The 57,671-nt window shown below is 47.4% G+C and carries 50 protein-coding genes and 3 tRNA genes (1 of these 53 running past the window's edge); 19 read left to right on the forward strand and 34 right to left on the reverse strand.

The genetic code is table 11. The features are described 5' to 3' along the window. Nucleotides 1-2 precede the first annotated feature (2 nt). The 8 genes from Q8L79_RS17820 to Q8L79_RS17855 form a co-directional block, all read right to left on the reverse strand. Nucleotides 3-76, reverse strand: a tRNA-Asp gene (locus Q8L79_RS17820). A gap of 6 nt (nucleotides 77-82) precedes the next feature. Then, nucleotides 83-158: transfer RNA gene (locus Q8L79_RS17825), tRNA-Val, on the reverse strand. A gap of 13 nt (nucleotides 159-171) precedes the next feature. Next, on the reverse strand, nucleotides 172-444 hold the full coding sequence (locus Q8L79_RS17830) for an HU family DNA-binding protein (RefSeq protein ID WP_305273979.1): 273 nt from the start codon (nucleotides 442-444) through the stop codon (nucleotides 172-174). Nucleotides 445-638: 194 nt separating this feature from the next. Next, on the reverse strand, nucleotides 639-3,056 hold the full coding sequence (gene lon, locus Q8L79_RS17835) for an endopeptidase La (protein ID WP_305273981.1): 2,418 nt from the start codon (nucleotides 3,054-3,056) through the stop codon (nucleotides 639-641). Nucleotides 3,057-3,230: 174 nt separating this feature from the next. Next, the gene (gene clpX, locus Q8L79_RS17840; RefSeq protein ID WP_305273983.1) at nucleotides 3,231-4,505 is read right to left on the reverse strand and encodes an ATP-dependent Clp protease ATP-binding subunit ClpX; all 1,275 of its coding nucleotides are present in this window, start codon (nucleotides 4,503-4,505) and stop codon (nucleotides 3,231-3,233) included. Between the two features lie 87 nt (nucleotides 4,506-4,592). After that, the gene (gene clpP, locus Q8L79_RS17845) at nucleotides 4,593-5,240 is read right to left on the reverse strand and encodes an ATP-dependent Clp endopeptidase proteolytic subunit ClpP (RefSeq protein ID WP_305273985.1); all 648 of its coding nucleotides are present in this window, start codon (nucleotides 5,238-5,240) and stop codon (nucleotides 4,593-4,595) included. Between the two features lie 9 nt (nucleotides 5,241-5,249). Then, the gene (gene tig, locus Q8L79_RS17850) at nucleotides 5,250-6,545 is read right to left on the reverse strand and encodes a trigger factor (RefSeq protein WP_305273987.1); all 1,296 of its coding nucleotides are present in this window, start codon (nucleotides 6,543-6,545) and stop codon (nucleotides 5,250-5,252) included. A 109-nt stretch (nucleotides 6,546-6,654) separates the two neighbouring features. Beyond that, nucleotides 6,655-6,739, reverse strand: a tRNA-Leu gene (locus Q8L79_RS17855). Between the two features lie 208 nt (nucleotides 6,740-6,947). Between Q8L79_RS17855 and Q8L79_RS17860 the strand changes: the two genes are divergently transcribed. Beyond that, on the forward strand, nucleotides 6,948-7,199 hold the full coding sequence (locus Q8L79_RS17860) for a hypothetical protein (protein WP_305273989.1): 252 nt from the start codon (nucleotides 6,948-6,950) through the stop codon (nucleotides 7,197-7,199). A gap of 8 nt (nucleotides 7,200-7,207) precedes the next feature. Here Q8L79_RS17860 and Q8L79_RS17865 read toward each other — a convergent pair whose 3' ends face one another. From Q8L79_RS17865 to Q8L79_RS17920, 12 genes are all read right to left on the reverse strand, one after another. Next, nucleotides 7,208-8,062 carry a radical SAM protein gene (locus Q8L79_RS17865; protein ID WP_305273991.1) on the reverse strand — a complete coding sequence of 285 codons (855 nt, stop codon included), beginning with the start codon at nucleotides 8,060-8,062 and terminating at the stop codon, nucleotides 7,208-7,210. 118 nt (nucleotides 8,063-8,180) lie between these two features. Continuing rightward, nucleotides 8,181-8,996 carry a formylmethanofuran dehydrogenase subunit C gene (locus Q8L79_RS17870; protein ID WP_305273993.1) on the reverse strand — a complete coding sequence of 272 codons (816 nt, stop codon included), beginning with the start codon at nucleotides 8,994-8,996 and terminating at the stop codon, nucleotides 8,181-8,183. Then, entirely contained in the window at nucleotides 8,993-9,889 is an 897-nt protein-coding gene (gene fhcD, locus Q8L79_RS17875; RefSeq protein ID WP_305273995.1) for a formylmethanofuran--tetrahydromethanopterin N-formyltransferase, read from the reverse strand. The genes Q8L79_RS17870 and fhcD overlap by 4 nt, the downstream gene beginning before the upstream one ends. Then, nucleotides 9,886-10,182, reverse strand: coding sequence for a DUF1640 domain-containing protein (locus tag Q8L79_RS17880; protein WP_305273997.1), 297 nt, complete (start codon nucleotides 10,180-10,182; stop codon nucleotides 9,886-9,888). Before Q8L79_RS17880 ends, fhcD begins: the two co-directional genes overlap by 4 nt. A 28-nt stretch (nucleotides 10,183-10,210) precedes the next feature. After that, nucleotides 10,211-11,878 (reverse strand): formylmethanofuran dehydrogenase subunit A, encoded by a 1,668-nt coding sequence (locus tag Q8L79_RS17885; protein WP_305273999.1) that lies wholly within the window; start codon nucleotides 11,876-11,878, stop codon nucleotides 10,211-10,213. Nucleotides 11,879-11,886: 8 nt separating this feature from the next. Continuing rightward, nucleotides 11,887-13,146 (reverse strand): formylmethanofuran dehydrogenase subunit B, encoded by a 1,260-nt coding sequence (locus Q8L79_RS17890; RefSeq protein WP_305274001.1) that lies wholly within the window; start codon nucleotides 13,144-13,146, stop codon nucleotides 11,887-11,889. A gap of 150 nt (nucleotides 13,147-13,296) precedes the next feature. Further along, complete coding sequence (locus Q8L79_RS17895) at nucleotides 13,297-15,210, reverse strand: LTA synthase family protein (RefSeq protein ID WP_305274003.1); 1,914 nt, start codon at nucleotides 15,208-15,210, stop codon at nucleotides 13,297-13,299. Nucleotides 15,211-15,304: 94 nt separating this feature from the next. Further along, nucleotides 15,305-17,788 (reverse strand): acyl-CoA dehydrogenase, encoded by a 2,484-nt coding sequence (locus Q8L79_RS17900; RefSeq protein WP_305274004.1) that lies wholly within the window; start codon nucleotides 17,786-17,788, stop codon nucleotides 15,305-15,307. Between the two features lie 16 nt (nucleotides 17,789-17,804). Beyond that, the gene (locus Q8L79_RS17905) at nucleotides 17,805-20,240 is read right to left on the reverse strand and encodes a 3-hydroxyacyl-CoA dehydrogenase/enoyl-CoA hydratase family protein (RefSeq protein ID WP_305274006.1); all 2,436 of its coding nucleotides are present in this window, start codon (nucleotides 20,238-20,240) and stop codon (nucleotides 17,805-17,807) included. After that, nucleotides 20,240-21,379, reverse strand: a complete 1,140-nt coding sequence (locus tag Q8L79_RS17910) for a thiolase family protein (RefSeq protein ID WP_305274008.1) — start codon at nucleotides 21,377-21,379, stop codon at nucleotides 20,240-20,242. The genes Q8L79_RS17905 and Q8L79_RS17910 overlap by 1 nt, the downstream gene beginning before the upstream one ends. A gap of 190 nt (nucleotides 21,380-21,569) precedes the next feature. Then, complete coding sequence (locus Q8L79_RS17915) at nucleotides 21,570-23,918, reverse strand: alpha/beta fold hydrolase (protein ID WP_305274010.1); 2,349 nt, start codon at nucleotides 23,916-23,918, stop codon at nucleotides 21,570-21,572. 170 nt (nucleotides 23,919-24,088) lie between these two features. Continuing rightward, nucleotides 24,089-25,279, reverse strand: coding sequence for a cytochrome P450 (locus Q8L79_RS17920; protein ID WP_305274012.1), 1,191 nt, complete (start codon nucleotides 25,277-25,279; stop codon nucleotides 24,089-24,091). A gap of 270 nt (nucleotides 25,280-25,549) precedes the next feature. On the opposite strand from Q8L79_RS17920, the gene Q8L79_RS17925 reads away from it, so the two are divergent. Further along, nucleotides 25,550-26,854 (forward strand): DUF917 domain-containing protein, encoded by a 1,305-nt coding sequence (locus tag Q8L79_RS17925; RefSeq protein ID WP_305274013.1) that lies wholly within the window; start codon nucleotides 25,550-25,552, stop codon nucleotides 26,852-26,854. 367 nt (nucleotides 26,855-27,221) lie between these two features. Here Q8L79_RS17925 and Q8L79_RS17930 read toward each other — a convergent pair whose 3' ends face one another. From Q8L79_RS17930 to Q8L79_RS17980, 11 genes are all read right to left on the reverse strand, one after another. Continuing rightward, a complete protein-coding gene (locus tag Q8L79_RS17930; RefSeq protein ID WP_305274014.1) occupies nucleotides 27,222-29,231 on the reverse strand; it encodes a TonB-dependent siderophore receptor in 2,010 nt (669 codons plus the stop codon). Continuing rightward, the gene (locus tag Q8L79_RS17935; RefSeq protein ID WP_305274016.1) at nucleotides 29,228-30,163 is read right to left on the reverse strand and encodes an ABC transporter substrate-binding protein; all 936 of its coding nucleotides are present in this window, start codon (nucleotides 30,161-30,163) and stop codon (nucleotides 29,228-29,230) included. Before Q8L79_RS17935 ends, Q8L79_RS17930 begins: the two co-directional genes overlap by 4 nt. A 49-nt stretch (nucleotides 30,164-30,212) precedes the next feature. Then, nucleotides 30,213-30,998 (reverse strand): hypothetical protein, encoded by a 786-nt coding sequence (locus Q8L79_RS17940; protein WP_305274018.1) that lies wholly within the window; start codon nucleotides 30,996-30,998, stop codon nucleotides 30,213-30,215. Nucleotides 30,999-31,218: 220 nt separating this feature from the next. After that, nucleotides 31,219-32,772 (reverse strand): glycerol-3-phosphate dehydrogenase/oxidase, encoded by a 1,554-nt coding sequence (locus tag Q8L79_RS17945; RefSeq protein WP_305274020.1) that lies wholly within the window; start codon nucleotides 32,770-32,772, stop codon nucleotides 31,219-31,221. Beyond that, nucleotides 32,769-33,530: a glycerophosphodiester phosphodiesterase gene (locus Q8L79_RS17950; RefSeq protein ID WP_305274022.1), complete on the reverse strand. Its 762-nt coding sequence runs from the start codon at nucleotides 33,528-33,530 to the stop codon at nucleotides 32,769-32,771. The genes Q8L79_RS17945 and Q8L79_RS17950 overlap by 4 nt, the downstream gene beginning before the upstream one ends. A 48-nt stretch (nucleotides 33,531-33,578) precedes the next feature. Next, entirely contained in the window at nucleotides 33,579-34,415 is an 837-nt protein-coding gene (locus Q8L79_RS17955) for a metallophosphoesterase (protein WP_305274024.1), read from the reverse strand. A gap of 81 nt (nucleotides 34,416-34,496) precedes the next feature. Beyond that, nucleotides 34,497-34,739, reverse strand: a complete 243-nt coding sequence (locus tag Q8L79_RS17960; protein WP_305274026.1) for a hypothetical protein — start codon at nucleotides 34,737-34,739, stop codon at nucleotides 34,497-34,499. Nucleotides 34,740-34,980: 241 nt separating this feature from the next. After that, on the reverse strand, nucleotides 34,981-35,169 hold the full coding sequence (locus Q8L79_RS17965; RefSeq protein ID WP_305274028.1) for a hypothetical protein: 189 nt from the start codon (nucleotides 35,167-35,169) through the stop codon (nucleotides 34,981-34,983). A 225-nt stretch (nucleotides 35,170-35,394) separates the two neighbouring features. After that, nucleotides 35,395-36,003 carry a glutathione transferase GstA gene (gene gstA / locus Q8L79_RS17970; RefSeq protein ID WP_305274030.1) on the reverse strand — a complete coding sequence of 203 codons (609 nt, stop codon included), beginning with the start codon at nucleotides 36,001-36,003 and terminating at the stop codon, nucleotides 35,395-35,397. 395 nt (nucleotides 36,004-36,398) lie between these two features. Further along, on the reverse strand, nucleotides 36,399-37,964 hold the full coding sequence (locus Q8L79_RS17975; RefSeq protein ID WP_305274032.1) for a DHA2 family efflux MFS transporter permease subunit: 1,566 nt from the start codon (nucleotides 37,962-37,964) through the stop codon (nucleotides 36,399-36,401). 7 nt (nucleotides 37,965-37,971) lie between these two features. After that, the gene (locus Q8L79_RS17980; RefSeq protein WP_305274034.1) at nucleotides 37,972-38,988 is read right to left on the reverse strand and encodes an HlyD family secretion protein; all 1,017 of its coding nucleotides are present in this window, start codon (nucleotides 38,986-38,988) and stop codon (nucleotides 37,972-37,974) included. 200 nt (nucleotides 38,989-39,188) lie between these two features. On the opposite strand from Q8L79_RS17980, the gene Q8L79_RS17985 reads away from it, so the two are divergent. After that, on the forward strand, nucleotides 39,189-39,803 hold the full coding sequence (locus Q8L79_RS17985) for a TetR/AcrR family transcriptional regulator (protein ID WP_305274036.1): 615 nt from the start codon (nucleotides 39,189-39,191) through the stop codon (nucleotides 39,801-39,803). Beyond that, nucleotides 39,790-41,067 carry a TolC family protein gene (locus Q8L79_RS17990; protein WP_305274037.1) on the forward strand — a complete coding sequence of 426 codons (1,278 nt, stop codon included), beginning with the start codon at nucleotides 39,790-39,792 and terminating at the stop codon, nucleotides 41,065-41,067. Before Q8L79_RS17985 ends, Q8L79_RS17990 begins: the two co-directional genes overlap by 14 nt. Nucleotides 41,068-41,140: 73 nt before the next feature. Here Q8L79_RS17990 and Q8L79_RS17995 read toward each other — a convergent pair whose 3' ends face one another. After that, complete coding sequence (locus tag Q8L79_RS17995) at nucleotides 41,141-41,596, reverse strand: bacterioferritin (RefSeq protein WP_305274039.1); 456 nt, start codon at nucleotides 41,594-41,596, stop codon at nucleotides 41,141-41,143. Nucleotides 41,597-41,882: 286 nt separating this feature from the next. On the opposite strand from Q8L79_RS17995, the gene Q8L79_RS18000 reads away from it, so the two are divergent. From Q8L79_RS18000 to Q8L79_RS18025, 6 genes are all read left to right on the forward strand, one after another. Next, nucleotides 41,883-42,335 (forward strand): nucleoside deaminase, encoded by a 453-nt coding sequence (locus tag Q8L79_RS18000; RefSeq protein WP_305274041.1) that lies wholly within the window; start codon nucleotides 41,883-41,885, stop codon nucleotides 42,333-42,335. 139 nt (nucleotides 42,336-42,474) lie between these two features. Beyond that, nucleotides 42,475-43,389: a glycine--tRNA ligase subunit alpha gene (gene glyQ, locus Q8L79_RS18005; protein WP_305274043.1), complete on the forward strand. Its 915-nt coding sequence runs from the start codon at nucleotides 42,475-42,477 to the stop codon at nucleotides 43,387-43,389. Between the two features lies 1 nt (nucleotide 43,390). Then, nucleotides 43,391-45,460 carry a glycine--tRNA ligase subunit beta gene (gene glyS / locus Q8L79_RS18010; protein WP_305274045.1) on the forward strand — a complete coding sequence of 690 codons (2,070 nt, stop codon included), beginning with the start codon at nucleotides 43,391-43,393 and terminating at the stop codon, nucleotides 45,458-45,460. 90 nt (nucleotides 45,461-45,550) lie between these two features. Then, nucleotides 45,551-46,102: a D-glycero-beta-D-manno-heptose 1,7-bisphosphate 7-phosphatase gene (gene gmhB / locus Q8L79_RS18015; protein ID WP_305274047.1), complete on the forward strand. Its 552-nt coding sequence runs from the start codon at nucleotides 45,551-45,553 to the stop codon at nucleotides 46,100-46,102. Further along, the gene (locus Q8L79_RS18020; RefSeq protein WP_305274049.1) at nucleotides 46,062-46,808 is read left to right on the forward strand and encodes a 1-acyl-sn-glycerol-3-phosphate acyltransferase; all 747 of its coding nucleotides are present in this window, start codon (nucleotides 46,062-46,064) and stop codon (nucleotides 46,806-46,808) included. Before gmhB ends, Q8L79_RS18020 begins: the two co-directional genes overlap by 41 nt. Nucleotides 46,809-46,925: 117 nt before the next feature. Continuing rightward, nucleotides 46,926-47,333, forward strand: a complete 408-nt coding sequence (locus Q8L79_RS18025; protein ID WP_305274050.1) for a hypothetical protein — start codon at nucleotides 46,926-46,928, stop codon at nucleotides 47,331-47,333. Nucleotides 47,334-47,397: 64 nt separating this feature from the next. Here the strand turns inward: Q8L79_RS18025 and Q8L79_RS18030 are convergent, their stop codons facing one another. Further along, nucleotides 47,398-47,883 carry a YchJ family protein gene (locus Q8L79_RS18030; RefSeq protein WP_305274052.1) on the reverse strand — a complete coding sequence of 162 codons (486 nt, stop codon included), beginning with the start codon at nucleotides 47,881-47,883 and terminating at the stop codon, nucleotides 47,398-47,400. A 207-nt stretch (nucleotides 47,884-48,090) separates the two neighbouring features. On the opposite strand from Q8L79_RS18030, the gene dusA reads away from it, so the two are divergent. The 7 genes from dusA (at nucleotide 48,091) to Q8L79_RS18065 (ending at nucleotide 54,967) form a co-directional block, all read left to right on the forward strand. Further along, complete coding sequence (gene dusA, locus Q8L79_RS18035) at nucleotides 48,091-49,086, forward strand: tRNA dihydrouridine(20/20a) synthase DusA (RefSeq protein WP_305274054.1); 996 nt, start codon at nucleotides 48,091-48,093, stop codon at nucleotides 49,084-49,086. Nucleotides 49,087-49,188: 102 nt separating this feature from the next. Further along, nucleotides 49,189-49,737: a GTP cyclohydrolase I FolE gene (gene folE, locus Q8L79_RS18040; protein WP_305274056.1), complete on the forward strand. Its 549-nt coding sequence runs from the start codon at nucleotides 49,189-49,191 to the stop codon at nucleotides 49,735-49,737. Nucleotide 49,738: 1 nt separating this feature from the next. Then, nucleotides 49,739-50,707 (forward strand): ferrochelatase, encoded by a 969-nt coding sequence (hemH, locus tag Q8L79_RS18045; protein ID WP_305274058.1) that lies wholly within the window; start codon nucleotides 49,739-49,741, stop codon nucleotides 50,705-50,707. A gap of 235 nt (nucleotides 50,708-50,942) precedes the next feature. Continuing rightward, nucleotides 50,943-52,541, forward strand: a complete 1,599-nt coding sequence (locus Q8L79_RS18050; RefSeq protein WP_305274060.1) for a DNA mismatch repair protein MutS — start codon at nucleotides 50,943-50,945, stop codon at nucleotides 52,539-52,541. Continuing rightward, nucleotides 52,538-53,740, forward strand: coding sequence for a formate-dependent phosphoribosylglycinamide formyltransferase (gene purT, locus Q8L79_RS18055; RefSeq protein ID WP_305274062.1), 1,203 nt, complete (start codon nucleotides 52,538-52,540; stop codon nucleotides 53,738-53,740). Before Q8L79_RS18050 ends, purT begins: the two co-directional genes overlap by 4 nt. An 8-nt stretch (nucleotides 53,741-53,748) precedes the next feature. Further along, the gene (locus Q8L79_RS18060) at nucleotides 53,749-54,324 is read left to right on the forward strand and encodes a lytic transglycosylase domain-containing protein (protein ID WP_305274064.1); all 576 of its coding nucleotides are present in this window, start codon (nucleotides 53,749-53,751) and stop codon (nucleotides 54,322-54,324) included. 196 nt (nucleotides 54,325-54,520) lie between these two features. Continuing rightward, entirely contained in the window at nucleotides 54,521-54,967 is a 447-nt protein-coding gene (locus Q8L79_RS18065; protein WP_305274066.1) for a DUF1810 domain-containing protein, read from the forward strand. Between the two features lie 165 nt (nucleotides 54,968-55,132). Here the strand turns inward: Q8L79_RS18065 and Q8L79_RS18070 are convergent, their stop codons facing one another. Beyond that, nucleotides 55,133-56,071, reverse strand: a complete 939-nt coding sequence (locus tag Q8L79_RS18070; RefSeq protein ID WP_305274068.1) for a DMT family transporter — start codon at nucleotides 56,069-56,071, stop codon at nucleotides 55,133-55,135. Nucleotides 56,072-56,346: 275 nt separating this feature from the next. Between Q8L79_RS18070 and Q8L79_RS18075 the strand changes: the two genes are divergently transcribed. Both Q8L79_RS18075 and Q8L79_RS18080 read left to right on the forward strand, forming a co-directional pair. Beyond that, nucleotides 56,347-57,507 (forward strand): ABC transporter permease, encoded by a 1,161-nt coding sequence (locus tag Q8L79_RS18075; RefSeq protein WP_305274069.1) that lies wholly within the window; start codon nucleotides 56,347-56,349, stop codon nucleotides 57,505-57,507. A 3-nt stretch (nucleotides 57,508-57,510) separates the two neighbouring features. Continuing rightward, nucleotides 57,511-57,671: the 5' end (the start) of an ABC transporter ATP-binding protein gene (locus Q8L79_RS18080; protein ID WP_305274071.1), read on the forward strand. The gene runs 541 nt beyond the window's last position; the window shows 161 of its 702 coding nt (coding positions 1-161); it begins with the start codon at nucleotides 57,511-57,513; the stop codon falls past the right edge of the window.

The following is a 57,671-nucleotide window of genomic DNA, read 5'->3' on the forward strand; positions in this document are numbered from 1 at the left end:
GGCGGAGTGGACGGGGCTCGAACCCGCGACCACCGGCGTGACAGGCCGGTATTCTAACCAACTGAACTACCACTCCAAAGTCTGGTGGGTGCTGAGGGGTTCGAACCCCCGACCCTCGCCTTGTAAGGGCGATGCTCTCCCGGCTGAGCTAAGCACCCGACTAAAGAAATCCTAGTTTACAGCATCTTTTAAAGATTTACCAGCTTTAAATGAAGGAATTTTTGCAGCCTTAATAGTAATCTCAGCTCCAGTTTGTGGATTACGCCCTTTACGCTCAGCTCTTTCTTTTACGGCATATGTTCCAAATCCAACTAAAGCAACTGAGTCACCACCGCTCAATGCTTTTGTAACTGCGCTAATAAAGCCGTCCAATGCACGACCCGCATCCACTTTAGTTAATTCAGCAGACTCTGCTATAGCGTCAATAAGTTCCGATTTATTCATTATTCCCCCTTAGGAAGTCATTTTTAAAGTTATATTCTAGAAGACCAGCGTGATAATTCTTACGTCCCATCGTCAACGACACAAGAAACACCTGTATTTATAACAATTGCACTTACGCAGTGTCAAGCACTAACCACCCTGCAAGCCATGATTTTTGTGGTTTTGCCAACTTTCTCGACAAAACCACACATTAATTAATGCGCAGTTAAACCCTGTTTTATTACTTTAACCGCTTCCGTTTCATTTTTTCCTTGCTCTTCAGCTTCCATTTTTTCAAAAGGAATGGGCATATATTGCAAAGCGACTTCCAACACTTCATCTATCCAATGAACAGGCTTTATCTCCAGATTTTGCTTGATATTTTCCGGTATCTCAGCCAGATCTTTTTCATTCTCGGCAGGAATTAAAACCGTTGTTATGCCACCGCGATGAGCCGCCAGAAGCTTTTCTTTTAAGCCTCCGATAGGCAACACCTCACCTCGCAAAGTAATCTCACCCGTCATGGCGACAGAAGCTCGAACAGGTATTTTGGTCAAGGCCGAGATAATAGCAGTACACATCCCTACGCCAGCACTTGGGCCATCTTTTGGCGTTGCTCCTTCAGGAACATGGATATGGATATCATTCTTCTGGAACAGCTCATTATCAATGCCCAAGAATTCCGACCGACTTCTGACTACCGTCATCGCAGCTTCAATTGACTCCTTCATAACATCGCCGAGCTTACCTGTTGACGAATGCTTGCCTTTTCCGGGGATTACCGCCGTTTCAATAGTTAATAATTCGCCTCCCACTTCGGTCCAAGCCAAACCGGTAACCTGTCCAATCTGATCTTTCTCTTCTGCAAGACCATAATGAAAACGTTTAACTCCCAGATACTTATCCAAATTTTCAGGATTAACCACGACTTTGGTTTTCTCCGGTTTCAATAGCAAATCTTTAACCACTTTACGGCAAATTTTCGAGATTTCCCGCTCAAGACTTCGAACCCCCGCCTCTCGAGAGTAATAACGAATCATATCTCTGACAGCTTCTTCAGTGATCTGAATTTCCCGCTCTTTAAGACCGTTATTTTTAACCTGTTTTGGAATCAAATACCGGATTGCGATATTGATTTTTTCATCTTCTGTATAGCCGGCGATGCGTATGACTTCCATTCTATCCAGCAACGCCGGAGGAATATTCATGGTATTGGCCGTCGCAACAAACATCACATCAGACAAATCAAAATCCACCTCCAAATAATGATCCGAAAAAGTATGGTTCTGCTCGGGATCCAGCACCTCTAATAAAGCCGACGCAGGATCTCCTCGAAAATCAGCAGCCATCTTATCGATTTCATCAAGCAAAAACATCGGATTGCGCGTTTTAATTTTGGACAAATTTTGTAAAATCTTACCCGGCATAGAGCCTATATAAGTTCGACGATGTCCGCGAATTTCGGCCTCATCCCGCACACCACCCAAGGCCATACGCACATATTTGCGATTGGTTGCCCTGGCAATGGACTCTCCCAGCGAGGTTTTACCTACGCCCGGAGGACCTACCAGGCATAAAATCGGCCCTTTGAGTTGCTTAACCCGCTGCTGAACAGCAAGATATTCAAGGATACGCTCTTTAACCTTATCCAGACCATAATGCTCAGCCTCCAGAACCTGTTCAGCAAGCTTTAAATCATGTCGCACTTTGGTTTTTTTCTTCCAAGGCACATTGACCATCCAGTCAATATAATTGCGCACCACCGTCGCCTCTGCTGACATAGGCGACATCTGTTTAAGCTTATTAAGCTCTGCATCCGCTTTTGTTCTGGCTTCTTTTGACATTCCGGCGTTTTCAATTTTCTTCGCCAACTCTTCAATTTCATTGGGTACATCATCCATATCTCCCAGTTCTTTTTGAATCGCCTTCATCTGTTCATTCAGGTAGTATTCCCTTTGATTCTTCTCCATTTGCTGCTTAACGCGCACACGAATTCTTTTTTCCATTTCCAGAAGGTCAACCTCTCCCTCCATTATCGTCATTAAATTTTCAAGACGCTTTTCAATATCTGCGGTTTCAAGAATACCCTGTTTTTCATTGACCTTTAAAGTCATATGAGCCGCCATAGTATCGGCAAGTCGGCTTGGGTCATCAATACCTGACAACGAATTCAAGACTTCCGGAGGGATCTTGTTATTCAATTTAACATATTGATCGAACGAATTAATTACCGTCCGCTGCAATACATCCTGCTCTTGCTCGGTTAGCTTTGAAATATTGTGAACTTCCGTTACCGCAGCAGAAAAATAACCTTCTGTTTCTTTATAATGCAACACTTTGCTACGCTGAATCCCTTCAACCAACACCTTAACTGTTCCATCAGGCAATTTCAGCAACTGCAGGATATTAGCCAGAGTACCTACCTCATAAAGATCAACAATATCCGGCTCATCAACTTCCGCTTCTTTTTGCGCAACCAACAAAATCTGCTTGTTGTCTTTCATCGCTGCATCTAAAGCGTCAATCGACCTTTCCCGACCGACAAACAAGGGAATTACCATGTGCGGATAAACTACTACATCTCTGAGCGGCAACACCGGAATCAGTACATTTATTTGTTGTAACTCTGTCATTTTGTGCGTTTCCATAAATGGAACCTTCTAACTATTTCTTGTAAAAGAAGATTATTGGGACGTTAATTAAAATAGCAAGGATGACGACTCAAAATAGTATCCCCAACACAAAAAAAAGGGAGCTTTAAAAAATAAAAGCTCCCTTTTTTATCATCCAGCAATAGGTTTTAAAACTTAAGATTCAGCAGAAGCCTTTTTCTTTTCGGTTTCATAAACCAAAATAGGCTCTGACTCACCTAAAATAACACCACCATCAATAACAACTTTGCAAATATTATCCGCAGACGGCAATTCATACATCGTATTCAGCAGGACATTTTCAACAATTGTTCTTAGCCCTCTCGCACCTGTTTTTCTTTCCATCGCTTTACGGGCAATTGCAGTTAATGAATCATCCCTAAATTCCAGCTCAGCACCCTCCATCTCGAACAAATGCTTATATTGTTTAATCAACGCATTTTTAGGTTCGGTCAATATCTGCACCAATGCTTTCTCATCCAGCTCTTCCAATGTGGCAATAACCGGAAGACGACCAACAAACTCAGGAATCAATCCGTATTTAATCAGGTCTTCAGCCTCTACTTCGGCAAAGAGTTGCCCAATATTTTTGGATTCGTCTTTGGTTTTTATTTCGGCAGAGAAACCGATCCCGCCTTTCTCCGAACGATCCTTAATAACCCGATCCAAACCGGCAAAAGCACCTCCGACTATGAACAAGATATTAGCCGTATTAACTTGCAAAAACTCCTGCTGAGGATGTTTGCGTCCACCTTGAGGAGGAACTGACGCAATAGTCCCTTCAATCAGCTTCAATAAAGCCTGCTGAACACCTTCACCCGAAACATCACGGGTAATTGACGGGTTATCGGATTTTCTGGAGATCTTGTCAATTTCGTCGATATAAACGATACCGGTTTCAGCCTTCTCTACATCATAATCACATTTTTGTAGAATTTTCTGAATGATATTTTCTACATCCTCCCCCACATAACCAGCTTCTGTCAGCGTAGTTGCATCAGCGATGGTAAAAGGCACATCCAGCAAGCGAGCCAAGGTCTCAGCCAGCAAGGTTTTCCCTGATCCGGTAGGTCCGATCAACAAAATATTACTTTTGGCTAATTCAACCGTATCTTTTTTAGATTTACTTCGCAGGCGTTTATAGTGATTATAAACAGCCACCGCCAAAATCTTTTTTGCATTTTCCTGCCCGATAACATAGCTATCAAGTTCCTCTTTTATCTCTTTCGGCTTGGGCAACTCACCGCCACCAAAAGAAGAAGAATCATCCTGTAATTCGTCTTTTATAATATCATTACAAAGATCTACGCATTCATCACAGACATAAACTGACGGCCCTGCAATAAGCTTTCTGACCTCATGCTGACTTTTACCGCAAAAAGAACAATAAAGCAGTTTATCGTCATCTTTGCTGTTTTTGTCATTACTCATAAATTGGACTCCCGCAAACATCCAGAGATGATGTTTTCACTTTCGATTGAGCAAAGAATATATCGAAATACAAAAAAATACCAACCGTTATTTATCAGCAACAGTTGTTCGACTCAACAGCACCTGATCAATAAGACCATAGCTAACAGCATCATTTGCACTTAAGAAGTTATCTCTGTCAGTGTCTTGCTGAACCTTTTCTATCGGCTGACCTGTATGATCGGAAAGAATTTTATTCAGTTTTTCTCTGATTAACAGAATTTCTCTGGCATGAATATCAATATCAGAAGCCTGCCCCTGATAACCGCCCAATGGCTGATGAATCATCATTCTTGAGTGAGGCAAACAATAGCGCTTACCTTTTGCTCCGCCAGTCAGCAGCAATGCCCCCATACTGGCAGCCTGGCCAATACACATGGTACTGACATCAGGCTTAATAAACTGCATGGTGTCATAAATTGACATACCTGCCGTTACTGAACCGCCGGGCGAATTGATATACAAATGAATATCTTTATCAGGATTTTCCGACTCCAGAAAAAGCAACTGGGCAACAATCAAATTAGCCGAGTAATCTTCGACCTGCCCTACCAGAAAAATCACCCGTTCCTTTAATAATCTTGAATAAATATCGAAAGAGCGCTCACCCCGAGCAGTTTGCTCAATCACGATAGGGACCAAACCACCTGCCGCTTCCGGCGCCATCATTTGATTTCTTGCGTACTGGTTATACATCTAAACTCCTTACCCTTGTTTGCTCATCGCATCAGTAAAATTTATAGCTTCATCAGACACTTTTGCTCGCGTAACCAGCCAGTCGATAGTTTGGTTTTCCAGAACCATCTGCCGAACATCGTTCAATCGGCTATCGTCGGAATAATACCACTCAACAACGTCTCCAGGGCGTTCGTAGCTTTTCGCCATGTCTTCAATAGTAGAGCGTACTTTATTATCATCCACTTTAATATCGTTTTTATGAATAATTTCACTTAAGATCAAGCCCAACGCCACACGACGCTTTGCCTGCTCTTCAAATGCATCTCTGGGCAGCTTCAAATCTTCCAGCTTCATTTTCTGTCTTTTGGCAGTTTCGATGTACGGTTTCATCATACTTTCGACTTCCTGATCGACCAATGTATTTGGAACGGCAATCTGAACTTTTTCATATAAAGCATTCATCACTGCGTTTTTCAGCTTGCCACGCAATGCCTGTTCAAGCTCGCTTTCCAGATTACTTTTGATATCATCACGGAACGCATCCACCGAACCGTCAATACCGTACGCCTTGATAAAAGCATCATCGATTTCCGGCAGCACAGGTTCTTCAACACTGACGACGTCAACCTCAAACTCAGCCATTTTACCCGCTAGCTTTTCATTGCCATATTCATCTGGAAAAGGCACTTCAAAGGTTTTACTAGCACCCGCATTGAGACCAATCAGGTTTTCTTCAAAGCCCGGAATCATTTGTTTCGCGCCAATTTCAACCTGATAGCTTTCTACTTTTCCGTCCGTAAAGTTTTCGCCTTCGGAAACGCCTGAAAAACTAATCGTCACCCGATCATGTTCCTGAGATGCGCGCTCAACAATAGTCCAACTTTTCTTTTGCGCCCTTAGCTTTTCAATCATGCCGTCAACATCAACATCCTGAACGGTAGCAACGGGACGCGACACTTCAATTTGCTCAACGCCTTCCAGTGATATTTCAGGATAGACCTCAAACTCAGCGGTATATTTGAAACCTTCGGCTTCATCTGATGAATGAATATGCGGATAGCCGGCGGGTCTTAAATCCTGTTCCTTCAATGCTTCAAAATAAGTAGTTTCAACCAAATCCCCCGCGATTTCACCGCGAACCCGATCTCCATACATTTTCTTAATGACATGCTGGGGTACTTTACCCGGACGAAAGCCATCAACTTTAACTTCGCGCGCTAACGACTTTAAACGTGCCGCCATTTTTTCCTGAACAACCTCTTCAGGCACGCAAACAGTCATTTTTCTGCTTAATTCTGATGTCTTTTCGACAGAAACTTGCATTTCTTTACCTCAAATAAATTTAAATAAGAATTTTTATAGAATACCGGTAAACGGCTCAAAAGAACTGAAGAGTTAACGATGAATCGCTAACTCTTAATTATGAATTGGGTGGTGCGAATGGAGAGACTCGAACTCTCACAGGATAACCTACTGGAACCTAAATCCAGCGCGTCTACCAATTCCGCCACATTCGCACTTTAAATGAACTTGTAATTATATCCATAATTATACAAGCATAACAAGTTATAAATTCAAAAAGACCACTTGCATATAATCGTTCATCGTTTAAAAAAATGCTTTGTTATTCGCACTTCTGTTTTAAAATCACAATCCAATCTTTGCATATTCCCCATATCGATGTAGTATTAGCTTGACGCCAATTCAATGAATAAGGGGTACTAAATGAATATCACACCAGCTAGCAGCGCAGTCAATCTAATCAATACTGCTCAACATAAATCAGCGGATGCAGCTCAAGTGATAGCTAGGCTGCCCGTACAAAATGATGAAGTCGGCAGCTTAGAGTTCAGATCCAGTGACATCATCAAACCGGTGCTCAGCCTAAAAGAAGCTGAACTTGAAACTTCTGCCGCTGTTAAATTACTTGAAGCCGACAAAGAAACCATTGGATCGCTATTGGATATAAAAGGCTAACACATCGCTCACCAACACACCAAAACCTCAAAGCCCAAAAGCCTGATTTCATCAGCAAATACATTCAGTGTCTCTAACGGTAATCTCTCCAGTCGACCCGACTCCGGCTGAAGAGACGGCCTCGCAATCGTGTACAACATCACCCCTCTCAACATACAACCCTTTGCTTTAATACTCCTCAGTAAATCAAGAAATGCGTCTTTTTCTTTCAGGGACAAGCCTTGTTTATCGTAATCCAATAAACATGTTTGTAGTTTTGTCGGACACAGCTTTGCACAAAATAGCAGATTGTTCACGCTCGCCTGGCAACTTTGCCCTGCATTATTCATTAAAGCCCTACCCTCTTCCGTAGCGCTATCCAACTTAAACCATACTTCTCCGCCATATTCCTTTAATTTTTTCAGGCCATCCTGGACGCTAGGTCGATGCACCAAACTACCGTTGGTGATTAACACAAAATTACTCTGAGGCAAAACCCCTGCTTCCGTCGCTACCTGACCAATCAAGGCCACAGCCCTATCAAAGTCTTTTAAGCTGGTCGGCTCGCCATTGCCTGAAATAGCAATATCCTTAATGATCCGTTTGTCGTCATCAACCTGAAAACGTTCATAGAAATCTCCATTCAACACGTCATCAAGAAAAAGCCTCAACTCATCTTCCAATAACTGAAAATCCAAGTCAGGCGCCGCACCGATTTTTAAATCAGGCACCTGACAATAAATGCAACGCCAGTTACAGGCATTATTAGTATTAAAATTAATACCGATAGACAAGCCGCCCGCTCGCCTGGAAAGCACCGGGTATACGTACTTTAACCCGGCAACATCCCGACTATGATTAGTTGTTGTTAATCTTGTTACCATGACTCTATTTGAATGCTACCTTGAATAAACAGATTGATAGATGCATTAACGAACCCATAAAAAAGCCCCAGCTTTTATACTGAGGCTTTCGTTTATCCCTAACCTAAATACTATGTGATCAACCTACTTTAACCAAAACCTCGCCACGGCCCATTTCCGACATATCACCGGCATAACGCTGCACCCGGTTAAACGCCGCAGAACCGTCTGCAAATTTGGAATCAAGTTTTTTAAATGATGCGAACAATATTGGCAAAAACGCCAAAGTATGCGCACCGCAATCATTAAATCTTGCCGATGCCTGCGGTTGATTCCATAACAATAACGTACCTCGACGCATAGCAAACCCTAAATACCTGCCGGTCTGCCCCATGACCGCAATGGTACCCGCCGTCATTCTGGAGCCGCAATAATCACCGGCATTACCCTCGATCAGGATATTGCCGCGACGCATGTGATCACCGGCGCGCTCACCCACATTACCTTTAACCAGAATGGTTCCGCCTTTCATACCCATTTTGTTGCCGGGTAAGGCCGCACCCAGAAAATCTCCGGCATTACCGTTAATGATCAGCTTACCTTTCTTCATTTCGCAGGCCGCATACAGACCGACATCACCCGACACTTCAATCTCTCCTGATTGCATGCCCAAACCAAGATAAGCCCCCGCATCGCCTTCGACTGTTATGCGCCCGCCATCCAGTTCCTTACCGATAAAATCGAGCTTGCCAAAGCTGTTTTTTATCACGATATTTTGCGCATCAGCACCTGTAATACCGAATAATTCATCTACCCTGACTTTACGCTTGCCATTTTGCAAGGTAATCGCGCCAATTTCAGTGAGCTCCAAATCAGCCAGCTTCTGACAAACCAACGGCGACATATCCACGCGTTGATCAGGTCTTTGTTTCAACGTAAAGGTTAAAGCGCTCATGCCATAATCTCCTGTAAGTGAAAGTGGAACGGCCCCAGCTTACCACCGTAATTACCCGCACTAATACGTTTGATGCCATTCGCAGCGCCTAAATCACAGACCGCCTGAATACCAACACGCATGGCTTTATCAATGTCTTCTTTGGTTAAACCGTCGATTACGATTTCCATGACCGATTCAATCTCCAGCGAAAGATCGGTTTTGGTCATGCCTTTTAACGTCGGGCAGAAAGCGTCATTGGTTGATGCGCCCAAAGCCGCATATTTTGAACCCACCTTGGAACCGGAACGCACCACACCGCCGGGAAAAGGCATGATCACATTGGGAATTTTACGCATTTCTTCAATCGCCGCTTCACAGGCCGCTAACGCTTGCGGTTGGGATTCGGCCAACACTAAAAAGTTGCCGCCACCGACTGCATCGACTTGCCCGGTAGTCGCTTCTGTTAAAAACTCGCCATCCATCACTGGAATGCGCCAATAACGCTTGCCGTCGATAAGCTTGGACACCTGAAAACCGTCGCCGAAATAACGCAGGTTTTTACCCAAGGCTATGCGTGTACCGCCATCAATTCCTGCAAACAAGGCAGAAGTCGGCGATGTTAATACGCACTGCCCTGCCCTGGTTTCCAGCTGCTTGGCCAAACTTTTGCCGCCCATCGCAAAAATCATGATAGACACGCCGGGGCGACCGTCCGGGGTTTCGGAAGGATCAAGAACCCGCTCAATCCCAGCCTCACAACCACAGGCAATCACCGACGTGGCAAAGCCGGTCATGGCTTGGGCTGAAATCATCGCCCATTTTTCATTTTGTGCGGTGATGATGGCGCGAGTAGCTTTCATCGGGAAAGCTTCGGCAAAGGTTGCGTCTATTGCTACACCGTTAATAATCATATTCCAGCGCTCAGTTTAATTAATAATGCGGCGATCAAGGCCGTTTGTAAAAATCCAGCTCCCACAATCCAGCGAACCAGTTCAGCTTTAGTTTCAGCAATCTTTAACTCCAGCATTAATTCAGACTCTCTAACATCCTGTTTAGTCGCAGATTCGGACAAGTGCAATTCAGATTGAAACTGCTCAAGCGCCAAACTTAGCGCTTCCACTTGAGCCCTCGCCTGTTCCTCGGTTATACCTGACTCTTTCAGCTTACGAATGTACGCGTAAGTATCAAAGGCTAATGTAGTCATTATTTATTACCAATAAAGCTGCAAATGATCATGCCACATCTCCTTTAAGCGGATGCACCGTCAAACTGCCGCGTCCATCCTCGGTAATTTCATCATCACTGATTTTAAAATTACCGAGTTTCATGGTCATGAACCGGTCAAAATATTTTTGCAAATCTTTTTCCAGCGATGCGTCAAAGTCAGGTTTAACAACATGAGTCGTACCCCATTTGGTATGAATGACCTTACCGTCAACCACCACCAGTTCACCGTCCTTAAACACATAATCCGGTTTTTCAAACATAAGCTGCCGGTCGACATTGTCGGTATAAACGGTAATATCCGCCCAGTTACCGGCGCTCAAGCCGCCGCGATCCTGCAAGCCAATCAATCTGGCCGCACCGGCGCGAGTCATAATCGCAATTTCCTGCAAACTGTATTCACGCTCAATCGATGCCAGCGTCGTCATTTTTTGCGCTTCGGGATGTATCGTGGACAACACATCGTTACGGAAGCTTCTATCCATCAGCAAGCGTATCAAATGCGGATAGCTGGTAAACGGCGCACCGTTAGGATGATCCGTAGTCAGGAAAATACGCCAAGGATCATCGACCAGCAAGAACGTTTCCAGACCAATCGCCCATTGCAGCGCGTTGACAAAGTTCTTGTCCTTGTATTTGAACGGCACAACGCCACAACCGGCATCGCATTCAATATCCATCGTCACCCATTTATTCGGGCTGGCATGTTTATGGTTGGCATGCTGACGCATATTGTCGCCGGACGCTGTTACGGTTTGCCCAAACAGAATCTGACCAACGTCGATAGTGATGTTTTTGTTTCTGTTGACGGCTTCGGCAATCTGCGCCGCACCCGAGGAAAACTTGAAATCCCCTTCCGTACCGTAGCTATGAAACTGAATATGGGTCAAATGCATCGGCAAGCCGCCTATGCCCTGAATGGTATCCAGCGTGGTATTCATGTTGCCGGGCACACCCAGGTTACAGCCATGTACATGCAAGGGATGCGTAACGCCCAGTTCTTTAACCGCTGTCGCCAATACGCGCAGAATATCGCGCGGGGTCACACCATAATGACTGTTTTGCTCATCCAGCTCCAATTTGCGCTGGTTAAATTTGAACGCACTGATACCGCCGGGGTTAACGACTTTAACGCCAATGGCTTTAGCGGCTTGCATGGTAAAAGCGACATAATCATTAATCGCTTTTTGATCTTTTTTGGCGGTCAACATGCGCAGCAAATAATCATCACTGCCCAGCAACACATAACCGCCTTTATCCAGAATCGGAATATCGGCCATTTCCATATGCGCCTGGCGTGCGTTAATCGGCAATACCGCAGGTTCAAAACCGGCGGTATAACCCATTTCCGCGTAACGATAACCGGTCACAAAAGTACTGGGCATCGCATGGCCGCAACCGGAACGGGTAATATCGGTGCGCGCAACGGGATCGGCACGATGATCTTCCGGCAACAAAGTTCTGGCGATATTGCCTTTACCGCCACCAATATGCGTATGCATATCAATCGCGCCCGACATCACCACCTTGCCTTTTAAGTCGTATTCTTTATCAACTTGAACGTCACCGGCGGGCTTGTTGACGATGCGTCCGTCCTGAATGTAAATATCCTGTTTCGCGCCATCAACCCCACTTGCAGGATCGTAGACAGCTCCACCTGTTAATTTAATCAACATATATATTCCTACAAAGCTTGATCAATGGCATTGAGTACGTCAGACGTACTGGGCAAGCCGGATTCACGTAATTTTTTCAGTCGTATCGCAACCACGTTATCCATACGATAAGCATGACCGACGTGATCAATACCCGGCGTACCGACAGGAATAAAAACATCCGGTTCTTTTGCAAATGTCATCCCGGATCGGCCCACCACAATAGTAGGCAAAGCGGTTACCGGCGGCACAGCTTTAGCATTAAATGCCTGCACCCAAACCAAAGCGTCAGCCTCGCCATTGCCCAGCAAAAAATTGGCATCATTCAAAAAGGGATCATATTCAGGATAACCGCTGGAAAAACGGGTGCGCGCCGGATAACCGGTGGTCCATCCGCAAACCTGATTAGCCGTCTGATCACCTTCTTTGCCGCCTAACGGCAAGCCGGAGCTACGGGTATTCCGATCATTAATGTCCTTAACCATTTCAGAAATGGTCTGTACCGTCAATTCAGCCTGACTGTATGACAACGCGCCAGCCGCCCAGGTTACTACGCTATAGCTCGCCGCTTTTAATTTATCGGCAATGCACTGTAAATCAGCAACCGCAATACCGCCGACTGAATCGACCCGAATCGGATTGCCTTTAACCAGCGCTCTTAACACCGCAACAACATCCGGTAAATCTTCGTTTACGCATTCAAAAACCGACGCTGTCTGGCCGCCAGGCGAGGTAGAGGCGTTACCTGAAGGCGCTTTCCCTAAATAGATAACTTCACGCTTGCCGGTATCGTCCATAAACATGGATTCTTTATTCCACAGATAACGCTCAAAAAAGCGCGGCGAAAAACCTTCCAGATCAATGCCGATCACCAGTAACAAATCACATCGGTTTTTTACTTCCGCCAGCGTCGTATTCATCCAGCCGGAATCCTGCAAGGCCAGAAAGTTATTCCGTGCGCCGGTAAAATTCATATTATCGACCACCGCGCCGCTACGATCAGCCAAGGCCAGCAACGCTCGCATGCCGTTGACATCCGTTGCGCAACCGCCGATAACCGGTTGATTAGTGTTCTTTAACAGCGCCGCCGCCCTTGCCACGGCTACATCCAGACTGACATCCTTGCCATCAACTCTTGGACAAGTATCGGTAATCGCCTGTTCAAAAGCGGGCGAATTAACCGCACAGCCATTTTCAACCACCTTAAGTGATATGCCGTCAACCTGAATGGTCAGGTCATCCGTGCCGATACCACAAAAAGGGCTAGGTACTTCAGTTATCTCAGCCATGGAGCTGTCCTTTTGTTAGTCGCTAAATGGGCGTTATTGTGACAGATGACCTCTATTCGTACAACTTTAGGTATCCAGTCCAATCAGCCGGTTATATCCTTTAAAAACAGTTTCGTTTGCTTATTTATGTGCCATAGCACTTTCCTGTTATTACTGATACCGACTCAGCCGATGCGACCAAATGTAATCAGCCGATTGATAATAAGCCATGTTTTCCGTGACCAGTGGGGCGGCCTCATTCATATCCAACTGCGTATGCGCACCTAAAGGATCGTCGACCACATCGACTTTTTGTTGGGGCGACAAGTACACCAACTTATTGTCTTTAAACAGGCCCAGTTTCTGGTAATTACTAACCAATGCCCTGCCTTCCTCCTTATGCATCTGCATAATATCGCGCCCATAAAACTGACTTTCATAGTTAAGGTTTAAAAAACCAAGCACGGTTGGGGCGACATCAATCTGGCTGGACACGATGTCATTTCTTATTACCGGCACATGTTTAGGGGAATAGATAAACAACGGAATATGGTACTTATCGACAGGCAGCTCGGTTTTACGTGCGCTACCGGCGCAGTGGTCTGCAACCATCACGAATACAGTGTTATCAAACCAGGGTTTGGCTTTGGCCTGCTCAATAAATTGATGTATCGCGAAATCGGTATATTTAACCGCGCCTTGCCGACCGCTGCCTGAAGGCAGGTCGATTTTTCCTTCAGGATAGGTGTAAGGCCGATGATTGCTGGTGGTCATGATCTGAAAGAAGAACGGCTTGTTGTCTTGAAAATCCTTGTCGGCTTCTTTTAGGGTACGGTTAAAAATGATGTCATCCGAAACGCCCCAAGCGTTGGTAAAGGTTACTTCCTCCGGGATGAAATCGGTTTGGTCAACGATGCGATAACCGTTGCCGGAATAAAATGCGTTCATATTGTCAAAGTAGCCCCGGCCACCGTATAAAAACGCGGTATCGTAGCCCTTTTGCTGTAAAACCCGGCCAAAGCTGAATAAGTTACCGTTGTCAGGTCGTTTGACAATGGCTTGGCCGGGTGTGGGCGGGATGGATAAGGTTAAGGATTCAAGTCCCCTGATAGTCCGGGTACCGGTCGCGTAGAAATTGGTAAACAATAACCCCTCTTTAAACCATGCATCCATATACGGCGTAATATTCTCTTTATTACCGAAAGTTGCTAAAAAATCGGCACTTAAGCTTTCGACGGTAATCAAAATAACATTCAGGCGTTTTTCTTCGCCTGCCGGTTTGATCATGCGTTTGATGTTATATAAATCCCCAGATGCATCCTCGGCACTCAGTTGTTTTTTGATAACCCCGGATAACTGTTGGTCATCGCCCATCCTGTAAAAATGCCGGTAATCTATCTCATTGTTTCTAAAAGCCGAAAAGAACTGATAAGGGCCGTTGGCGGCCAGTTCATTAAGATAGGTATTATTAGAAAATTGATACCATGTAGAACCGACGGCGGCGTAGCTTATAATCGGCAGCACCAGCAAGGCTCCGGTAATTTTTAGTCGCGACAAAAACGATTCATTAGCATTAAACGTATGCGATAACGCTTTTCTTACCAGTAAAAAACAAATTACGGTAATAACTAAAATACCCGATAACAACCAGCCTAAAGGATAGGATTCAATAATATTGCTAACGACTTCATGGGTATAAATCAGGTAATCAACCGCAATAAAATTAAACCGGACTCCGAATTCATCCCAAAAAGTCCATTCCGATAACTCGATAAAAAACAGGCCGTATAGACAGATAATAAATACGCTAATGCCGATTATTTTATGAATTTTACTTTGGTAAATCCGGTTGGGTAGAACCAGCAAATACAGGACAAAAGGGATTAGCAAATAACTGAAAAAAGCCAGATCGTGAACTAGCCCGATAAGAAAAGCCAGCGCTATCTGGTAAATGGGCGAGTCAATGTCGGCCAGTTGCTTGATCAGCAAGGCTGCCCTGAGCAATGCAAAAGTACCTAAATTAATCAATAAAAACAGCAATACAATAGTGAACCTTGATTTTGAAAACAATGCGTTTACGCTCATTTGAGATGCTTCCTGAAAAATAAAATATAAAGGGCGACCGAGGTCGCCCTTTAGTGTCATTCAATTTAATAAATTAAATATTATTCCGATTATTTTATATTTTACCACCAACGCCGCTTAATTGTTCGGGACTAAAATCATCCACGCTAATCGCTGCAAACCGGGCTTTTTCAGCGGTCACTATCAACTCGGCTTCTTTTTTAGTGATAACGGCCTTGCTTATCGCCGCATCCAGCACATCGAGAATCGCGCTTTTCGGCAACTGTTTTTGCTTTTGCGCGGCATGGATTTTGGCTTCCACGGGCATCGCGTCAAGCACTGCCTGGAAGGCGACTTCGATTCTGCCGGTGACGTCATCGGGCTTATGGTTAATGTAAACACCGTGGGTTAAGCGGTCGCGGGTCGGGGAATTTTTCAGCAGCAAAGCCGCAGTCTGGTGAATCAAATGATCGGCGGGCGGCGAGTAGGACTTGCCGCTGGGGAAAAGGAAAAACCTGAGCAGAGAAGCCGGGGTGCGCCTAGGCAAGACCTGGAAAATAGCCCTTAATACGGTAGCCGGGTTACGCGCAGGTAATGCATGAAAAATATCCAGCAGAGATTGATGGGCGCGATGCAGGGTTTGCTGACAGGCCCAATGCAGCAGCGGTAAGTCGTCTTTGGGACTACCCTGATCCTGATAATGTTTCAGCACACAGGAGCACAGATAAAGATTACTCAGGGCATCGGCAAAGCGCCCCGAGATTCGTTCCTTGCGCTTAAGCGATCCGCCCAGCGTCAGCAACACAAAATCTGTGATCAGTGCAAAGCCAACGCTGAGCCTGGCAATCTGCCGGAAATAACGCCGGGTATTTTGATCGCCCGGCACATCGATAAAACGGGCGCCGGTTAATCCCAGCCAAAAGCCTGCCGCCAGATTGTGCAGCACTGAACCGATATGTTCAAACAGGACTTCATCAAACTGCTGCAAGGCCAATTCAGGATTTTCCTGAGCCAAAGCTTCCATTTCCCGTTGGATGTAAGGATGGCAACGTATCGCGCCCTGACCGAAAATCATCATCGTGCGGGTCAGGATATTGGCGCCCTCGACGGTAATGCTGACAGGAATCACTTGGTAGATCCGGCCAAGATAGTTTTTAGGCCCCAGGCAAATCCCGGAACCGCCTTGTATGTCCATCGCGTCGTTAATGACCCGGCGCATTCTTTCGGTCAGCTCGTACTTGATAATCGCGGAAATGACCGACGGTTTTTGCCCGTCATCTAACGCTGCGGCAGTCACTGTGCGCGCGGCATCGATAACATAGGTTTCACCGGCGATGCGCGACAGCGGCTCTTCAATGCCTTCAAACTCGCCGATCGGCAGATTGAATTGCTTGCGGATACGGGCATAAGCGCCGGTATTGCGGCTGGCCATTTTTGCCGCGCCGGTACTGAGCGCAGGCAACGACACCGCCCGACCGGTAGCCAAGCATTGCATCAGCATCTTCCAGCCATTGCCGACCTGCTCTTTGCCGCCGATAATCCAGTCCATCGGGATAAACACGTCTTTGCCCCAGTTCGGGCCGTTTTGAAAGGCCGAATCCAGCGGAAAGTGACGTGTGCCGATTGAAATACCGGCAGTATTAGTGGGAATCAGCGCGACGGTAATGCCGATGTTTTCGTTGTCGCCGATCAGGTGTTCAGGGTCGTAAAGCTTGAATGCCAAACCCAGTACTGTGGCGACCGGACCCAAGGTGATGTAACGCTTTTCCCAGTTAAGCCGTATGCCCAGCACTTGGTCATTGCCTTCGAATTTGCCGTAGCAGACAATGCCGGTATCGGGCATCGCTCCGGCATCGCTGCCTGCATGGGGACCGGTTAATGCAAAGGCGGGAATTTCTTCGCCTGTTGCCAGACGCGGCAGATAATGGTTTTTCTGTTGTTCGGTGCCGTATGCCAACAGTAATTTGGCGGGGCCGAGGGAATTGGGCACCATCACGGTAACGGCCGCGGTGCTGCTGCGGCTGGAAATTTTCATCACTATTTCGGAGTGCGCGTATTCGCCGAACTCCAGGCCGCCGTAATGCTTCGGTATAATCATGCCGCAGAATTTCTGCTGTTTGATGTAGTCCCATACTTCGACCGGCAGATCGCGGCGATTATGGGTAATGTCCCAGTCATCCAGCATACTGCATAACGTTTCGACCGGTCCGTCAATGAAGACCTGCTCTTCGGCGGTCAGTTTCGCGGCGGGCAAATCAAGCAGCACTTTCCAATCGGGATCGCCGGAAAACAGCTCGGCATCCCACCAGGTATTGCCCGCTTCCAATGCTTCGCGTTCGGTTTGCGACATTTGCGGCAGCATCTGTTTCATGATTTTGAAAATCAGGCTGCTGAATAATCTTTTGCGGATAGCCGGGAAATTGAGCGGGATAAAAACAGCGTCGAAAACAACCCAGAGCAAGAGCACAAAGTTACTCCCTCCCTGCGTCAAGGAAAAAAGCCCTAACCATCCGACCATAACCAGCGTAGTCCAGCGTAGAGATGCCCTGACATAAGCCAAAACACCGAGGATAATGAATGATGCGATTAACCAGGCCATGAGATGTTCCTTGAGATTAATTACGAAGTGGTTTACCTGTTTTTAAAAGATGCTCCAACCTTGCCAAAGTGCCTGGCTGCTGAACCAAATGCAAAAACGCGTTCAGTTCCAGATCTAACAAATCGTCTTCGGTCAGCGGCTCGGTGATGTCGCACAGACCGCCGCTGAGCACGTCTGCCAGTTGCTGCGAAATTTCCACGTCATAATCCGTTATCTTGCCAACCAACTTCAAGTTGTTGATTGCCACATCCATTCCAGCTCTGGCGCTGGCGCCCGGCAGCTGGAAACCAGCAGGTTTAGGCGGCGTATAACCTTGCGTCAGCAGTAACGCTTTGGCTTTGGCGTCTGCCAGCAAACGGTCTTTATTCATGGTAATGGCGTCGGTAGTCGATAAAAACAGCAGTTCCTTGGCTTCCGCCGCAGATTTGGAAACCTTTGCCATACCGATCGTTTCAAAAGCCTGGGCTATGGCCGGCATCGGGCCGCCCGGACGTCTTGCAAATTCCAGCCAGCGGCGCAAATATTCCTTGCAACCGCCCCAGCCCGGAACCAGACCCACGCCCACTTCGACCAAACCGACATAAAGTTCTGCATGAGCCTGAATGGCATCGCAATGCAGCAGAATTTCGCAGCCACCGCCCAAAGCCAGCCCGGAAGGCGCAGCTACCACGGGAAACGGCGCATACTTCAAGGCCTGATAGGTCTGTTGCCCCTGTTTTATCAAGCGCTCTACCGCCGCCCAGTCTTGGCTGTGAATAGCTTGCACCAGCAAGGTTAAATTAGCTCCGGCTGAGAAATTATCGGCATCGTTATGGATAATTAATGCGGAAAAATCGCTTTTGACTTTTTCGACGCTTTGCCGAACCATTGCCAGACTATCCATATCCAGCGTATTCATTTTGCTGTGAAACTCCAGACAGGCAACGCCATCGCCAATATCCCACAGGCTGGCCGACGGGTTTTCCAGTAGCGCCGGAGCCCGCAATTTAATATCGGCCAGCAGCAGGATGCCGTCGGTTCGACGGACGGGCTGATAATTGCCGGATAAATCGACAAACCAACGTTTGCCGGAATCGATTTTGTACAGGCCGTGACGCTTTGCCAGCAATGGCGGCACTTTACGGTTTTCCGCAAGCAATCGATCAACGAACCAATCCACGCCGATCCGATCCAGCAGCTCGAAGGGCCCGTACTTCCAGTTAAAACCCAGGCGCATGGCGGTATCCACGGCGACTATGTTATCGGCAATCTCCGGAATCAGCCCGGCGCTATACGCCAGGGTCTCGGACAACACCTGCCAGGTAAATCGACAGATTGCGTCGTCGCCAGACAAAAAAGCCCTCTCGGTAAGCGCTCCCTGCGTTACTCTCGGCAACTGCTCCATGCGTTGCTCTACCTCCTCCATCCTTGGAGTCGTACCTCCTGCATCCATGCTGTCGAGCTCATCCTGCGTTTTTGGTAAATCCGGCAAGGCGAATTTTTCACTACGCTGATAACCACCGGTTTGCAAGTTAATGGATTCCTTGATGCGCTTTCCGCCTGTTTCATTCAAACGATAAAAACCGCCCTTGCCTTTTCTGCCGGTATAACCTTCGGCTATCATGCTCTGAACCAATGGGGGCAGATAATTAACCTGATGAAATGCGTCTTCCTTGGGTAAGGCCAGTTTCATGCTACCCAAAATATGCGGAATAAGATCGAGCCCGACCAGGTCCAGCAGGCCGAATATGCCGGTTTTGGGTATGCCGAACGGCGTCGACATCGCCGCATCGGCCTGCTCCACGGTTAAGCCCAGTTTGATCGCTTCCAGCAGGCCGCATTGCAGCCAGTAAATACCGATGCGGTTACCGATAAATCCCGGCGTATCCTTGCAGGTAACGCTGTCTTTACCCAAATGAGTGTCAGCAAAACGGCTGACAACCGCAACCAGTTCCGGTCGGGTCTCGATACCTGAAACCAATTCCAACAGGCGCATATAGCGGGGCGGATTAAAAAAGTGGGTGATCATGAAGCGCTGCTTAAAGCTGTCCGGCATGCCGCGGGTCAGCAGTTTCAACGGCAATGTAGAGGTATTCGATGAAACCAGGGTATCGGGGCCGCAGATGTTATCAAGTTTCCGGTAAAGCTCCTGCTTGACGGCCGGGTCTTCAAGCACCGCTTCAATCACCCAGTCAACTTCTTTCACCCATTCAAGATGGTCTTCAATGTTGCCGGGAGTAACCAGACGGGCATAGTTTTTATGCATGAATGCTGCGGGCTCGGCTTTAAGTAACTTGGCAATGGCTGATTCGGCAATACTGTTCCGGTTATCAGCACCCGTTTGCCCCGAGTCTTGTCGACGGGTAGGCACTATATCCAATAAATAGACGGGGATACCGGCATTGGCAATATGAGCGGCAATACCGGCGCCCATAACCCCCGCGCCAATCACCGCGACTTTTTTGATGTTCATCAGATAGCCTCCAGAATAGTCGCTATACCCTGGCCGCCGCCGATACATTGGGTGGCGAGAGCAAACTGCTTGTTTTCCCGTTTCAGCAGACTGGCGGCTTTACCGGTAATTCTGGCACCGGACGCACCCAACGGATGGCCTAAAGCAATCGCGCCACCGTCCAGATTCAACTTTTCCGGCGGAATCGGCAACTCTTTTAATACCGCCAAAGATTGCGCCGCAAAGGCTTCGTTCAGTTCGACTATATCAATGTCCTGCAAAGTCAAACCGGCCCGTTGCAAGGCTTTATGGGTGGCGCTGACCGGCCCTATGCCCATGATTTCCGGTGCGCAACCGGATACTGCGATGGCCTTGATGCGGGCAAGCTTTTGCAAACCGTGTGCATCTGCATATTTCTCACTACACACTAGCACGGCGGCCGCGCCGTCGGTTAAAGGCGAGGAAGTTCCGGCAGTAACGCTGCCGTTTTTAAGAAAGGCCGGTTGCAGCTCGGCAAGCGCCTGTAGCGTCGAAGCGGCTCTAATACAGCCGTCGTATTGAACGGTTTCGCCGTCGGCTCGTTTAATGGGGATGATCTCAGTGGCAAACAAACCGTTTTGCTGGGCTGTTCCCGCTTTTTGCTGACTGGCCAACGCAAAAGTATCCTGGGCCAGACGGTCGATATGATACTTCAGGGCCAGATTTTCCGCCGTTTCGCCCATGCCGATATAGGCTTGAGGATAAATTTTATAAAGGTCTGGATTGGGCAGGTAATTAAAGCCCCCCATCGGCACCCGGCTCATGGACTCGACTCCGGCGCAGATAAATACCTCACCGGCGTTCATTTGAATCGCGCCTGCCGCGTTATGTATGGCCTGCATTGAGGAGCCGCAGAAGCGGTTAATGGTTGTGCCCGCTATGGTAACAGGCAGCTCGGCAAGATGAATGATTAAACGCGCCAGATTCATGCCCTGCTCGCCTTCCGGGAAAGCGCAACCTAAAATTAAATCTTCAATATCCGTCGGGGCGAGCCCGGTATCATTGATTAAGCCGTGAATGACCTGAGCGACAAGATCATCCGGTCTTACTTTAGCCAATTGGCCTTTTTGCGCCGGAGTGAAAGGCGATCTGCAATATCCTGCGATAACTACATTTTTCATTTTACTGTCCTCGTATTTGTTGTTTCCACCACGAAGATCACGAAGAAAAACCAAAAAAACTTCGTACCCTTATGTGGTGAAAAAAGCTTTAATCATCTATTTTCCTGATTCCCATGGGCTCCGTGTAAACCCCAAGCGCGGCTAAACTGCATTTCCACGCGGCGTATGGGAATGAGGGATTCCAATACTGTCAATCTTCGTGTTCTTCGTGCCTTCGTGGTGAATTAAAAATATTAAACGTGCCATTTTTATTATGTAAGACGCTTAATTCATTTAAAAAGTTATCAATCACAGACCAGGTGCCACCGATATTTTCCATTAAAATGCCGTGGCGATTCGATTTAATGAGTTGTATTTTCTTATGCTTGGAACCCAGTTTATCCATAATAATCGGCGCACCTTTGGGAGAAACAATAGGGTCCTCATCGCCATACATAATCAGGACAGGCAGGCTGATCTGCGGCAGTAGCTCATCAAGCCGGGCAATTAACAGTCTCAGCTCATAAAGCGCCCTGACCGGCGTATTCCGGTAGTTAATGTTAGGGTGCTCCGGTTCATTATCAATGAAAGGCTTTACGCCTTCGTAGGCCGAAACCCAATCCACCAGCTTGTTGGTGCCGTGTAATAACGGCACCAACATAAAGGCGGGATTAACGAATTTTAACGGCACCGAAACGGCGATAACACCGATCATTTCAGGATAGTGTTCGGTAGCCAGTTTTAGCGCCAATGCGCCGCCCGTGGAAAAACCGGCAACAAAAATACGCGGACAATGCACCTTGAGTATGTTGAAGCCCCGTTGCACGCAACCATACCAATCTTGCCAGCTCTGGTCGCGCAACGCATAGGGCGACGTGCCGTGACCTTTCAGCCGGATACCCATTACCGTGTAACCCTGTTTAACCAGATATTCGCCATAAGCTCTTAATTCAGCGGGACTGGCAAGCAAGCCGTGAACCAGTAAAACGCCGAAGCCGTTGGCAAGCTCCGGCTGGATAAAAAAAGGCGCAGGGTCGGCAACGGCGACTTCATCCGGGCCAATATCTTCAAATAAAGGCTTTGAGTAAGCCAGCTTTTCCCATGCCAAAGTGCGGCATTCATCTTCAAAATGCCAGGCGGCCAATTTGTCTTTATCGGCATGAGCACATTCGGCTATGGCATTGATCAGGGTATCTCGAACGGTATGTAGCGGAGCCGCTTCATTGTTGTAAACGGCAATCGGATTTTCCAGGCGAATGCTGTCAAAGTCGGACTCGACACACAGCTTGGACAAAAATTGGTAATTATTTTCATCTTCTTTGATGAGACCGGCTTCTTTTGCAGCACACATGAAATAATCGAAACGCTTGTTAGCAGCTTTGAACAGATCGCTATAATCATCGGGATTGAGCAAACTCCGGTGCAGATGAATCACCGTATTGTTTTGTAAGTGCTTGATGGCGACGTACAAAATACTATAAAACTTATCTTTCTCGATATACATCCGCCCCTGACCGATACAGTACATAATCAGCGTTGCCGCCAGATGGCTTAAATTGATAGTGACATTGGCATAAATACCTTCCATATATTGGTCGCGCGAAGTTTGGGCATTTTTTGTAAAACACGCGCCCAGCAAACGTTGCCTCCAGTTCTGGGGTCTGGTATTCAGCGTAAAAACATCGTCTAGGGTGTTAATTTCCGGGGCGATCTTGCTTACCAGGTAACGGCTACGCCAGCCCCATACAGCACAAGGATCAACGGGAGTACCCATGCGGATATCCATGTCGGTATTCTTCAGCATAATGTTGCCTTCAATCAACAATTCCTCGGATTGACGCAAACTCAGACCGTTCGAAAACAGCTCGACGCTTTTAAACAGCAGGTTTTCGGAGGAACGAATCGGATAAAACGTAATATTGGCCGGCACCATCAGCGTCGGTTTATTCGCTACCGCTATCAGCTGATCGATGCTGTCGATTTGTAAAACATCTTTCCATTGCCGAAGCAGCGCAACATCGTTTTGGCTGTGGGCATGACGGATAGCCGCTTTAAAAGTTTCCACGCCCTGGCCCAAAACCGCAGGCCCCGTGTGCAGCTTGCGGCGGTTGCCGGTGACTCGTGAGTAAATGCTGTAATGACCGCGTTTGTCGATAACCCGCCGGTCTTTTACCATGCCGCCTTCAGGAAAAATAATGACCTTGCGACCGCGCAAAATCTGCCCGGCCAGTAACGGAAACAAACGGTCATGGTTGTGAGGAAAAACACCAACATGTTTTAAATACCGCGACAGTACATTGTCTTCTTTAAAGAACTCTCCGGAAGCAATCGCGCAACTGTAAGCCCCGGTTTTCTCGTAAATAAGAAACTGGGGTATAAACGTTTCAAACCGGGAAAAATGGTTGAATAAAAAGATATCGCCTTCCAAAACCTGTAGATCGGCGTGCAGATCAAGCTTAACGCTCAGCATGTTTTTGACGGCGTTAAACAACTTGACCGATCTATTGTAGAGCTTGGTATCTATATCAGGCCAGTCATCCGGATAAGGTGTTTTATTCATGTCACCTTCTTTGTCTAAGGGTAGAAGTCTAGGAAATCACCATTGAGCCAAACTCGTATTTTCAGTATATCCCGCGCTGAAAGCTATGGAGTCACTGTGGAATTATCGGCCTGTGATGTTTTACCGGCCAGTCCGATGATAACTCTTACCTGTCATAGAAGATATTATTTCTACCATCTTGCAGGTAAAGATTCCAGGCCTCTAAATACCCACGTCTGTTCCCACTTTAATTGATCTATATTATCGATAGCCAAATCCGGTAATCGGCGAAATAAGATTTCCAGTGCAACTTCTATCTCGATAGTTCCCAGCTTAGCTCCCAGGCAATAATGGTTACCATGACCAAAAGCAAGTGATTTTTTAACAGTTGGTGGTCTCTCAATCCAGAAACGATCAGGATCGACAAACACTTCAGGATCATGGTTTGCCGAATCAAGAGCGATATAGACAGTATCCCCAGATGCAATTTGAACTCCATTCAATTTCAACGATTCCTGAACAGTACGGAAAGTAATTGGCGCTGAAGAATTAAAACGAAAGCTTTCCTCTACAGCACAGGAGAGAAGCTCTGGTTTAGCAATTAGCAACTCCCGCTGATCTGGATAAAGAAAGAGCAGCCGTAAGGTATTGCACAGTGCGTTGGCGGTAGTTCCGTATCCAGCTACGAACAATATAATAAGATTGGAAATAATTTCATCTTCACTTAAATGCTCTCCTTCTTCCTCAGCTGCCAGTAACTGCGAAACTAAATCGTCCCCAGGTTGTTTGCGTCTTTGCTGACAAATTTCGCGAAAAAACCCCTCCAACCGTAATGCCGCAGCATTAGCGACATCAAGTTCCTCCACAGTAAGAAGATTAGGTTCAGCAGCTCTCGACATGAGTTTAGTTTCCGCCAAAAAATCAAGACTCTGTTCCAGTTTGATGTTAAGCATATTGCAAATAACTTGCACAGGTAACGGATAAGCAAAAACATGCATTAAATCGGCCTGCCCGCAATCTATCCATTTGTCCACTAACTGCTCCGCGCTTCTTTGCACCAATGCACGTACCTCGCTTGTTTTACGCGCATTAAGCGCTTTGACGATCACCTTGCGCCGACGAAGCGAATTCATCGATACCCAAAAATTATTATGAATACGATAAACAGGTTCAACATTCATATCTCGACCATAACGTTGATCGGTGATCAAAGGAACATCTTTGTTTAAGAAAGGTTTTTTCAACAATTGCTCAATATCATAGTAACGGGTTATTAACCAAACCCCTGGCTCTAAAAGATAGACTGGAGCTTGTTCGCGCAATCTGGCATAAGTAGGGTAAGGGTTCGCTATAAATTCAGGAGATTGAAAGTCTAGTTGCATAAGTTAAGTATCTTAATTGATGAATATTTTTCGAGGCGGCAAGCGCTTTCTCTTGCTTCTAATCGAACCGCCGACAACACTACGCAAACACTGAAAATGAAAGTTGCGTCAGCTTTTGCCACATATTATTGACGTTATAGCTTACAATATCACCCTTGTCCTGTTAAGGACATTTTATCCGAGCTAAACCAATAAATTTTTCTGCATTTAACGAAGATAAAGCTTCAACAGAAACGAATATAATCCATTCAATTTTAAGGAACAGTTTTCATGCTTAATGATATTTCACTTAGAAAATCATCATTTAATGAGTCCCAACAGATAAAAAAAGTGGGTGAAAATGACTATAAAGTCAAAGATTTTGGCCTCGGTAACTATCAATTAACAAAAACAGATATTAGCTACATTGTATATGGCGCATGTTTTTTAGCATCAGGCGGCGGCGGACCAATTGGGATGGCCCTGCTTTTTATGGACAAAATGATTAATGATGCCGATGTTATGTACTATGTAAATCCTGATAACCTTGAGACAAATAAAAATATATCCCTCGTGGCGGGTTTAGGTTCACCCGATAAAATATTTGAAGGTTTCGGGCAAACGGTTTCATTAAATGCCTTCCGTGAAATGAATGATTATCTAACTCAATCCGGCCAAAAGCCGTTAAGCTATTTAATGCCCGTTGAAATGGGCGCAATGAATACTCTAATTCCTTTTATAATTTCAGCGAGAAAGGGTATTTCCGTAATTAACGGTGATCCCTGTGGTAGAGCAGTACCGGAAATGAGCATGAATCTTTTCAATATTAATCAATTACCCCTAAATCCTGTTATCTTAACTTCCGATACAGATGAATCGGGGCATTATCAAAAAGTTATTGTACAGGTAAAAGATGCAGAGGATGCGGAAAACCAGGCACGGCGATTCGCCAAGTCACATAACAGCACAGCTGGTATAGCGTGTTATCCGATGAAGGGCTCTGATTTAAATTGTTCAATGTTATCCGATAAAAATGGAGCTAAATTTATTCAATGGACAGTGGGTTTTGCATGGAATCTGGGACAGAACATGATTGAATCCAAAAATTATAATGAATTCCTTAAATTTCTGGATAGCTTTTCACTACCTAGCTATAAATTATTTGAAGGGGTAATCACCAATAAAGAAGAGAGCAAAATAAGCGGTTTTGACGCTGGAAAAATCACCGTATCAAATGGAGATGAAACACTTTTTATCTATTATAAAAATGAAAGCCTGTTAGCATGGAACGTAACAAGAAAATGCTATGTTGCTATGGGGCCTGATTCAATAAACTTTCTTGCCAGAAAAGATGCCCAACCATTCTCAAATAGCGATATAAATAGTGATCCTGAAAAAAATGCTAAAAACATATCGTTAGGAACAGAGATTGGTATTATCGGCCTGTGTGCTTATGAAAAGTTGAAAAATACCGTTCTCGTAAACCTGTTTTTATCAAATATTCAAGAAACTCTGGCTGCGTTCCCTGAAGATAATGTACCTGTTCCCGCTAGATATACTCCACTGCCCGATTTAATGTCGCATTACAACGGATAGGGAATATTTAGGTGTAATTAAAATGTAGGATATAACGTACCCTACTCGGTTTGTTAGGCAGTCAGGTCCGCCCCGTCTGACTGCGTTTATATGGGGCAAACCGTTGCTCTTTCGCAATCAGCGGAGATTTTTTACATTAACTTTTCAAAGGAGAGATAAGATGTATAACATTTACTGGTGGTAAAAACTTAACCCGGAAGGTGGATTCGCCTATAGGCAATCCACCTTCCTACGAATTACAGCTAAATATCTAACAATCGTTTAAACGCAACGACTAAAATAAGGCCGTTTTAAAGCTCATTAAACGCGTAACAACCTTGTGTTTTCATGGTTGTTATGTGACGTGCATAACATCAGCTATCCCAAATTAAAACTTCAGACTGACATGCCCGAAAAATGCCCTTCCAGCCATTTGATAATCACCTATAAAATTCAAGCTAGTGGGAGCCGGATCGTAATACCGTTTGTCCAATAAGTTGTAGACATTAAAACTGATGTCAACTTTCTGCCCAAACATGTTTTTCCCCAGCAATCCTACATCGAATAAGGCATATCCAGGCACATTGTTGCGTGTATCACTCGGATTGCGCAATGTATTGCCTTTGATAAGGATATGCGCAAAGCTGCTCCAGGTATTATCGAAAGCCCAATTTGCTGTCAGGTTGGTACGATGCCGCGGCACATCTGCTAACTGCTGACTAAGTTGAGTGCTATGCTGCAAGACATGATTGGCGCTGATATAGGAACCTTGCAGATTGCCGCCAAAATCATAACGTGTCTCCAATTCGACACCCTCGGAGATTAAACTGCCATTATTGGCATACTGCAAAATCGTTGTTTGGCCGGAAACCGGTGAGATAATTTGATTGATTGCAGAGTGATAATAAGTAGCTTGGGTCGTCAAACCCGCCACGGGATGGGCAATAATGCCCGTTTCAAAGGTTTTAACTTCCTCCGGTTTAAGCATCGGATTGCCTGATACTACAGGATTATTGACGAGGCTGAGTTCACCGAAGGCAGGCGCCCGATAAGCTGTACCATAAGAAAATTTCAGTGAATAATTTTTAATAAACTCCCAATTAAAGCCCATCCTAGGATTGAATGTGCCGCCAAAGTCGCTGTATCTATCATAGCGAGCTCCCAAGGTCATGCGTAGGTTTTTTAATGGGTCCCAGACATCTTCAATGTAAATCCCCCAGCGTCTACGTGTTCTTTCCTCGCTAGAAGACAATGTCGGCATCAAGTGTTCTGGATCGCCTCCCAATTCATCAATAAGGTTACCCTGCTGCTCTTTTGCATAAGAAAACCCGCTGATCACGGTTTGAGTATCACTGATATGATAATTAGCTTGAATTTCACCACCGGTACGTGTGTCCTGAAAGCCGGTACGAAAAAACTGGGTCGGTGCAAGTTGCCATCTATTATCAGCGCTATAAAAATCGTGAAATATTTGGGTATCTACCGTGAACTTATCTTGAATTTTCCAGGTTCGACTCAAGCGCAGAAAATAATCGTTATAATCTTGTTGAGTCCTGTCATCGCTAAGGACAGATGCCGCTCCAAAAAATGTGCCCGCTTTTTTGTTAATATAACGTCCGTCCAGTTTAAAGTCTTGATAACCTAATTGCCATTCCAGATCATAACGGCCTTCTGTAAGCTGGCTTCTACCGGGCGCTGAGGAAGGCTGTCCTTGAACACTCAAGCTGTCAGCCGGGATTGGCGAATTGATGCCGTTAGTATCGGTAAAATTGAAATGCAATGCGGCCTCAGCGCTATTATCGAATTGCTTGCCCCAGGATGCCCGATATTGCTGGGTATCGAAACTGCCCCAACCGGCTGAAGTTTGCACACCATTCAAATCCTTGGCGTTCTGGGTGATGATGTTGATAACGGCAAGAAAGGCATTAGCGCCGTATAAAGCCGAACTCGGACCGCGCACCACTTCGACGCGTTTGATCGTATCCACCGGTAAATCATCGTAGACCCAACCACTACCGGCGTTCTGCAGATTATGATCCAGCGGATGGCCGTTCAACATAATCTGCACTTTTTCAGACGTTAATGTTTTAACACCGCGAACTTCAATTTCACGCCACCCCATCTGCGTTTGCGTAATACCGATACCCGGAACCAAGCGCAACACATCCAACAAATTACGCGCACCGATCTGCTGAATATCGCTTTGGGTAATGACTGTCGTTGTCGCAATAGTCTTATCCACATGCTCTTCTATTTTCGAGGCGGTAATTACGACTTGCCGTTCTGCGGCAAGATACGCCAATTCCTTTTCCAGATCATCATTCGAAGCTGCCGCTGCAAAAGCACTCGAATTCAACACCAAAACGCCAACGAGTAGGGTGTATAAATATTTAATCATTTATCACACTCCACAATTTTATTAACCGAATCCAGGGCGTCTTGATTAAAACTGAATCGTAATGCGTCGAGAGCGCATTTGTTTAAAGTAACCGTTGAGCCCGCAGGGTTTTGCACCGTCCCCTCCGGCACTTTATCCTCATTTATCATCAGGGCTAAACTTGCCGACTGTCGCCCAATCGTTGCCAGATCCGCAGAAATTGCCAACACCGCGCCTTGTTCTATAAACACCTCACTGTAAGCGTAAACCGGTTTTTTCTGTTGTTGCGCCGCTTGAAAAATTTGCTGCACTGACGCTTTACTGCTTAAAACAACCGGATCGGAAATAATCCAGAACATATCTATTTTGGGCAGCAATTCATTGAGCGCCCCGCTGATCTCTTGCGTATCATTAATGGGCTGGTTAATGATATTTATGCCTAAGGCTAAGGCCTCTTTTTTAATGGTTTCTACGTATTCACGACTGAATTTATCATTGTAAAGTAAGCCGATTGTTTTAATCGTTGGAAAGAAATAGCGTAACAACGATATTTCTTGCGCAGACGACAATTCATTGGCTACACCATAAGTTCCTTCGCCAATATCCAATCTTCTCCAATTAATAGCGGCTGAAAATAACAATTTTTTGTTAGAGGCAACATTACGCGCTAACGAATAGGCTTTGGTTCCTATGCAATAAATAAGCACAGGATTTTCTTGTTGGATAAGCTGTTTCAGCTCCGCTTCGGCATCGGCATGACTGTTTAAATTAAACTCAGTCCATTGATAAGCGTTTTGCTGCAAGACTTTTTTAAATTCAGAGGCGATTGTTTCATATCGAAAAACGGTATTATCACTATTAACAATCAGCACCTTACCCGGCAGGGCAAAACCGGCGCTAACCCAAAAGACACTCAATAGGATTAAGACCTTACAAAAATCCATTATTTTCATAGTGGGTTCCAGCCTTTATAAGACGCGCGGCGATTATTGAAGCATTTCATTACATTGCCCTCCAGCCATCTATGCCCAGTAACTTTAAATTCTCTCCACCGGCATCGGCTTCCGACATTTTTCGTAACACTTCAAGTAATTCCGCTTCTTGCTGCTCCGGTTTTTTCAATGTTGCCGCAACCAATAAATAATCCTTTTCGCTAAAACCCAAGCCATGTAATTCTCTAAATTGATTGGGATTAATCATCGCCAGCTTATCCAAACTGCTTTCTGCGGAAATGGCGGCACTCGCCATGCCAAAACCCACCGCCATAATCGCATCGATGTCTTTAGGCACGAGAAGTATTTTGATGTCTTTAAGCAGCGCTTCCTGCTCTTTGCCGAGTATTTGCTTCAATACACTGTGAATGTATTCTTCACTTCCTGCGCCAGCAACCACGGTATTTTTAAGCATAGTGACATCGACAATATCTTTTTTTGTACTTAATACCTTCCTTTGCATGGTGTTGCCCTTTGACGTGCCGACCAAGGCAATTTTCAGCGGCACATTTTTTTGCTGCAATGCCTTTAAATGCCAACTGGATAATAAATAAATATCGCCTTTTTTTTCCTGGATTACCGCTTCAAAATTTTCCCTGCTATCAAAAGGCTGGAAATAATAGCCGCCATGGTTCACCAAATAGGTATCAAAAGCTGTTTTTAACGTGGCAAAATTATTGATATTCGTTTCCGGATTATAAAAATAGATAATCGACCCTACATTGGAATAGGCCGACCAGTAACTTCCGGTAATAAATACAGAAAAGATAAAAAAGACAGGCAAGATGCGTTTCATTTCTAGTATCTTTCGTTAAAACCGCACGTTAATACCAAGAAATAAGCCTTTGGGGTGGTCATTTAATATTCTTTAAATTATAAGAAGCCGCAATAATAGCCTTTACAGAAAAATAAAGCACCGTAAAAATGCGACTAAATCCCAGTTAATCCTCTTCCAATAAATGAGTATCACAGTCGATTATAAACTCAAAAAAATATAGAACCGGATTGTCCGCAGTTCATGTTTTTTTAATGCACATTCCACATTCGTTATTTAAAGTAGCCTCATCCCAGCCCAGCGTTCTTGCAGTCATTTCGGCGAGATAACGTAATTCGGACTGAGTCATTTTTGCCAATATTAACAAGGGAATCCGCCGTCTGAGCAAGTCTTCCAAATGTACGACCATTTCATGACCGGCACAAAATACCAAATCGGCGAATATAAAAGGCAGCGTGGGCATGATCCGCTTTGCCAACGGGGTATCCTGTTTTATTAATTGAAAAACCATCGACACGCGTTTTGCGTGTCGCCGTATCAGCCATTGTGCGCTTTCTTTGTCTATGCCCAGCGTTACAGCTTCGAGCAAAGCCGCATCCGCCCACAACCGATAATCCTGATCAGGCAGCCACGGAAATGGCCTGCCGTCAGTTTTGCAAGGCTTGTCAACGCCCAGGTTCTCACAAAGCGTATTGACGATCTGCGCCGCATCCTCCCGCGCCGAAGTGATTTTTCCGCCGATGGACATCAAGAGACCGTTATCGGCGACTTTCAATTCCCAGTCGCGGCTGACGGCAGACGGCGTTGTTTTTGAGCTTTGTTTTAAAACGCGCAAGCCGGCGTAACGACCAATAATGTCAGCCTCAGTCCAATTTATCTCAAGCACCCGGTTGGCCTCGGTCAGCAGATAATCGACTTCATCCGCTGCGACAAAAACCTGATCGACATCGCCGGTATAATCGGTATCGGTAGTGCCCAGCAGCGTCAGCCCGTACCACGGAATCATGAAGAACACTCTCCCGTCCGTTTTCGCGGTCAGCAACAGCGCGTCATTGCCGAGTGCCTTGGGCAAGATTAAATGTATGCCTTTGGTTAATCTGCAATCGCCTTCAGTTGTCCATTGCCCGATTGTGTTAACGATTTGTCGGGCATAAACGGCCGCTGTTTTGCCGTCGACCTGATTTTGAATTTTAGCGCCACAAGCTCGTCCCTTATCTTCAATAAAGCCGGTCACTTTGCAGTAATTCACACATACCGCTCCGGCCGATAACGCGCCATCGATCAATTCCAGGACCAAACGGGCATCGTCGGTCTGCGCGTCGGCATACGTAAAACCGCCGGTTAATAATGCCGGATTGAGACAGGGAAAACGCTCCGCGAATGCAGCCCGGCTGAATCGACGATGAGCTTGGTCCGAGCAGGGCGTTCCAGCCAAAAGATCATAAAGCGTCAGACCGAGTTTCAGGCGAATATTGCTTAACCTGCTGCCCTTAAAAACCGGAACGCCAAAACGTAGCGGCCAAACACGATGCGGTGCGGCTTTCTTCAACATCTCGCGTTCGCGCAAGGCTTTTTTAACCAGCTTGAAATCCAGAGACTCCAGATAACGCAGGCCGCCGTGTATCAGCTTGCTGGAAGCGGATGAAGTTCCCGAGGCCCAGTCGCCCTGGTCGACGATGGCAACTTTCAGACCGCGCAAAGCGGCATCATAAGCCGTCCATGCGCCATAAATGCCACCGCCGCAAACCAGCACATCAAAATGCCGGTCGGCGAGTTGCGCAAAGTCCCGTTTCACGAATCGCGCAGCTGCAATGCCAGTTGCGGGTAATCGGTAATCAGGATATTGACCTTCAGATCCAGCGCTTTTTGAATCTCCTCAGTACTGTTGCAGGTATAAACCCCAACGCCTTTGCCCCGCTCCCGCAAAAGCTTGGCAATAGACTCGTTATGAATATCGATGGGCAGGCAAAAACCGGCAAGAAAGCTGTATTCTTTCAGGAACAGCTCGATGTCGGTCTGGGTGTGATGGCCGGACAGCAGATAGTAAAGCGGCAAATCCGGTGAGTGTTGATGGGCAAAAATCAGGCCGGGCAGACTGTATGAAGAAATAAACACGCCATCGGCCGCCGATGTGCCGATGATCGCCAGCATTTGCAGGATTTTAGTTTCCAGCCGTTGCCGCGATTCCTCGTCGCGACTTTTAAGCTCAATATCCAGACCGCAACGCCCTCGGAAACTATCGATAAACTCCTTAAGGCTCAACGCGCCTTCCGATGCCGCATCGGGCGAGCAGTATCCGGCAAAATCCATTTGCTCAAGCTGCGCGAAATTAAAATCGTCGATGCCTTTTCCAGGATGACCCAGCTTATCCAGCTCCCAGTCATGCCAAAGAACAGGCACCTCATCCAGACTCAACTGCACATCGGTTTCAATGCCGTCTATCGGATATTGCAGCGCATGATTAAAAGCCGCGCGGGTATTTTCGGCAATGGCAACGGTCTCCTTATTAGCGCCGCGATGAGCAAAGATCAAACACTTATTCTTATTATTCATTATGTTATATCCTCATTATTTTATTCGCTGATTCCCAAGCTCAAATTGTTATGCCAGCAACCGTGGATTTACCAATTCCAACACCGCTATTTCCGGGTAACAATTGAACCTCACCGGCAAAATTGCCCAACCGATCCCTCGACTTATAAAAAGCGGGGTTCTGGGCGTGGCGATAAGGCCGCTGGAATAGTCCTTGTTTTTTACCGGCAATCTGGGCGCCCCCAAAAAAGGTATTACAACCTGCCCGCCGTGGGTATGACCGCTCAGCACCAAAGACAGCGGCGTTTCAAACTCCGTATCGACTGAATCCGGATTATGCGACAACAGTATCCTGCAATCGCCTTGATCCGAGCTGGAAAACACCTTGTCGATTTTTAGCTCGTCGCCCCAAAAGTCCCCTGCCCCGCCGATCAAAATCCTGTCGCGACCCTTGTAAATCGGCTTGCATTGATGCCGAACATTCTGCCCTGATCGTTCCAACCAATACAGGGATCTACTATTGTCGGCCCAATGATCATGATTCCCCAACACCGAATAGACACCATACCTTGCGCTTAGCTTAGACAAAATAGGCCATACTTTGTCGATTTCTTCAATCGTGTTCCGTTCATGAACATAATCGCCGGTGCATACGATAGCGTCCGTGTTTAAGCTGTTTGTCCGGTGAACTATTTCTTCAACAAACAACGGGGAGACCAGATAACCCAAATGCACATCCGTCACGTGCGCAAGTGTAAACCCGTGAAACGAAAGCGGCAGATTAGAGATTGGAATCTTGTACCGATTCACCTGCACGATGTTTCGCTCGATGAATACCGGATAACTCCCGGCAAAGGCAAGCGCACCGCCGGAAAGCGCTGATTTAAGAAAGGATCTTCTGTTCATAGAAGTATCTTGAATTTGTTTAATGCAGTGAGCTCGTGGGATGGGTAGAGCGGCGCAAAACCCATCGTATTGAGATTGCGATTAGGCTGCTTCCCTCAATAACTTCGAAGCTAAGTTATGACCGGCAGTAGGGGGAGGTAAAGGCTTGCCGTCATCTAACATGGTTGTAACCCATTCATCGACTATTTGACATAGATCATGATATACCTGCACTTCATCGTCGCCATGACAACATGGGCCGATGATGCCAGGGAATTGACCAATAAAGCATTGATCCTCTTCGGACCATTCGACAATTTTTAGGTATTGGGCTGATTCTTTCATTATTCTGACTCCTGAATTTCCTGTTTAACCTCTCGCTCCTGATAAAATTTGGCATCGTCACCAAGCTAACCAGAGATAGCAATTTTTACACCTTTTTTGTGTTCAAAATTTCTGTGACTGCCTTTGCCGCCTCGATTAACAAAGCCGAACTGCTCAAGTTCAAATATTAATTCTCTAATTTTCCGTGGCATGTTTAGATACAGTTTATATCAGGTTGGCAATGGCCGCGCTATCTCATAATTCATAAAGGCAGCTCTTTTTCTAGTTGCTCAATTGTGACGCTGTCTCCGCGATCAAGCTCCGCCATTCCTTGCCGTATAACCGCAATAAATTCAATTTCTTGCGCAACCTGATGTAAAGAAACTTCGTCCGGTAACCGCAAAAGCAAATCTTTGATAATTTCCTTGCCGCTCCTGTTGGCGGTATTCATAAATTAATTTCCCGAAGTTCAATGCCAATGACACGGCCTAACTGTTTTGATTGAGCCGAGTATAAAACAACGGAACATGGCGTACAAACAATTACGAAGCTTGTTCTGGAACAAGTTGCGCTGATTCCCAATCGCCAGATTGGGAATCTCGAAGGCGAAGCCCCAGCTTCGTGATACAGGAAGCTGGGGAACTTGGGAACTAGCGAGCGTGGGATCTAGCGAAATTCAAACAAGCCCTTCTTCCTTCGTCGCTTTTTGCACTGCGGGACGCGCGGAAATTTTAGCGGCATAGTCCGCCAGCACCGGCCAACGCGAAATATCGACATCGACATAAGCTCCCCAGCCCAGCATGACAAACAAATAGGCATCGGCCACGGTAAAATGCTCGCCGAGCAAAAATGCATGCTTCGAAAGATGCTCGGCGACGGTTTCCAGGCGCGAAGTCAGTGTTGCAATCGCCATTTTTTTAGCGGCCTCAGGCGTGGCGGAATTAAACAACGGTCCAAAGCCTCCTTTATGAATCTCGGTGGAAATAAAATTCAGCCATTGTTGCAGCTGATAACGCTCGAATGTACCAGCCGGTGGCGCTAATTCTTTCTCGGGCGCCTGATCGGCAAGATACTGCACAATAGCGGGACCTTCCATCAGCTTGTTGCCGTCGTCAAGGATCAGCACCGGCACGTAACCGTTAGGATTTATCAGCCGGAAATCATCCCCCGCTTTGGTGCGTTTGCTTTGCAAATCAACTTCAATCAATTCAATCGGCAGTTCCGCTTCACAAGCGACGATGTGGGGTGATAAAGAACAGGCGCCTTTGCTGTAATAAAGTTTCATGGTTTCTTCCTCTGAGCTGTATTAACAAACAAGGCCGATCAGTCTTTGATCGTTTCAACCTAAAGCACGATGTTGACTGCATCAGCAAGGGGCGGCGCATAGTTGTCTACGCCAAAATCGGATCGTTTGGACAGTCGTCGCCGCAGGTGTTTTTCATGGCGATTTTATTCATTCCGCACTGGCAGCAATCTACCACCAAATACACTGCTTAGTAATACTGTGCCAGCTTAAATTGCCATCAACGACAACGAGTTGATCTTTATTAAGGCCGTGTTATCCGATGAAAACACAATCCGGGGAAAACAAGCAGCCCGTATGGGGCTTGCATAATAAGGGCTATTGGCTTTTTTCGTACGCGTCACTTTGCACAGGTCGCGCCCTGTACTGAGACAACTTTACTCGTGAATTGCAGCGGCCTTTTCGCCATCGACTTTCTTTAGAAAAGGCGCAACAACAAGCGAAGCCAGGAAGATAACGGCGATAACCTGAAACAGGTTATTAAAGGTCATCACTTCCGCTTCCCGCAGAGCAAGCCCGGTGATTTGTTTTAACGCAGCCAAATCGGGATCAGGCAAATTCATTTGCTGCATCGACGCCGATAATCCTTCCAGCATTTCCTGCGCCTGATAGCTGGTTGCGGTAACCGAGTCTCGCAACGTCGCATAATGGGCTTTGGTTAAATAAATCATTTGCGTATTGGCAACCGCAAGACCGATCGCGCCGCCCAAATTACGCATCAGGTTATAAAGCCCGCTGGCATTTTTGATTTCTTCCACCGGTAACAGGCCTAAGGCCAAGGTGTTAATGGGCAGAAAACACAACATTAATGCTGTGCCTCGAATAGCCTGCGGCCAGAAAAAATCCCAATATCCGGACTCGGCAGTTAAATTGCCATTCAGCCATGAACCCAACGCGAACAAGCTAAACCCCAGACATAGCATCCAGCGCAAATCCATTTTTTTCTGCAATGGCCCGGCTATAAATGCCGAAAGCAATTGAAACACCCCGACAACCATTAGGTAATAGCCGATTTGCAAGCTGTTAAGGCCTTTAACGCTGGACAGATAAATGGGTGTCAAATAAATGATGGTATAAAGCCCCACGCCCAGCACAAAACTGTAGCCGCAACCTACAGCAAAATTGGTATTGCGGAACGCATAGAGATCGATAATCGGGTGAGGATTTTTTAACTCCCAAATCAGCATCCCGATACCACTGATGACGGCAACTATCGTCAAGGCGACAATCATATGATCTTCAAACCACTGCTTGCGTACGCCCTCTTCCAGCACGAACTGCATACTGCCTAAAAAAACGGCAATCAGGGCGATGCCGACAAAATCGATTTTCTGCAACAGCGCCCAGTCGGGCTGATCAATATCAAGATACTTCCACACCATAACGCAGACTATGATCCCGGGGATGATATTGATCAAAAACAGCAATTGCCAATTGTAGGTTTCGGTAAGAAAGCCGCCAAGCACCGGCCCGATAGTCGGCGCCATGGTCACAATCAAACCGAGCACGATGGTCATGGCCGGTTGCAGACGCGGAGGAAACAAAATGAAGATTACGGTAAAGGTCATCGGAATCATCGCGCCGCCAAGAAAGCCCTGCAAACAGCGGAACACGATCATCGACGGTAAATTCCAGGCGAATGCGCAAAGCAGACTGGCTAAGGTGAATCCGCCTGCAGATATGACGTATAAATAGCGGGTCGAAAAAACCCGGCCCAGCCAGCCGGACAACGGAATGACGATGACTTCGGCAATCAGGTAAGAGGTCTGCACCCAGGCAATTTCGTCCTGGGTAGCGGACAGCCCGGCCTGTATTTCCTGTAGCGAACTGGCGACGACCTGGATGTCCAGTACCGCCATAAACACGCCTATCGCCATGCTGAAAAAACCGATCCACTGGCCCAGGGTCAGCGGCGTTTCTGTTTGCTGATGATCTGTTTCCATCACAGGATTAATGGACTTTTACTTTGGCTTCAGCCGACAAGCCCGGCCTTAATAACTGGATATTCTCGGACGAATCGAAGACTATTTTTACCGGTACCCGGCGCACGATTTTGGTAAAGTTGCCGGTGGCATTTTCCTCAGGCAGGATACTGAATTCGGAACCGCTGGCCGGTGAAAAACTGTCCACTTTGCCGGTCAACTCAAGATCGGGATAGGCGTCCACTTTAACCGTAACCGGCTGCCCCAAGCGCATGTGTTGCAGTTGGGTTTCCTTGAAATTCGCCTCCACCCAGATTTTGCTGTTTTGCACCAGAGAAGCCAACGCAACGCCGGGGCGCACCAATTGCCCAAGCTGTACGCCGCGATTGCCGATGATGCCGTCTACCGGCGCTTTGACCTGGGTATGTTCCAGGTCGATTTTCGCCAAGGTCAATTGTGCCTGGGCATTTTCCAAGCGGGCTTCGGTTTCGGTGATTTCAATGTCGAGCGTGGCTAGTTGATTGTGTTCGGCGCTGGCTGAGGCCTGCGAACCTCTGAGTTCGGCCGTTGCCTGCTTGGACTCCGATTGAACTTTATCCAGAGATTGCCTGGACGCCGAACCCCGATCAATCAGGTTATTAAAGCGCTGCAAATCTTTTTGAATTTGCTCCCGTCTGGCTTGCACCGCAATTATATTGGCGCCGGCCGTTTCGATATGCGCATGCTGGGAGGTTTTCATCGCCCGCAAACGCTCAATGTGAGCTACTTCCGCGCTGACATTGGCTTCGGCCTGAATAACTTTCGCCTGATAATCCCGGTCATCAATCGTTACTAGAACGTCATTTTGCTTGACGGCCTGATTGTCATTAACGGCTATGTGCGTCACATAACCCTGCACTCGGGGACTGATTAACACGATATTGCTTTGTAGATAAGCGTCGTCGGTAGTCTCATATTGCTGGCGATCCACCAGCCAATAGCCGATTCCTGCGACTAGAGGGACCACTATCAATAAAATCAGTAAAACAGAGCGAAAGCGAAGCATAAAATGACCTTGATAAACTAAACGGTTTAGTTTAGTCTAACTTATGATTTGCTTTTACGCAAAAACAAAAAGTTATGAAATTACCAAGAACGACGGCATAAATGCAGGAGCCATTGCCGAGACACGAAGAATTATCGTTCCCACGCCCCAGCGTGGTAACGATAATTCACATCAGCCATCACCCTAAATTTAACAAATAAATGACTTCAGAACCCACCGATCCCAAGCGCCAAGCCATTCTTAATGGCGCAACCCGCATGTTCCTGGCGCACGGCTACCGTAACGTCAGTATGGAAAAAATCGCCCAGGCCGCACCGGTTTCCAAGGCGACGCTGTATAACCATTTCGACAGTAAAAACGCCCTGCTCGCGGCGGTCATTTCCGACCTTTGCGAGTCTTTATTGCAGACCATGACCCAGGCGACTATCGAGTCGGATGATGTTGAAAACAATCTGACCCAAATCGCGACCTCCGCGGTGGATTTGATTTATGCCGAAGATGCGCTGGCTATTTATCGGCTGGTGGTGGCGGAAAGCCCCGATTTTCCTGAGCTGGGTCAATTATTTTATCAGAGCGGCCCGCAAACCGTATTGACACAACTGGAAGACTATTTCCGGCGCTTGAATGCCGACGGCCGCTATCACATTGCCGATCCGGTATTTGCGGCGGATGCGTTTTTCAGCATGCTGAAAGGCGATTTGCATTTGCGCTGCCTGTTGACGAAAACGCTACGGCCTTCCGCTGACGAAAAAAAACAGCTGATTTCAAAAGTCATTGCTTTTTATATGCGGGGTATGCTCCATGCTAAGCCATAACAATCCTTTAATCGGCTTGTTAATGTTTCTGACTGCAACGGGGGCTTCGGCGGAAACGCTGGAAGACGCCTGGGACAGCGCCCTTAATAATAACCATCAGATCAAGTCGGCGAAAGCCGACACCAGCGCCTCCGAACAGCAGTTACATTCGGCAGAGGGGCAGCGATTGCCTGATCTTAACGTAAGCAGCGGTTATACCCAGTTTAGTGAAACCCCGGCAGCGAAAACCCAGATAGGAGGCCAAACAGCTCAGTTCAGCACCACTCAGGCCGGAAGCGTGAAAGCCCAGGCGATTGCCTCGGTGCCGATTTTTACCAGCGGGCGCATCAGCCATAATATCGATGCCGCCGAAGCCTCCTTGCAAGCGGTTCAATCCAATGAAATTACCTCGGTATTAAATATCAAAATGCAGGTGGCGGAAGCCTATATCGCGGTATTGCGCATGGATAGCGCCTTGCAGGTCGCGCAAAGCCATGTCGATACGCTAGAGCTGCATATGAAGGATGTGAATAACCTGTTCGATCAAGGCATGGTGGCGCGCAATGACGTATTGGCGGCCAATGTGGAACTGGCCAATGCCCAACAGCTGGTCGTTCAGGCGAATAATCAGCTGGACATTGCCAAGGCGCGCTATAACCAGTTGCTGGATCGAAATCTTGCCGATGAGGTTAAACTGGCTCATCAGTTCCCTGAAACCCCACAAGGCACATTAAACGACCTGAGCGGCAATGCGTTAAAACAACGGCCCGAATTGGTCACACTGGCGCAGCAAATAGAGTCGCTAGGCCAGCAGGCGCAGAGCGTAAAAGCCGGACTGTTGCCGCAGGTTGCCGTCAATGGCGGCTATCAATATCAGGAGAACCGCTATCAGGCCTTTGAAGGCATGTGGATGGCCAATGTCGGCATGGATTGGAAAATATTCGACGGCAGTTCCGGCCATCGTAGCGATGCGATTACCCGACAAGCTATTTCCTTAAAAGAGCAACGCGACGACTTATCCAGCGTGATCGGCTTGCAGGTGCGCCAAGCCTGGCTGGATATCCAAGAAACGCAAAAACGCATCGCCGTGACTCAGCAAGCGATAGCGCAAGCCGATGAAAATTTAAAAGTCACCACCGACCGCTATCAACAAGGTTTGTCCACTAATACCGATGTACTTAAGGCGGAAGATTTGCGTACCACAACCTATGTTAATTTGAACAATGCCACTTATGATGCCGCGTTGGCTGCATTGCATTTGCGGCGTGCAGTGGGTGTTTTGTAAAATACTCTTCGTGGATCCGGCGCATGACTGACTACCTCATGCGCCCTTTCCGCTGACGCATTTGTTCTCCACCTTACTGATCAAACGGTTGAACATCGCCCGGTTTCCGAAGCATTTTATTCACTTCGTCCAGATGCAATTCTTCCCCTACAATCATTTCTCGCGCATACTCCTCCAACAATACTGAAACGCCCTCGGAGGCTTTCAGCAGGTCAAAATAGGCGGCTATCGCTGTTTTCTCGTGTTCCAGACTTTCTCTTAGAATATCGCCAATATCGTGCTTTGCCGTTTCCAATAAAGGACCAATCTTAAGCGAAGGATGCCCTCCTAATAAAGTTACCAGTTCGCCGGCTTTATGCGCATGGGCAAGACTCTCGTCAGCATTGCCTTTAAGCCAGGAAACAATTGGAATACGGTTATAACCGTAAACCATCAGCGAGTAATGTGTGTAGCGAACAACCCCCGCCAGTTCAAGTTCCATAATTTTGTTAAGAATATCTACAGCCCGTTGTTTTTCTTGATCGTTCATGTCGTTTCTCCTTTTGATTATAGAAAAATGTCACCTCACATTAAGCGACACCCACTCAGATGTTCATCAAAATTCTGATAACGATGTATGACACCGCCTCACCGCCTATTACTTTGACCCGATACTATAGCAACAACTATTTTTCTCAAAATGAATTGATGCAGAAATAATCCCGCGCTTAAATCAAGCGCTATTCCGCTTAAACGAGCCGTTTGGGGTACAATATTTTTGTTATTTTTAACGCATAACCCGCCTATAACAATAAATCCACTCAGGGGAACTTTCGATGAACTATACAAACATGCTGGCCGTAGCGTTCGCCGAAGCGCAAGCCGGTTTTGACGAAGGCGGCGTACCGGTCGGCGCGGCGCTGTTCGACGCACATGGCAATCTGCTCGGACGCGGTCGCAATCGCCGGGTGCAGGACAACGACCCTTCCGTCCACGGCGAAACCGACGCCTTTCGTAAAGCCGGTCGCCAAACCAACTATCGCGACAAGATTTTGGTAACGACATTGGCGCCCTGCTGGTATTGCTCGGGCTTGATCCGGCAATTCAATATCGGCACGGTGGTAGTCGGTGAATCGGTCAACTTCGAAGGCCACCTCGATTGGCTTAAAGACGCCGGAGTACATATTGTTGAAATGAACGACGCCGATTGCATTGCGCTGATGCGGCGCTTTATCGAACAATCGCCGCAAATCTGGTTTGAAGACATCGGCGAATGCGCTTGCACTTAACGCTCGCAGACACCTTTCCGGGCTAAAATACTTGCCGAATCCGCCTGTCTAAATTTGCGGCGACCCAATCTAACGATATGCCCCATGGCAGTTTTTCAGTTATAATCCTCCCCTTTTTATTGCCCAAGAGCGTTAATCCGTGTCCAGCATAAACAACGACTTATCTACTTTTCAGGGACTCATCCTGGCCTTACAGAAATACTGGTCAGATCAAGGCTGTATTTTATTACAGCCGTTGGATCAAGAAGTTGGCGCGGGGACATTTCATCCCGCCACATTTTTACGCGCCATAGGCCCTGAGCCTTGGAACGCGGCCTATGTGCAACCGTCGCGCAGGCCGACCGACGGCCGCTTTGGCGAAAACCCCAACCGACTCCAGCATTACTACCAGTTTCAGGTGGTTTTAAAACCGTCGCCGGACAATATTCAGGAATTGTATCTGGGTTCGTTACGCCATTTGGGCCTGGATTTGCTCGAACACGACGTGCGCTTCGTCGAAGACAATTGGGAGTCGCCGACTCTGGGCGCATGGGGACTAGGCTGGGAAGTCTGGCTGAACGGCATGGAAGTGACCCAGTTCACCTATTTCCAGCAAGTCGGCGGCCTTGAATGCAGGCCGATCACCGGCGAAATCACTTACGGTCTGGAGCGCATCGCGATGTACTTGCAGGGCGTTAAAAGCGTTTACGACCTGGTCTGGACCAAAGGCCCCTTCGGCACCGTAACTTACGGCGATGTGTTCCATCAAAACGAAGTGGAAATGTCCGCTTACAACTTCGAACACGCCAACGTCGAGTTCATGTTCGAGTGTTTCAACACTTACGAGCAGGAATGCACCAAGCTGATCGAATTGAACTTGCCGCTGCCGGCCTATGAAATGGTGCTGAAAGCCTCGCATGCCTTTAACCTGCTGGATGCGCGCCACGCCATTTCGGTTACCGAGCGCCAACGTTATCTGTTGAGAGTCAGGAATTTGGCTAAATCCGTAGCCGAAGTCTATTACCAACGCAGGGAATCGCTGGGATTTCCAATGTTAACCGAGCAGGGAGCATAACATGGACACAAGCAAACATTTATTGTTCGAACTGGGTTCGGAAGAATTGCCGCCCAAAACACTTAAAAAACTCTCTCAGGCTTTAGCTGATGGGTTTCGAAAGCAGCTTGAAACCCTACAAATAGATTTTCAGGAAATTGAATATTTCGCCACTCCAAGGAGATTAGCGGTCAAAGTTATTGCCCTTAATACTCAACAAAGAAATCAATTAGTTGAAGTATTAGGCCCGGCTGTTTCTGCATCCTATGATGATAATGGTAATCCCACTAGAGCAGCGGAAGGATTTGCCAGTAAATTTGATATTAGAGTTGACCAGCTACAAAGGACAGGTCAAGGCAAGAATGAAAGATTAGTTTATAAAGCTGAAGTAACTGGTAAAGATACAGATTTTTTCTTGCCTAGTATTGTTGAATGTGCTGTTTCCAACTTACCTATTGCTAAAAGAATGCGTTGGGGGAACTACACTAACGAATTCGTCAGGCCCGTGCATTGGGCGGTTTTACTTTATGGCGACAGCGTTATTGACATGGAAATCTTAGGATTAAGAACCGGCGCAACCACGCAAGGCCACCGCTTCCACGCTCCGCAAAAAATCACCCTAACCAAGCCGGAAGATTATGCTGATGCGCTATACCAACAAGGCCATGTTATTGTCGACTTTGAACAAAGGAAGACCATCATTCGCGACGCGGCGCAAAAAGCTGCCGCTGCGGTGAACGGCATTGCACATATCGAAGACGATTTGCTGGAAGAGATTGCCGCCTTGAACGAATGGCCGGTGCCGATTACCGGGACTTTCGACCCGCGTTTCCTTGAGCTGCCGCCGGAAGTATTGATCACCACGATGCAGACCAACCAGAAATATTTTCCGGTTAAAAATGCCGATGGCGGTTTGCTGGCGAACTTCATCACTTTCAGCAACATTGAAAGCACCAACCCCAAGTCCATACAGCAGGGTAATGAGCGCGTGGTAACCCCGCGCCTTTCCGATGCGGAATTTTTCTGGAACCAGGATCGGAAAAAAACGTTGGAAGATCGCGTGGAAAGCTTGTCCAGCGTGGTTTTTCAGGAGAATCTGGGCACGGTTTTCGCCAAAACCAAACGCGTGCAAAATCTCGCGAAATTCATTGCCGGACACCTGAACGCCAATGTCGAACTGGCCGAACGCGCCGCGTTATTGGCCAAAACCGACCTGATGACCGAAATGGTCGGCGAATTCGGCAACCTGCAAGGCATTATGGGGCGCTACTATGCGCTGGCGGACAACGAGCCGGAAGAGGTCGCACTGGCAATTGAGGAACAGTATTTCCCCAAACAATCCGGTAGTCCGACTGCCGGCAGTACAACGGGGCAAGTCCTTGCTATCGCGGAAAAAATAGACACGCTGGTAGGTATTTTTGCCGTCGGCTTGATCCCTACCGGCGACAAAGACCCTTATGCATTGCGCCGCGCCGCGTTAGGCATTCTCCGAACCATCATAGAAAATAAACTCAACATCAATATCATCGAGCTGACGGAATTCGCCGGCGCTCAAATTAAAACCGTTGCCGATCAATCGGGAACATCCGACCGGGTTATCGATTTTATTTTCGACCGCTTGAAAGGTTATTGTCTTGATCAGGGCTACACCGCCGATGAATTCGATGCGGTGATCACCGTAACTCCCGCCGAACCGCTGGATTTTATGCAACGTTTGCAGGCGGTTAAAGCCTTCAGGCAACTGCCCGAAGCCGAAAGTCTGGCGGCGGCGAATAAACGCATCCGCAATATCCTGAAAAAATCGGAGTCCCAACCGGCCGCCAGCGTCGGCGCATTGCTGGAGCCGCAAGAAAAGCAGCTGTTGCAAGCGGCGCTGCAATCTGCCGATGACATTCAACCGTTACTGGCGCAGCGCAATTATCAAGCAACGCTTAACCGTTTGGCGGGATTACGCAATGACGTCGACGCCTTTTTCGATCATGTGATGGTGATGACCGACGATCTCGACTTGCGCGCCAACCGGCTGGCATTGCTCAACCTGTTGTCCGAGCAGTTTTTGACCTGCGCCGACATCTCCAAACTGCAATCGTAAATGAACATACCACAGGGTTCATCGTTCCCACGCTCCAGCGTGGGCGCGCAGTCAGCGTCGCTCCACCGGCGCGGGAACGCACTATAATCCATGCCCGAAAACCGCTACGTGTTGCTGGATCGTGATGGCGTCATTAACCACGATTCGGATGAATTCATAAAATCCCCGGAACAATGGCTGCCGATTGAAGGCAGTCTTGAGGCCATCGCCCTGCTCAACAAGCATGGCTATAAAGTCGTGGTGATCACCAATCAATCCGGTCTGGCCCGCGGCTTACTTGATGCCGTTACGCTGGAAAAAATCCATGCAAAAATGCAACGCATGGCCGCAGAAAAAGGCGGAAAAATCGACGCTATCTATTTTTGTCCGCATGGTCCCGACGACGACTGCAACTGCCGCAAACCCAAGCCGGGATTGCTTGAAGCCTTTGCAGGCGATCACCATGTCAACCTGAGCGGTATAGCTTTTATCGGTGATTCGCTCCGCGACCTCCAGGCAGCGCAGGCGGTCGGTGCAAGCCCGATACTGGTTAAAACCGGTAAAGGCCGAAAAACCCTAACTGAAAATCCTAATCTCGACATTCCTGTTTTTGAGAACTTATATGACGCAGCAAAACACCTCACATCAAGATCCCAGACCTAAAAACTATATAGGCTCGGCCCTGCTATTTTTGGGCATTTTTTCTACTGCTACCATCGTCGGAATATTACTTATTCTAGGCATGCTGACGACCTTTAAAGTGCGTTGGAAAATCGGTCATGCCTGGTGCGCGATTATCAGTTGGATAACCAGAGTTACTTGCGGCCTCACCTATGAAGTGGAAGGACTGGAAACCATCGATCCGCAACGGCCTGCCATTATTTTGAGCAATCATCAGTCTGCGTGGGAAACTCTGGCGTTAAGATATATTCTGCCGCCACATTCAGTGGTCATAAAACGTGAACTGCTTTATCTCCCGATTTGGGGATGGTCGCTGCTCACCCTGAAATCCATCGTCATCAACCGGAAAAACCAACGCGCCTCATTACGCTCCCTGCTCGAACAAGGCACTAAATATTTAAATGAGGGCTTATGGGTGCTGATTTTTCCTGAAGGCACTCGCGCCGGAGCCAGGGAAGTATTGAAGTTTAATATCGGCGGCGCCATGTTGGCGCATAAAACCGGCTACCCCGTCATTCCGGTCGCACATAATGCCGGGGATTTCTGGCCGCGCTATAGTTTTTTAAAGTACCCCGGCGTGATCAAGTTAAAAATCGGCCCGGTTATAGAAACCAAGGGACGCAAAGCCGCCGACATCAATGCCGAAGCGGAGGCCTGGATAACGCAGGCAATGAAGGAGATGGATTGATTCAGGCCAAAAGCGAAAGACAAAGGGCAAAAAGAAGAGTCCCTTTAGCCTTTCGCCCTTCATATATGCGTATAATGCCGCACGGCGCATTTTCAATTTAATTACGGTAACACTCACATGAAAAAACTACTGCTCATTTCCCTGTCTGCATTATTACTCTCCGGTTGCGCAGATAGAAAACAATATGAAGAGACTGTATTGGAGCAAATGCAGCTGGAAAAAGACATTAAGGACTACAAATTATCTCCCGAGCGCATGGCTAAATGCGTCGTTGATACGACATCGAACAACATGCCCGGCATTTTTGCTCTCGACCCCAAGCGCTTGACCGCTTACCGTAACTATACAAAAATGTTGACGCTGTCCTCGTCTAAAGACCCTAAAAAGACCCTTGAAGAATTACGCACTGATTTCGGCTCGGCACAAGAGCTTGCAGAAGCGCATTCCAACTATACCGAAAGCCAGATGGACTGTTTGTCCGCGCTGATCGGGGAATCGGAAGAACCGACAAAAGACGAAAAATAACGCTGGTAGCCTGATCAGAACAACCCAGGGCGGCCGCCCAATCGGTCGCCCTTTTCGCCTCGCCTCACTCGACGCCGCAACACCGTTTAAACTTCTTGCCGCTACCGCAGGAACACGGGGCATTCTTGCCCAGATTAGTCTGTAAACCTACCTTGCCGATCGACTTAACCAGCCCATCCAGATAAAACCAGCCGCCCGCGCGTTTAATAAATTGGCTGATCTCCGTCATGACGTACTCTTCGCCATCCTCCAAATAGTACGCCTTAAACTCCACCACGCCTTTAGCATCCTTAGCCCCGCCTTTTTTAGTGTTGCCGATTTCCAAGCGTTGCCAATCGACTTTTTCCTTGGAGAAATCGATCAATTCAGGCCGCACCGTGGCATCCCAAGTATCTTGCAAATAACAGGCATTATGCAAAGCATAAGCAGTAAAGCGCGAACGCATCAAAGCTTCGGCAGTTACGGGCTTTTTTTCGCCGGAATGAAATGGGCCGCAGCATTGAGCGTATTCAATGCCCGATCCGCAAAGGCAGAAAGTTTGTGTGTTCAAAAGAAGTTCCTTATTAAAATGTTGGCTTATTTTACATGGATCCGTACTTGATAGTAGGGTGAAACCTGACAACTTGGGCTTCGACCATCCGCCTAATTTCTGTTTATGAATGAGCTCCCGTTATAATATTCTTCGGCATGAGTCGCATAATACCCGCGCTCCCATCGCCAATCCGTAACCTAACCCACTCAACTATCCGATAAGAAATTGATAAGTAAGCAAAATAAAAATCTTCATCCCGGCAGAAAATTCTGCGTTGCCCCGATGCTGGACTGGACTGATAGACACTGTCGTTATTTTCACCGGCTGATTTCACAACATGCGCTTTTGTATACCGAAATGGTCACTACCGGCGCGTTGATTCATGGCGACCACCACCGGTTTCTGCAATTCAGCGCAGCCGAGAACCCGGTTGCGTTCCAATTGGGCGGCAGCAATCCACGGGAATTAGCCATTTGCGCCAAGATGGTTGAAGATTATGGCTATGATGAGGTGAATTTAAACGTCGGTTGTCCCAGCGACCGGGTTCAAAATGGCCGTTTTGGCGCTTGCCTGATGGCTGAACCCGAACTGGTCGCCGAGTGCATTGCCGCCATGAGTCAGGCAGTTTCGATCCCGGTTACTGTCAAATCGAGAATCGGCATTGATGAACGCGATTCTTACGAAGAGCTGGTGCATTTTATATCGACAGTTGCCGATGCCGGTTGCGAAACTTTTATTATCCACGCCAGAAAAGCGTGGTTAAGCGGCTTGTCGCCCAAGCAAAACCGAGATATTCCACCGCTGCGCTACGATGTGGTCTACCAAATAAAACAGGATTTTCCGCAACTGGAAATCATACTGAACGGCGGCATCATCACATTGGATCAGGCCGAAGCTGTTCTGACCCATGTCGACGGCGTCATGGTTGGCCGGGAGGCTTACCACAACCCTTATTTACTGGCCGAGGTGGACCGGCGCTTTTATGGCGAGTCCACAGAACCCAGATCACGGGAAATGGTTATGGATTTGTTAATCCCCTATATCCGGGAACAGCTTGAGCTTAAAGATGGAGTTCGCTTAAATAGTATATCCCGGCATATTTTAGGCCTTTTTCATGGCGAACCGGGAGCCAGAGGCTGGAGACGGCATCTTAGCGAAAATGTGTGTAAACCCGGCACGGACATCAATGTGATTTTGAATGCGTTGCCTACAGGGATGTAGGCAAGGGGCGCGAGCGGGAGTAATTGTCGAGGAGCGGAAACTTTAAAACTCAAGGCTCAATGTGTATACTGACCAGCTATTTTTATAACTGGGATTGAAACAATGGAACAGCATTTTGCCAAGCTTATCGAAGCAGTCGGTGAAGATTTAAACCGCGAAGGCCTGATCGATACGCCAAAACGCGCGGCCAAGGCTTTCAAGTTTTTAAACAACGGCTACGAAAAAACGCTGGAAGAAGTGCTTAACGGCGCTATTTTTACCGCCGACACCGAAGACATGGTTATTGTGAAGGATATTGAACTGTATTCTTTATGCGAACATCATTTACTGCCGTTTATCGGCAAATGTCATGTGGGTTATTTGCCGAAAGGCAAGGTGATGGGTTTGTCCAAAGTGGCTCGCGTGATCGATATGTACGCACGCCGCCTGCAAATTCAGGAAAAATTGACCAAACAAATAGCGGACGCGATTGAACTGGCAACCGGCGCCCGAGGCGTGGCCGTGGTTATTGAAGCCAAGCATTTGTGCATGATGATGCGCGGTGTCGAGAAGCAAAACTCGGTAATGACGACTTCAGTGATGACTGGGGTTTTCCGTAAAGAAATCAGCACCCGCTCGGAATTTTTAAATCTTATCAACAGACAAACTTGAAATGACCGTAAAAAAAACCGGCGTACTATTAGCGAATCTGGGTTCGCCTACCGCACCGACAACGTCAGCGGTCAGGCGGTTTCTTAAAGAGTTTCTTTGGGATCCGCGCGTCGTCAACCTGCCCAGACCGTTGTGGTGGGTGATACTGCATTTTTTCGTGCTGCCTTTTCGCCCCCGAAAATCAGCCTTGGCCTATCGCAAAGTGTGGGATGAAAAAGGTTCGCCGTTAATTTTCCTGACCCTGCAATTAAGCGAGCGGGTTGCCGATAGGTTGCGTGCCAGGGGCGTCACCACCCAGCATGTAATGCGCTACGGCGAACCCTCCATAGCGAAGCAGTTGAAAGCGTTCAAAACGGCGGGCGTTGATAATTTAATCATCCTGCCGTTGTATCCGCAATATTCCTCAACCACCACCGCATCAATCTACGATGACGTGGTGAAGGAATTGAATCAGTGGAAACACCTGCCCAACATTCACTTTATCAGCGATTATCATCAGCACAGCCACTATATTGCCGCAGTTGCCGAATCCATCAAGCAGAGCTGGCAAGAGCACGGCAAAAACGAGCTATTGTTGATGTCCTTTCACGGCTTGCCCGAGCAACTTACCAAATGGGGTGATCCTTATTTTCACCAGTGCCATAAAACTGCAGCCCTGATTGCCGAGAAATTAGGCATTGATGAAAAACAATGGATGATTGTATTCCAGTCGCGTTTCGGCAAGGCGCAATGGTTGAAACCTTATTGTGTGGACACCTTGAAAGAGCTTCCGGGACAAGGTATTAAAAAGATAGATATTGTCTGTCCGGGGTTTGCGGTGGACTGTCTGGAAACGTTGGAAGAAATAGCGATGGAGAACAAGGCTGTTTTTATGGAGTCCGGCGGCGTCGAATATCGTTATATCGCGGCGCTGAATGATTCGGAAATTCATGTTGATGCTATAGTTAATCTGCTTGAACAGAAGCTTTAATTTAAGACATTGCACCACGAACGACTGCATGGAAGCAGGAGGTAGAGCACCAACAGTAGGCGCTTTAGGCGACGCATGGAGCAGTTGCCGAGACACGAAGAACACGAAGTTTTTATTGTGGTTTTTTCTTCGTGCTGTTCGTGTCTTCGTGGTGAATTAGTCAATCTGCTTATATTTATTGATTGAATATACGCACCTTTGGTGTTGCAAACGACGGACAAAAAGGCTTATTCAGATGAACCAAACACTATTACAAAACTGGCAAGACAGCAGCTGGCCGACCACCAAATCCAGCAAACCTCTGGATACCGGCGACGGCGTTATCGACCAAAGAACCTTCAATACCATTGAAGTCGACGAACTGTTCGATGCCGTCAACCACGCCTCGACGATTGCCGGACAAGCGACGTTATTTCGCTCTTTAGCCCAACCGCTGAATGAGCTGGATCAAATCAAGGCCAAACAGCAAGCCGTTGAAGAACTACGCAATAATCCGGCACTGAAAGAACAGCTTGAACAGATCGTCCAACAGGCTGTGTCCAATGAAAAAAACTTCTATTTACTGTTGTTCGGCGAATTTATGGGCTCATTCGGCACAGCCAGAGAAGAGCATGAAATTGAAGGCTACGGTTATCTGCAATATAAGCGCGGCATCCGTTTTTTGCTGGAACTGGTCGACCAGATTCAATCCGTGGAAACTCCGCAAAGCGACTATCTAAAAAACATTTGCGACAAGATCAAAGCGTTCGCAGAGTCGCGACCCTATTCGTTAATGGAAGGGCCTGTTTATATCACTGAAAATAATGTTCAATGCAAGGAACAAAGGAAGGGAGCGTTTTCACCTGCGATTATTTTTAGACCCCGACTCTTCAAACCGCTGTTGATCAGCCTGTTTTTCGGAGCCATCTGGGCGTTGGCGCATTTTTTTCCGACCGACATGTTCCAGGTTTCAGTTGAGGCCATCCCGACCGCGACTATTTTCTTTGTGCCTTTTTTGTTGATTTATTACCCTATCGTTGGCGGGTTTGATCGTGACAGCTGCATTATCCCGCTAAGAAATGAGTTCAAAAAATCCCCGGCGGTAGCAGAAACTATAGATGCGCTGGGTCAGCTTGATGAATTGCTGTCGTTTATAAAATTTGCAGAGGCATTCGGCGGAAGCAAGGTGTTGCCTGAACTGGTCGATGCGCCGCATCACCGGATAAATTTGGCTGATGCCAGAAACCCGGTTTTAGGCAAACAAAACCCGGATTATGTCGGCAACGATTTTGTGTTGGATGAGGACAAACTGGTACTGATAACCGGTCCCAACAGCGGCGGCAAGACGGCTTTTTGCAAAACCGTTACCCAGATCCAGCTGCTTGCACAAATCGGCTGCTATATTCCGGCCAAATCGGCAACCCTGACCGTCGCCGACCGGATTTTTTACCAAGCGCCTGAAATCAGCCATCTGGATGACGGGGAGGGCCGCTTCGGTACGGAATTAAAACGCACCAAAGACATTTTCCTGGCGGCTGCCGCTAAAAGTCTGGTGGTGCTGGATGAATTATCCGAAGGCACAACCTTTGAAGAAAAAATGGAATCGTCGTCGAATGTGCTGAACGGCTTTTACCGGAAAGGCAACAGCACCATCTTGATTACCCACAACCATCAACTGGTCGATCATTTTGTCGCTCAGGGCATCGGTTTGCCAAGACAGGTTGAGTTTGCCAATGACGCGCCAACCTACAAACTGGTTGCAGGCATTTCCCGCGTCAGCCATGCCGATCGCGTGGCTAAAAAGATCGGTTTTTCCAAAGAAGACATCGACAACTATCTGGCAGATTCACAATGAAAATAGGCACCGCATTATCAAACAGCGCAACCAAAGCCCTGCTGCTCGGCAGCGGCGAGCTGGGCAAGGAACTGGCTATCGCACTGCAACGTTACGGCGTGGAAGTCATTGCCGTAGACCGTTATCCGAATGCACCGGCACAACATGTCGCGCATCGCAGCCATGTAATTGATATGACCGACACCGAAGCAGTCAAAAAACTGATTGCGCTGGAGCAGCCGGACTTTATCATCCCGGAAATTGAAGCAATTGCGACCCGGGCGTTGCTGGACATTGAGGCGGAAGGCGGGTGTATAGTTGTACCCAACGCCCGAGCAATTCAACTGACTATGAACAGGGAGGGCATCAGAACTCTGGCCGCCGAGCAGCTTAAAATTCCCACCTCGGACTACGCGTTTGCACAAAGTTTTGAACAATTGCAGGCGGCGGTTGACGGCGGCATCGGTTATCCGTGCTTTATCAAGCCGACTATGTCATCATCCGGCAAAGGTCAATCGATGGTTAAAAACGCAGACGGGCTTAAGGCAGCCTGGGATTACGCCAAATCCAGCGGCAGGGTAGACACCGGCAAGGTCATCGTCGAAGCAAAAATAGACTTTGATTTTGAAATCACCCTGCTGACGGTACGAGCCCTGAACCAGCGCGGTGAAATCGAGACTCACTTTTGCGCCCCCATAGGTCATGTGCAGGAAAGCGGCGATTACCGCGAGAGCTGGCAACCGCAAGCCATGAATTCCGCCGCCATCAAAGCGTCGCAGGACATTGCTTTTAAAATCACCAATGAAATCGCAGGGCTCGGCCTGTTTGGCGTCGAACTGTTTATCAAAGGCGATAGGGTCTGGTTTAGCGAAGTCAGTCCCAGGCCGCATGATACCGGCATGGTGACATTGGTCACCCAGAAACAAAATGAATTTGAATTGCACGCTAGGGCCATTCTAGGCTTGCCCGTCGATACCGGCATGCAAAGCACAGGAGCCAGTGCCGTAATATTAGGCGGTCTGGATGCACAAGGCGTGATTTATGAAGGACTGGACAAGGCGCTGTCTGTCCCGACCAGCGAAATCAGATTATTCGGCAAGCCTGAAGCGTTTACAAACAGGCGCATGGGCGTTGCGTTAGCCACCGCTGAATCAGTCGATGAAGCCAGAAACAGGGCGGTTAAGGCCGCGAGTATGATCGTTATCAAACCTGACAGGTAGGTGAAGCCATGATGAGAATTGCCGTTATTTTAACTACTTTACTCATCTCAAACGAGGTGCTGGCCGACATCTATAAATTTATCGCGAATGACGGCCGCATCTACTACACCGACAAGCCTAAAAACGGCCTGTACAAGCGCATCATCCGCACCAGGGCTCTGAATTATTCCGCAGCCCTGCCTTATATGGGCACCAACAAAAAGAGATTCGCCGACCTTATTACTGAAGCGGCCAACCGGCATCAGGTTGATGTTAAACTTGTACATGCCGTTATTCAGGCGGAGTCCGCCTACAATGCAAGCGCAATCTCCTCAGCCGGAGCCGTCGGTTTAATGCAGCTAATGCCCGATACCGCAAGACGCTACGGCGTTGTTAACCGAAATGATCCGGTTCAGAATATCGACGGCGGCACCCATTATTTGAAAGATCTGCTCAGGATGTTTGATTCGAATCTGGATCTGGCCGTTGCCGCCTATAACGCCGGTGAAAACGCGGTGATCAGGCACCACAACTCCATCCCCCCCTACCCCGAAACACGCAATTACGTTAAAACAGTGATGGCTTTGTATTACAGGCACTCTTGAATTGGCGGGCGACTTTTCGTTGAAAATAGCGTAACCGTTTAATTTTCAAGGAAAAGATTATGCATTTTTTTCGATATTATCCAGTTAAAGAAAAATCAGTCTTGGAACGAATGACTGTAATGCGTAATTGAAGTAGGTGTATAAGCTATCCGGAACCGGATAATAATCTGTTGGGTAGAGTAATAAAGGGCCAAGCATGATAAACGCAAGCGACAACATCGACTTAAGCCGTTTCACGAGTGCGCAAGAAAGCATCTATGACAGCGTCCTCGCAGAGTTAAAAAGCCGCCGGAAACGAACTCACTGGATGTGGTATATATTCCCGCAAATTGATGGATTGGGGCACAGTTCAACTTCAAAACACTATGCCATTAAGAACCTGGAAGAGGCTCGACAATACTTGAACCATCCTGTTCTTGGAAAAAGACTGTTGGAATGCGCAGAAGCGGTTTTCAGTGTTGAAGGGCGATCAATTTCAGAAATTTTTGGTTACCCTGATAATCTAAAGCTTAAATCTTCCATGACACTGTTTGCCTGTGTGGCAGATCCATACTCCGTGTTTCCCCGTATCCTTGACAAGTACTTTAATGGAGAGCGGGATGCTTTGACACTCCAATTATTAGAGCAACTTAAGGCGAAATGAGCCGAGTGCGTAGGTCGAGTTAGGCGCGCCGGTTTGAAGTTTAACCATCTACGTTCCTCGCGCCGTAACCCGATACAGGAAGCAGGAATAACTAAGCCATCCCAATAACCCAAGGTCGTACCCGTTGGGTTACAACGCAAAAAGCCGCGCCTAACCCAACCTGTTTCACTTAGCCCGACTGACCACATAAACGCCGATTAACACCAAAGCAGTCCCGGCCAGTTGCGCCGCGGTCAATGTCTCGCCTAACAATAAGAAAGCCAACGCCAGCGTACCTATCGGCCCTATAGAACTGATAATAGATGCCGAACCCGCGCCGATGCGCCTGATCCCGGCATTCATAAAAAACGCAGGAAGCACGGTGGAGAAAATAGCCATGATCAGCGCCAGCCAATAAACATCGGTCGGTAAATGCAACAGTTTAACGCCGTGCTGCATCACAAAATGCAACCCGGTTGCCAAACACGCTACCGTCATCGAATAGGCGGTAAAACGCGTCGAACCGATCCGTTTGACCATCATGCCGCTGCCCATCAAGAAAAAGGCAAACGCAATTGCGCTGCCCAAAACCAATGCCGAACCTAACAAGAGTCCCGATGATGCTATTGCCGTCATGTTGTCGACAAACACCAAAATCATCCCGGCATAACTCAACGCTAACGCAAGCGCTTGGTGACGGTTAATCATTCGGCGTTGTAGTGCCGCCGTGAACAAAACGACAAAGGTCGGATAGAGGAAAATAATCAAACGTTCAAGACCGGCCGAGATATATTGCAGGCCTGCAAAATCAAGAAAGCTGGCAATGTAATAACCTAACAGGCCCAAACCGAAAACCATCAGCCAGTCCAGCCTGTTTAAGCGTTGCGCATCGTTTGTTTTTGCCGAATCGTTAGCCGACCATAACGCAACCGCCAGAAAAAACGGTAACGAAATCGCCATGCGCAGCACCATCAACGTGATGGCATCCAGTTGATGACTGCAGCTGTAAGCCAGTTTGACCAATACCGCTTTAGCAGAAAAGCCAAATGCGCCAAGTAAAACAAACAGATAACCGAAAATAGCCTGACGATTGCTTTGCGGTATAACGGATTCGGGTTGATGCACAAACTTCTCCTTAAGATGGAAAACTGCGAATCTTGCCGGAAAGACTATCAAAGCAACTGGGACAAGACCCGCAGTTGTTTTGATAAAATGGAATTAATAAACCAACAAAACAACACTGCTGCGAAAGCTAATAATCTTTCGCAGCCATCGTGTGTTAAGTTTTAGAGATGAGGTCATAGTGTTCATGGTTTATATTCTATGAATACGGTTGTACGTTGTCAATTTGCGTTGCATGATAAAATTTCTTAAATTCTGCTAACCAAGAGTCCAAAGCCATGAATCACATTGCCTTAAAAATGCTGATGGGAGATCGAGGCAAATATCTCGGCATCGTCATGGGGCTGACTTTTGCCTCGTTGATCATGACCCAGCAACCGGCGATTTTTTTGGGGCTGATGTCGCGCTCTTACAGCTTCATATCGGATGTGGGTTTGCCTGATATATGGGTGATGGACTCAAAAGTGCAATTCGTCGATGATATCAAGCCCTTGCAGGACACCGAGCTTTACCGGGTGCGCGGCATTTCCGGTGTGGAGTGGGCCATGCCGATGTACAAGGGGCTTTTAAAAGCGCGACTGGTCGACGGCACTTTTCAGACCTGTAATGTCGTCGGCTTGGACGATGCCACCTTAATCGGCGGGCCGCCGGTCATGCTCGAAGGGACGGTTGAAGATTTGCGCCGCAGCGACGGGGTTATCGTCGATATAGACGGCGCCCGGGATAAACTGGGCAAGCCTTCACCGATACCCGGCGGCAAACCCATCCCGCTTAAGGTCGGCGACAGTCTGGAATTAAACGACCACCGCGCCATCGTTGTCGGTATCGCCAAGGTCACCCGCACTTTTCAATCCCAGCCCGTGGTCTATACCACTTACTCCCGTGCCAAAAGCTACGCCCCCAAGGAACGCAAGCTGCTGTCTTTTGTTTTGGTTAAAGCCAAACCAGGACAGGATTTTGGCGAACTAACCCGCCGCATCCGTGCAACAACCGGTCTGGCGGCTTATACCCGAGAGGAATTCATGTCCCTCACTTATGAGTATTTTATGCATAACACCGGCATCCCGATTAATTTCGGCATTTCGGTGCTGTTGGGCTTTATCGTCGGCGCAGCCATTGCCGGCCAGACTTTTTACAACAGCACTCTGGAAAATCTGCGTCAATTCGGGGTACTGAAAGCGATGGGCACCAGCAACTGGATATTGCTGCGCATGATTTTGTTACAGGCGGTGTTAGTGGGTACCATCGGTTACGGTCTAGGCGTGGGCTTGACCGCATTGTTCGGCTATTCGATGCGCCATTCGATACTGGCGTTCAAGTTTCCCTGGCAACTATTGTTGTTTAGCGGTGCCGGAGTCAGCCTGATTTGTATTTTTGCGGCACTGCTCAGTATCATCAAAGTGATTCGCCTGGAACCCGCTATTGTGTTTAAAGGCTAAAGCATGAACTCGCCATCATTGGCAGTACGCTGTCAGAATGTAATCAAAACTTACGACACCGGCGACCAAAAAGTAACCGCACTTAACAGCGTCAATCTGGAGATTGCGACGGGAGAACTGATGATGCTGGTCGGACCGTCAGGCTGCGGCAAGACTACCTTGAT

This window comes from Methylobacter sp., assembly GCF_030680395.1.
GTDB lineage: Bacteria > Pseudomonadota > Gammaproteobacteria > Methylococcales > Methylomonadaceae > Methylobacter_A.

Bases quoted from the DNA above. Each gene is read 5' to 3' on its own strand.
- Q8L79_RS17830 (WP_305273979.1), bottom strand. From the start codon at position 444: ATGAATAAATCGGAACTTATTGACGCTATAGCAGAGTCTGCTGAATTA.
- lon (WP_305273981.1), bottom strand. From the start codon at position 3,056: ATGACAGAGTTACAACAAATAAATGTACTGATTCCGGTGTTGCCGCTC.
- clpX (WP_305273983.1), bottom strand. From the start codon at position 4,505: ATGAGTAATGACAAAAACAGCAAAGATGACGATAAACTGCTTTATTGT.
- clpP (WP_305273985.1), bottom strand. From the start codon at position 5,240: ATGTATAACCAGTACGCAAGAAATCAAATGATGGCGCCGGAAGCGGCA.
- tig (WP_305273987.1), bottom strand. From the start codon at position 6,545: ATGCAAGTTTCTGTCGAAAAGACATCAGAATTAAGCAGAAAAATGACT.
- Q8L79_RS17860 (WP_305273989.1), top strand. From the start codon at position 6,948: ATGAATATCACACCAGCTAGCAGCGCAGTCAATCTAATCAATACTGCT.
- Q8L79_RS17865 (WP_305273991.1), bottom strand. From the start codon at position 8,062: ATGGTAACAAGATTAACAACAACTAATCATAGTCGGGATGTTGCCGGG.
- Q8L79_RS17870 (WP_305273993.1), bottom strand. From the start codon at position 8,996: ATGAGCGCTTTAACCTTTACGTTGAAACAAAGACCTGATCAACGCGTG.
- fhcD (WP_305273995.1), bottom strand. From the start codon at position 9,889: ATGATTATTAACGGTGTAGCAATAGACGCAACCTTTGCCGAAGCTTTC.
- Q8L79_RS17880 (WP_305273997.1), bottom strand. From the start codon at position 10,182: ATGACTACATTAGCCTTTGATACTTACGCGTACATTCGTAAGCTGAAA.
- Q8L79_RS17885 (WP_305273999.1), bottom strand. From the start codon at position 11,878: ATGTTGATTAAATTAACAGGTGGAGCTGTCTACGATCCTGCAAGTGGG.
- Q8L79_RS17890 (WP_305274001.1), bottom strand. From the start codon at position 13,146: ATGGCTGAGATAACTGAAGTACCTAGCCCTTTTTGTGGTATCGGCACG.
- Q8L79_RS17895 (WP_305274003.1), bottom strand. From the start codon at position 15,210: ATGAGCGTAAACGCATTGTTTTCAAAATCAAGGTTCACTATTGTATTG.
- Q8L79_RS17900 (WP_305274004.1), bottom strand. From the start codon at position 17,788: ATGGCCTGGTTAATCGCATCATTCATTATCCTCGGTGTTTTGGCTTAT.
- Q8L79_RS17905 (WP_305274006.1), bottom strand. From the start codon at position 20,240: ATGAACATCAAAAAAGTCGCGGTGATTGGCGCGGGGGTTATGGGCGCC.
- Q8L79_RS17910 (WP_305274008.1), bottom strand. From the start codon at position 21,379: ATGAAAAATGTAGTTATCGCAGGATATTGCAGATCGCCTTTCACTCCG.
- Q8L79_RS17915 (WP_305274010.1), bottom strand. From the start codon at position 23,918: ATGAATAAAACACCTTATCCGGATGACTGGCCTGATATAGATACCAAG.
- Q8L79_RS17920 (WP_305274012.1), bottom strand. From the start codon at position 25,279: ATGCAACTAGACTTTCAATCTCCTGAATTTATAGCGAACCCTTACCCT.
- Q8L79_RS17925 (WP_305274013.1), top strand. From the start codon at position 25,550: ATGCTTAATGATATTTCACTTAGAAAATCATCATTTAATGAGTCCCAA.
- Q8L79_RS17930 (WP_305274014.1), bottom strand. From the start codon at position 29,231: ATGATTAAATATTTATACACCCTACTCGTTGGCGTTTTGGTGTTGAAT.
- Q8L79_RS17935 (WP_305274016.1), bottom strand. From the start codon at position 30,163: ATGAAAATAATGGATTTTTGTAAGGTCTTAATCCTATTGAGTGTCTTT.
- Q8L79_RS17940 (WP_305274018.1), bottom strand. From the start codon at position 30,998: ATGAAACGCATCTTGCCTGTCTTTTTTATCTTTTCTGTATTTATTACC.
- Q8L79_RS17950 (WP_305274022.1), bottom strand. From the start codon at position 33,530: ATGAATAATAAGAATAAGTGTTTGATCTTTGCTCATCGCGGCGCTAAT.
- Q8L79_RS17955 (WP_305274024.1), bottom strand. From the start codon at position 34,415: ATGAACAGAAGATCCTTTCTTAAATCAGCGCTTTCCGGCGGTGCGCTT.
- Q8L79_RS17960 (WP_305274026.1), bottom strand. From the start codon at position 34,739: ATGAAAGAATCAGCCCAATACCTAAAAATTGTCGAATGGTCCGAAGAG.
- Q8L79_RS17965 (WP_305274028.1), bottom strand. From the start codon at position 35,169: ATGAATACCGCCAACAGGAGCGGCAAGGAAATTATCAAAGATTTGCTT.
- gstA (WP_305274030.1), bottom strand. From the start codon at position 36,003: ATGAAACTTTATTACAGCAAAGGCGCCTGTTCTTTATCACCCCACATC.
- Q8L79_RS17975 (WP_305274032.1), bottom strand. From the start codon at position 37,964: ATGGAAACAGATCATCAGCAAACAGAAACGCCGCTGACCCTGGGCCAG.
- Q8L79_RS17980 (WP_305274034.1), bottom strand. From the start codon at position 38,988: ATGCTTCGCTTTCGCTCTGTTTTACTGATTTTATTGATAGTGGTCCCT.
- Q8L79_RS17985 (WP_305274036.1), top strand. From the start codon at position 39,189: ATGACTTCAGAACCCACCGATCCCAAGCGCCAAGCCATTCTTAATGGC.
- Q8L79_RS17990 (WP_305274037.1), top strand. From the start codon at position 39,790: ATGCTAAGCCATAACAATCCTTTAATCGGCTTGTTAATGTTTCTGACT.
- Q8L79_RS17995 (WP_305274039.1), bottom strand. From the start codon at position 41,596: ATGAACGATCAAGAAAAACAACGGGCTGTAGATATTCTTAACAAAATT.
- Q8L79_RS18000 (WP_305274041.1), top strand. From the start codon at position 41,883: ATGAACTATACAAACATGCTGGCCGTAGCGTTCGCCGAAGCGCAAGCC.
- glyS (WP_305274045.1), top strand. From the start codon at position 43,391: ATGGACACAAGCAAACATTTATTGTTCGAACTGGGTTCGGAAGAATTG.
- gmhB (WP_305274047.1), top strand. From the start codon at position 45,551: ATGCCCGAAAACCGCTACGTGTTGCTGGATCGTGATGGCGTCATTAAC.
- Q8L79_RS18020 (WP_305274049.1), top strand. From the start codon at position 46,062: ATGACGCAGCAAAACACCTCACATCAAGATCCCAGACCTAAAAACTAT.
- Q8L79_RS18025 (WP_305274050.1), top strand. From the start codon at position 46,926: ATGAAAAAACTACTGCTCATTTCCCTGTCTGCATTATTACTCTCCGGT.
- folE (WP_305274056.1), top strand. From the start codon at position 49,189: ATGGAACAGCATTTTGCCAAGCTTATCGAAGCAGTCGGTGAAGATTTA.
- hemH (WP_305274058.1), top strand. From the start codon at position 49,739: ATGACCGTAAAAAAAACCGGCGTACTATTAGCGAATCTGGGTTCGCCT.
- Q8L79_RS18050 (WP_305274060.1), top strand. From the start codon at position 50,943: ATGAACCAAACACTATTACAAAACTGGCAAGACAGCAGCTGGCCGACC.
- purT (WP_305274062.1), top strand. From the start codon at position 52,538: ATGAAAATAGGCACCGCATTATCAAACAGCGCAACCAAAGCCCTGCTG.
- Q8L79_RS18060 (WP_305274064.1), top strand. From the start codon at position 53,749: ATGATGAGAATTGCCGTTATTTTAACTACTTTACTCATCTCAAACGAG.
- Q8L79_RS18065 (WP_305274066.1), top strand. From the start codon at position 54,521: ATGATAAACGCAAGCGACAACATCGACTTAAGCCGTTTCACGAGTGCG.
- Q8L79_RS18075 (WP_305274069.1), top strand. From the start codon at position 56,347: ATGAATCACATTGCCTTAAAAATGCTGATGGGAGATCGAGGCAAATAT.